The organism is Bacillota bacterium, assembly GCA_040757205.1.
GTDB lineage: Bacteria > Bacillota > Desulfotomaculia > Desulfotomaculales > Desulforudaceae > Desulforudis.
In genome coordinates, this window is sequence record JBFLXL010000003.1 from 168,911 (window position 1) to 224,919 (window position 56,009).

Annotated in this window: 67 protein-coding genes and 2 pseudogenes (1 of these 69 cut by a window edge); 60 read left to right on the forward strand and 9 right to left on the reverse strand. The window is 58.6% G+C overall.

What is annotated here, in order from left to right; genetic code table 11:
* The 28 genes from fliG to fliY form a co-directional block, all read left to right on the forward strand.
* Positions 1-300 carry the 3' portion of a flagellar motor switch protein FliG gene (fliG, locus tag AB1402_03745; GenBank protein MEW6540716.1) on the forward strand. 705 nt of this gene lie to the left of the window's left edge, so only the last 300 of its 1,005 coding nucleotides appear in the window; the start codon falls outside the window, past its left edge; it ends in the stop codon at positions 298-300.
* A complete protein-coding gene (locus tag AB1402_03750) occupies positions 272-1,015 on the forward strand; it encodes a FliH/SctL family protein (GenBank protein ID MEW6540717.1) in 744 nt (247 codons plus the stop codon). Before fliG ends, AB1402_03750 begins: the two co-directional genes overlap by 29 nt.
* Positions 1,016-1,164: 149 nt before the next feature.
* Positions 1,165-2,547: a FliI/YscN family ATPase gene (locus tag AB1402_03755; GenBank protein MEW6540718.1), complete on the forward strand. Its 1,383-nt coding sequence runs from the start codon at positions 1,165-1,167 to the stop codon at positions 2,545-2,547.
* Positions 2,540-2,995, forward strand: coding sequence for a flagellar export protein FliJ (fliJ, locus tag AB1402_03760; GenBank protein MEW6540719.1), 456 nt, complete (start codon positions 2,540-2,542; stop codon positions 2,993-2,995). Before AB1402_03755 ends, fliJ begins: the two co-directional genes overlap by 8 nt.
* A complete protein-coding gene (locus tag AB1402_03765) occupies positions 2,996-4,648 on the forward strand; it encodes a flagellar hook-length control protein FliK (GenBank protein MEW6540720.1) in 1,653 nt (550 codons plus the stop codon).
* Positions 4,649-4,666: 18 nt separating this feature from the next.
* Positions 4,667-5,071 carry a flagellar hook capping FlgD N-terminal domain-containing protein gene (locus tag AB1402_03770; protein MEW6540721.1) on the forward strand — a complete coding sequence of 135 codons (405 nt, stop codon included), beginning with the start codon at positions 4,667-4,669 and terminating at the stop codon, positions 5,069-5,071.
* A gap of 2 nt (positions 5,072-5,073) precedes the next feature.
* Positions 5,074-5,466: a TIGR02530 family flagellar biosynthesis protein gene (locus AB1402_03775; protein MEW6540722.1), complete on the forward strand. Its 393-nt coding sequence runs from the start codon at positions 5,074-5,076 to the stop codon at positions 5,464-5,466.
* Between the two features lie 81 nt (positions 5,467-5,547).
* Positions 5,548-6,468: a flagellar hook-basal body complex protein gene (locus tag AB1402_03780; protein ID MEW6540723.1), complete on the forward strand. Its 921-nt coding sequence runs from the start codon at positions 5,548-5,550 to the stop codon at positions 6,466-6,468.
* Between the two features lie 28 nt (positions 6,469-6,496).
* Positions 6,497-6,979, forward strand: coding sequence for a flagellar basal body-associated FliL family protein (locus tag AB1402_03785; protein ID MEW6540724.1), 483 nt, complete (start codon positions 6,497-6,499; stop codon positions 6,977-6,979).
* Between the two features lie 148 nt (positions 6,980-7,127).
* Positions 7,128-7,511, forward strand: coding sequence for a flagellar motor switch protein FliN (fliN, locus tag AB1402_03790; protein ID MEW6540725.1), 384 nt, complete (start codon positions 7,128-7,130; stop codon positions 7,509-7,511).
* Entirely contained in the window at positions 7,508-8,026 is a 519-nt protein-coding gene (locus AB1402_03795; GenBank protein MEW6540726.1) for a flagellar biosynthetic protein FliO, read from the forward strand. Before fliN ends, AB1402_03795 begins: the two co-directional genes overlap by 4 nt.
* Positions 8,023-8,808 carry a flagellar type III secretion system pore protein FliP gene (fliP, locus tag AB1402_03800; GenBank protein MEW6540727.1) on the forward strand — a complete coding sequence of 262 codons (786 nt, stop codon included), beginning with the start codon at positions 8,023-8,025 and terminating at the stop codon, positions 8,806-8,808. Before AB1402_03795 ends, fliP begins: the two co-directional genes overlap by 4 nt.
* A gap of 24 nt (positions 8,809-8,832) precedes the next feature.
* A complete protein-coding gene (gene fliQ / locus AB1402_03805; protein ID MEW6540728.1) occupies positions 8,833-9,096 on the forward strand; it encodes a flagellar biosynthesis protein FliQ in 264 nt (87 codons plus the stop codon).
* 7 nt (positions 9,097-9,103) lie between these two features.
* Positions 9,104-9,889: a flagellar biosynthetic protein FliR gene (gene fliR, locus AB1402_03810; protein MEW6540729.1), complete on the forward strand. Its 786-nt coding sequence runs from the start codon at positions 9,104-9,106 to the stop codon at positions 9,887-9,889.
* A 1-nt stretch (position 9,890) separates the two neighbouring features.
* Complete coding sequence (flhB, locus tag AB1402_03815) at positions 9,891-11,036, forward strand: flagellar biosynthesis protein FlhB (GenBank protein ID MEW6540730.1); 1,146 nt, start codon at positions 9,891-9,893, stop codon at positions 11,034-11,036.
* Positions 11,037-11,128: 92 nt separating this feature from the next.
* Entirely contained in the window at positions 11,129-13,204 is a 2,076-nt protein-coding gene (flhA, locus tag AB1402_03820; protein ID MEW6540731.1) for a flagellar biosynthesis protein FlhA, read from the forward strand.
* Positions 13,194-14,453 (forward strand): flagellar biosynthesis protein FlhF, encoded by a 1,260-nt coding sequence (flhF, locus tag AB1402_03825; GenBank protein ID MEW6540732.1) that lies wholly within the window; start codon positions 13,194-13,196, stop codon positions 14,451-14,453. Before flhA ends, flhF begins: the two co-directional genes overlap by 11 nt.
* A complete protein-coding gene (locus AB1402_03830) occupies positions 14,446-15,318 on the forward strand; it encodes a MinD/ParA family protein (protein ID MEW6540733.1) in 873 nt (290 codons plus the stop codon). Before flhF ends, AB1402_03830 begins: the two co-directional genes overlap by 8 nt.
* 23 nt (positions 15,319-15,341) lie before the next feature.
* Entirely contained in the window at positions 15,342-16,016 is a 675-nt protein-coding gene (locus tag AB1402_03835) for a flagellar brake domain-containing protein (protein MEW6540734.1), read from the forward strand.
* A 58-nt stretch (positions 16,017-16,074) separates the two neighbouring features.
* Complete coding sequence (locus tag AB1402_03840) at positions 16,075-16,845, forward strand: FliA/WhiG family RNA polymerase sigma factor (protein MEW6540735.1); 771 nt, start codon at positions 16,075-16,077, stop codon at positions 16,843-16,845.
* Positions 16,838-17,272, forward strand: coding sequence for a hypothetical protein (locus tag AB1402_03845; GenBank protein ID MEW6540736.1), 435 nt, complete (start codon positions 16,838-16,840; stop codon positions 17,270-17,272). The genes AB1402_03840 and AB1402_03845 overlap by 8 nt, the downstream gene beginning before the upstream one ends.
* Positions 17,269-18,006, forward strand: a complete 738-nt coding sequence (locus tag AB1402_03850) for a flagellar hook-basal body protein (GenBank protein MEW6540737.1) — start codon at positions 17,269-17,271, stop codon at positions 18,004-18,006. Before AB1402_03845 ends, AB1402_03850 begins: the two co-directional genes overlap by 4 nt.
* A gap of 73 nt (positions 18,007-18,079) precedes the next feature.
* Positions 18,080-18,580, forward strand: coding sequence for a chemotaxis protein CheD (locus AB1402_03855; protein MEW6540738.1), 501 nt, complete (start codon positions 18,080-18,082; stop codon positions 18,578-18,580).
* A gap of 1 nt (position 18,581) precedes the next feature.
* Positions 18,582-19,391 (forward strand): protein-glutamate O-methyltransferase CheR, encoded by an 810-nt coding sequence (locus AB1402_03860; protein MEW6540739.1) that lies wholly within the window; start codon positions 18,582-18,584, stop codon positions 19,389-19,391.
* Positions 19,388-20,005 (forward strand): chemotaxis protein CheC, encoded by a 618-nt coding sequence (locus AB1402_03865; protein MEW6540740.1) that lies wholly within the window; start codon positions 19,388-19,390, stop codon positions 20,003-20,005. The genes AB1402_03860 and AB1402_03865 overlap by 4 nt, the downstream gene beginning before the upstream one ends.
* Positions 20,006-20,104: 99 nt before the next feature.
* Entirely contained in the window at positions 20,105-20,473 is a 369-nt protein-coding gene (locus AB1402_03870) for a response regulator (GenBank protein ID MEW6540741.1), read from the forward strand.
* A gap of 158 nt (positions 20,474-20,631) precedes the next feature.
* The gene (gene fliM, locus AB1402_03875) at positions 20,632-21,630 is read left to right on the forward strand and encodes a flagellar motor switch protein FliM (GenBank protein ID MEW6540742.1); all 999 of its coding nucleotides are present in this window, start codon (positions 20,632-20,634) and stop codon (positions 21,628-21,630) included.
* On the forward strand, positions 21,623-22,831 hold the full coding sequence (gene fliY, locus AB1402_03880; protein MEW6540743.1) for a flagellar motor switch phosphatase FliY: 1,209 nt from the start codon (positions 21,623-21,625) through the stop codon (positions 22,829-22,831). The genes fliM and fliY overlap by 8 nt, the downstream gene beginning before the upstream one ends.
* Positions 22,832-22,881: 50 nt before the next feature.
* Here the strand turns inward: fliY and AB1402_03885 are convergent, their stop codons facing one another.
* From AB1402_03885 to AB1402_03895, 3 genes are all read right to left on the reverse strand, one after another.
* The gene (locus tag AB1402_03885; protein MEW6540744.1) at positions 22,882-24,555 is read right to left on the reverse strand and encodes an AarF/UbiB family protein; all 1,674 of its coding nucleotides are present in this window, start codon (positions 24,553-24,555) and stop codon (positions 22,882-22,884) included.
* Positions 24,556-24,703: 148 nt separating this feature from the next.
* Positions 24,704-25,111, reverse strand: a complete 408-nt coding sequence (locus AB1402_03890) for a PIN domain-containing protein (GenBank protein ID MEW6540745.1) — start codon at positions 25,109-25,111, stop codon at positions 24,704-24,706.
* Positions 25,108-25,356, reverse strand: a complete 249-nt coding sequence (locus AB1402_03895) for a ribbon-helix-helix protein, CopG family (GenBank protein MEW6540746.1) — start codon at positions 25,354-25,356, stop codon at positions 25,108-25,110. The genes AB1402_03890 and AB1402_03895 overlap by 4 nt, the downstream gene beginning before the upstream one ends.
* Before the next feature lie 270 nt (positions 25,357-25,626).
* On the opposite strand from AB1402_03895, the gene AB1402_03900 reads away from it, so the two are divergent.
* Positions 25,627-28,059 carry a tetratricopeptide repeat protein gene (locus tag AB1402_03900; GenBank protein MEW6540747.1) on the forward strand — a complete coding sequence of 811 codons (2,433 nt, stop codon included), beginning with the start codon at positions 25,627-25,629 and terminating at the stop codon, positions 28,057-28,059.
* Between the two features lie 191 nt (positions 28,060-28,250).
* Positions 28,251-28,964: an exopolysaccharide biosynthesis protein gene (locus tag AB1402_03905; GenBank protein MEW6540748.1), complete on the forward strand. Its 714-nt coding sequence runs from the start codon at positions 28,251-28,253 to the stop codon at positions 28,962-28,964.
* A 28-nt stretch (positions 28,965-28,992) separates the two neighbouring features.
* Here AB1402_03905 and AB1402_03910 read toward each other — a convergent pair whose 3' ends face one another.
* Both AB1402_03910 and AB1402_03915 read right to left on the reverse strand, forming a co-directional pair.
* A complete protein-coding gene (locus tag AB1402_03910; GenBank protein ID MEW6540749.1) occupies positions 28,993-29,403 on the reverse strand; it encodes a type II toxin-antitoxin system VapC family toxin in 411 nt (136 codons plus the stop codon).
* The gene (locus AB1402_03915) at positions 29,400-29,645 is read right to left on the reverse strand and encodes an AbrB/MazE/SpoVT family DNA-binding domain-containing protein (protein ID MEW6540750.1); all 246 of its coding nucleotides are present in this window, start codon (positions 29,643-29,645) and stop codon (positions 29,400-29,402) included. The genes AB1402_03910 and AB1402_03915 overlap by 4 nt, the downstream gene beginning before the upstream one ends.
* Positions 29,646-29,987: 342 nt before the next feature.
* Between AB1402_03915 and AB1402_03920 the strand changes: the two genes are divergently transcribed.
* The 14 genes from AB1402_03920 to AB1402_03985 all read left to right on the forward strand — a co-directional run bounded on the left by AB1402_03920 (position 29,988) and on the right by AB1402_03985 (position 39,688).
* A complete protein-coding gene (locus AB1402_03920) occupies positions 29,988-30,212 on the forward strand; it encodes a DUF1659 domain-containing protein (protein MEW6540751.1) in 225 nt (74 codons plus the stop codon).
* Between the two features lie 115 nt (positions 30,213-30,327).
* Positions 30,328-30,555, forward strand: a complete 228-nt coding sequence (locus AB1402_03925) for a DUF2922 domain-containing protein (protein MEW6540752.1) — start codon at positions 30,328-30,330, stop codon at positions 30,553-30,555.
* Between the two features lie 75 nt (positions 30,556-30,630).
* Positions 30,631-30,825, forward strand: a complete 195-nt coding sequence (locus AB1402_03930) for a YvrJ family protein (protein MEW6540753.1) — start codon at positions 30,631-30,633, stop codon at positions 30,823-30,825.
* A gap of 64 nt (positions 30,826-30,889) precedes the next feature.
* On the forward strand, positions 30,890-31,411 hold the full coding sequence (locus tag AB1402_03935) for an N-acetylmuramoyl-L-alanine amidase (protein ID MEW6540754.1): 522 nt from the start codon (positions 30,890-30,892) through the stop codon (positions 31,409-31,411).
* Positions 31,412-31,580: 169 nt separating this feature from the next.
* Positions 31,581-32,591 (forward strand): heparan-alpha-glucosaminide N-acetyltransferase domain-containing protein, encoded by a 1,011-nt coding sequence (locus AB1402_03940; protein MEW6540755.1) that lies wholly within the window; start codon positions 31,581-31,583, stop codon positions 32,589-32,591.
* A 50-nt stretch (positions 32,592-32,641) separates the two neighbouring features.
* Positions 32,642-33,439, forward strand: a complete 798-nt coding sequence (locus AB1402_03945) for a CpsB/CapC family capsule biosynthesis tyrosine phosphatase (protein MEW6540756.1) — start codon at positions 32,642-32,644, stop codon at positions 33,437-33,439.
* A 35-nt stretch (positions 33,440-33,474) separates the two neighbouring features.
* On the forward strand, positions 33,475-33,888 hold the full coding sequence (locus AB1402_03950; GenBank protein MEW6540757.1) for a hypothetical protein: 414 nt from the start codon (positions 33,475-33,477) through the stop codon (positions 33,886-33,888).
* Positions 33,889-33,890: 2 nt separating this feature from the next.
* Complete coding sequence (locus tag AB1402_03955; GenBank protein ID MEW6540758.1) at positions 33,891-34,214, forward strand: hypothetical protein; 324 nt, start codon at positions 33,891-33,893, stop codon at positions 34,212-34,214.
* A 268-nt stretch (positions 34,215-34,482) separates the two neighbouring features.
* Positions 34,483-35,799, forward strand: a complete 1,317-nt coding sequence (locus tag AB1402_03960) for an SEC-C domain-containing protein (GenBank protein ID MEW6540759.1) — start codon at positions 34,483-34,485, stop codon at positions 35,797-35,799.
* 395 nt (positions 35,800-36,194) lie between these two features.
* A complete protein-coding gene (locus AB1402_03965; protein ID MEW6540760.1) occupies positions 36,195-36,401 on the forward strand; it encodes a type II toxin-antitoxin system HicA family toxin in 207 nt (68 codons plus the stop codon).
* Positions 36,398-36,619, forward strand: a complete 222-nt coding sequence (locus AB1402_03970) for a type II toxin-antitoxin system HicB family antitoxin (protein ID MEW6540761.1) — start codon at positions 36,398-36,400, stop codon at positions 36,617-36,619. The genes AB1402_03965 and AB1402_03970 overlap by 4 nt, the downstream gene beginning before the upstream one ends.
* A gap of 200 nt (positions 36,620-36,819) precedes the next feature.
* Entirely contained in the window at positions 36,820-38,520 is a 1,701-nt protein-coding gene (locus tag AB1402_03975) for an S-layer homology domain-containing protein (GenBank protein MEW6540762.1), read from the forward strand.
* 266 nt (positions 38,521-38,786) lie between these two features.
* Complete coding sequence (locus AB1402_03980; protein ID MEW6540763.1) at positions 38,787-39,266, forward strand: nucleotidyltransferase domain-containing protein; 480 nt, start codon at positions 38,787-38,789, stop codon at positions 39,264-39,266.
* Between the two features lie 2 nt (positions 39,267-39,268).
* Positions 39,269-39,688: a DUF86 domain-containing protein gene (locus tag AB1402_03985; protein MEW6540764.1), complete on the forward strand. Its 420-nt coding sequence runs from the start codon at positions 39,269-39,271 to the stop codon at positions 39,686-39,688.
* Between the two features lie 148 nt (positions 39,689-39,836).
* Here AB1402_03985 and AB1402_03990 read toward each other — a convergent pair whose 3' ends face one another.
* Positions 39,837-39,965 carry a hypothetical protein gene (locus tag AB1402_03990; GenBank protein MEW6540765.1) on the reverse strand — a complete coding sequence of 43 codons (129 nt, stop codon included), beginning with the start codon at positions 39,963-39,965 and terminating at the stop codon, positions 39,837-39,839.
* A gap of 5 nt (positions 39,966-39,970) precedes the next feature.
* On the opposite strand from AB1402_03990, the gene AB1402_03995 reads away from it, so the two are divergent.
* The 11 genes and pseudogenes from AB1402_03995 (at position 39,971) to AB1402_04045 (ending at position 48,703) form a co-directional block, all read left to right on the forward strand.
* Positions 39,971-40,489: a transcription termination/antitermination NusG family protein gene (locus AB1402_03995; protein MEW6540766.1), complete on the forward strand. Its 519-nt coding sequence runs from the start codon at positions 39,971-39,973 to the stop codon at positions 40,487-40,489.
* Between the two features lie 101 nt (positions 40,490-40,590).
* A complete protein-coding gene (locus tag AB1402_04000; protein ID MEW6540767.1) occupies positions 40,591-40,959 on the forward strand; it encodes a hypothetical protein in 369 nt (122 codons plus the stop codon).
* 38 nt (positions 40,960-40,997) lie between these two features.
* Positions 40,998-41,441 (forward strand): annotated as a pseudogene (locus AB1402_04005) (GDP-mannose 4,6-dehydratase).
* A 1-nt stretch (position 41,442) separates the two neighbouring features.
* Positions 41,443-41,802 (forward strand): sugar nucleotide-binding protein, encoded by a 360-nt coding sequence (locus AB1402_04010; GenBank protein MEW6540768.1) that lies wholly within the window; start codon positions 41,443-41,445, stop codon positions 41,800-41,802.
* 26 nt (positions 41,803-41,828) lie between these two features.
* Positions 41,829-43,040: an L-2-hydroxyglutarate oxidase gene (gene lhgO, locus AB1402_04015; GenBank protein ID MEW6540769.1), complete on the forward strand. Its 1,212-nt coding sequence runs from the start codon at positions 41,829-41,831 to the stop codon at positions 43,038-43,040.
* Between the two features lie 48 nt (positions 43,041-43,088).
* Positions 43,089-44,084, forward strand: coding sequence for a kinase (locus tag AB1402_04020; protein ID MEW6540770.1), 996 nt, complete (start codon positions 43,089-43,091; stop codon positions 44,082-44,084).
* A 3-nt stretch (positions 44,085-44,087) separates the two neighbouring features.
* Positions 44,088-44,213: pseudogene (locus tag AB1402_04025) on the forward strand (dehydrogenase).
* 25 nt (positions 44,214-44,238) lie between these two features.
* Positions 44,239-45,180, forward strand: coding sequence for an NAD(P)-dependent oxidoreductase (locus AB1402_04030; GenBank protein ID MEW6540771.1), 942 nt, complete (start codon positions 44,239-44,241; stop codon positions 45,178-45,180).
* Complete coding sequence (locus AB1402_04035; GenBank protein MEW6540772.1) at positions 45,173-46,570, forward strand: hypothetical protein; 1,398 nt, start codon at positions 45,173-45,175, stop codon at positions 46,568-46,570. The genes AB1402_04030 and AB1402_04035 overlap by 8 nt, the downstream gene beginning before the upstream one ends.
* A 1-nt stretch (position 46,571) precedes the next feature.
* Positions 46,572-47,516: a class I SAM-dependent methyltransferase gene (locus tag AB1402_04040; GenBank protein MEW6540773.1), complete on the forward strand. Its 945-nt coding sequence runs from the start codon at positions 46,572-46,574 to the stop codon at positions 47,514-47,516.
* Positions 47,486-48,703, forward strand: a complete 1,218-nt coding sequence (locus tag AB1402_04045) for a glycosyltransferase (protein ID MEW6540774.1) — start codon at positions 47,486-47,488, stop codon at positions 48,701-48,703. Before AB1402_04040 ends, AB1402_04045 begins: the two co-directional genes overlap by 31 nt.
* 109 nt (positions 48,704-48,812) lie before the next feature.
* On the opposite strand, the gene AB1402_04050 is transcribed toward AB1402_04045, so the two are convergent.
* The 3 genes from AB1402_04050 to AB1402_04060 are packed head-to-tail and all read right to left on the reverse strand — an operon-like array spanning position 48,813 to position 50,548.
* Positions 48,813-49,703 (reverse strand): DUF4338 domain-containing protein, encoded by an 891-nt coding sequence (locus tag AB1402_04050; protein ID MEW6540775.1) that lies wholly within the window; start codon positions 49,701-49,703, stop codon positions 48,813-48,815.
* A complete protein-coding gene (locus tag AB1402_04055) occupies positions 49,700-50,176 on the reverse strand; it encodes a transposase (protein ID MEW6540776.1) in 477 nt (158 codons plus the stop codon). The genes AB1402_04050 and AB1402_04055 overlap by 4 nt, the downstream gene beginning before the upstream one ends.
* Positions 50,177-50,182: 6 nt before the next feature.
* Positions 50,183-50,548 carry a hypothetical protein gene (locus tag AB1402_04060; GenBank protein MEW6540777.1) on the reverse strand — a complete coding sequence of 122 codons (366 nt, stop codon included), beginning with the start codon at positions 50,546-50,548 and terminating at the stop codon, positions 50,183-50,185.
* Positions 50,549-50,674: 126 nt separating this feature from the next.
* On the opposite strand from AB1402_04060, the gene AB1402_04065 reads away from it, so the two are divergent.
* The 5 genes from AB1402_04065 (at position 50,675) to AB1402_04085 (ending at position 56,007) form a co-directional block, all read left to right on the forward strand.
* Complete coding sequence (locus tag AB1402_04065; GenBank protein ID MEW6540778.1) at positions 50,675-52,051, forward strand: glycosyltransferase; 1,377 nt, start codon at positions 50,675-50,677, stop codon at positions 52,049-52,051.
* A gap of 85 nt (positions 52,052-52,136) precedes the next feature.
* Positions 52,137-53,243, forward strand: coding sequence for a transposase (locus AB1402_04070; GenBank protein MEW6540779.1), 1,107 nt, complete (start codon positions 52,137-52,139; stop codon positions 53,241-53,243).
* On the forward strand, positions 53,222-53,671 hold the full coding sequence (locus tag AB1402_04075; GenBank protein MEW6540780.1) for a transposase: 450 nt from the start codon (positions 53,222-53,224) through the stop codon (positions 53,669-53,671). The genes AB1402_04070 and AB1402_04075 overlap by 22 nt, the downstream gene beginning before the upstream one ends.
* Before the next feature lie 204 nt (positions 53,672-53,875).
* Entirely contained in the window at positions 53,876-55,078 is a 1,203-nt protein-coding gene (locus AB1402_04080; GenBank protein ID MEW6540781.1) for a class I SAM-dependent methyltransferase, read from the forward strand.
* Positions 55,079-55,080: 2 nt separating this feature from the next.
* The gene (locus AB1402_04085) at positions 55,081-56,007 is read left to right on the forward strand and encodes an NAD-dependent epimerase/dehydratase family protein (protein ID MEW6540782.1); all 927 of its coding nucleotides are present in this window, start codon (positions 55,081-55,083) and stop codon (positions 56,005-56,007) included.
* Positions 56,008-56,009 lie beyond the last annotated feature (2 nt).

Below are 56,009 nucleotides of genomic sequence, written 5' to 3' on the forward strand. Positions count from 1 at the left end.
GTCTTCGAGGACATCGTAAAACTGGACGACGTGTCCACGCAGCGGATTCTGCGGGAGGTCAACAACAAGGACCTGGCGCTGGCGCTCCGCGGGGCGAACGACGAAGTGCGGCAAAAGATCTACAAGAACCAGTCCCAGCGCGCTTCCCAGATGCTGCGGGAGGAAATCGAGTATATGGGTCCGGTGCGCCTGAAGGAAGTGGAAGAGGCCCAGCAGCGGATCGTGAAGGTAATCCGCGCCTTGGAGGAGACCGGAGAGGTGGTGGTCTCGCGTGGCGGCGAAGACGCCCTCGTTGTCTAGCCCGGGGGGTGCCGCCGGGCGGGTTCTTAAAAGCGCGGCCGTGGGAGACCAACAGCCGTTCCAGCTGATGCTGAAGGGAACGGGCGGTGGGTCGCCGGACGAGCTCATGAGCGGATCCGAGCCGGAGAAGGTGCTGCAACTGGCCCGGATTGAAGCGGACGAAATCAAGAAACGAGCCTACGACGAAGGGTGGCGGGAGGGCTACCAGGAAGGGCTGGAGCAGGCGCGGAAGGAGGCGGTCCAGGTCCGGGAGGCCGCCCGCGGCGTGTTGCGGGAGGCGGAGGCACTGCGGCGGCATACCCTTGAGGAACTCGCCGTGGAGGTCCGAACCCTGGCGGTGGCGATCGCCGAGAAACTGGTCGCCGGGCAGTTGGAACTCGGCCCGGAGACCATCGCCGCCGTGGCCCGGGAGACCCTGGACGCAGTCCGGGAGCGCGAAAGCGTGGTCTTATACGTTCATCCCGCCCACGTCGGCGCGCTGCTGGATGCGGTGCCGGTGCTCAAAACGCTCCTGCCCGAGGGGGCATCGCTCCGGATCATCGGCGACGCCGGCCTGGAGCGGGGCGGTTGCCTGGTGGAAACGGAGCAGGGTCTGGTGGACGCCACCACGGAAGTGCGCTGGCGCGAGGTGTTGAAAGGGTTGAAAGTGGTGCCGGGCACTTGTCTTATTAACTACCCTGAAAATCCCTCTCCCTCTGGGAGAGGGTCAGGGTGAGGGGTATTTTCATCCTTCCGATGGTGCCGCTAGAGCGGCATGGTTGTCTTATAGGAGAAGGCAGCCCTCCTTAAGATTTCGCAGTCAGGTGCCAGGCATTTTAGGAGGAAGATTCCGTGGGCAGTGAGTCGCCGGCAAAGAACCTCGGCCTGGACTTCGAGGCCTGGCGTGCGCGGGTGAAAGCGGTGCGGCCGTTCCGCTTTCTCGGCCGGGTGACCAAGGTGGTCGGCCTGACGGTGGAAGTGGAGGGCCTGAACACTTTCATCGGCGAGATCTGCGCGGTGTACGTCCCCGGGGAGACACACCCGGTCCAGGGGGAGGTGGTCGGTTTTCGGGGCGGAACCTCCCTGCTTATGCCGCTGGGGGAATTGCGCGGCATCAGGTCGGGCTGCCGGGTGGAGCCGCTCGGCCGGACGCTCACGGTCCGGGTGGGGGTGCATCTGCTTGGGCAAGTGGTGAACGGTCTCGGGCAGCTGCTGACGAACGGCGGCCGCCATCAGAAAGGGGACATCGGAAAGGGGACATCAGAAAGGGGACAGTCCCCCTGGGGGCCGGATGCGGTTGAAGAGTATCCAGTACACAACGCGCCGCCCGACTGCTTAAGCCGCCGGCGCATCGACCGCCCGCTGGAGACGGGCGTGCGGGCGATTGACGGTTTCCTGACCTGCGGGCGTGGTCAGCGCCTGGGGCTTTTCTCGGGGAGCGGCGTGGGCAAGAGCGTACTTTTGGGGATGCTCTGCCGGTACTGCAGCGCCGACGTTAACGTGGTGGCCCTGGTGGGCGAGCGGGGCCGTGAGGTCAAGGATTTCATCGAGCGCGACCTGGGGCCGGAGAGCCTGGCCCGCTCGGTAATCGTGGTGGCCACCTCCGACCAGCCGGCGCTCATCCGGCTGCGGGCGGCGATGGTGGCCACGGCGATTGCCGAGTACTTCCGGGACCAGGGCAAAGACGTTTTGTTCCTGATGGACTCGGTCACCCGATTTGCCCTGGCGCAGCGGGAGGTGGGCCTGGCGGTGGGAGAGCCGCCGACCACCCGGGGGTACACCCCCTCGGTGTTCGCCCTGCTCCCCAAGCTTCTGGAGCGTACCGGGACAAGCGCGGCGGGTTCGATCACCGGCTTTTACGCCGTGCTCGTGGAGGGAGACGATTTGCAGGAGCCGGTGGCGGATGCCGTGCGGAGCATCCTGGACGGCCACATAGTTTTGGACCGGGAGTTGGCGGCGAAGAACCATTACCCGGCCATCGACGTGCTGCAGAGCGTAAGCCGGCTGATGCCCGACATCGCGGGTCCGGAACACCAGCGTCACGCGGCGAAGCTCCGGCGTCTGCTGGCCGCCTTCAAACAGGCGGAAGACCTGGTGAACATCGGGGCGTACGTCTCCGGTTCAAACCCACTGGTGGACGAGGCCCTGACCAAATACGGGCCGATCACGGAGTTCTTGCAGCAGGACCATGGGGACTTCAGCGGTTTTGCCGAGTCCCTGGCCCGCCTGCAATACCTTGCGGTGGAGGCGGGTGCCGGTGGTGTCTAAGTTTGTTTTCCGGCTCGCTCCGGTGCTGGAAGTCCGCACGCGGAAAGAAGAACTGGCCCAGCAGGATCTGGCTTTCGCCGCCATGTGCAGGCGGGCCTGCGAGGACCGGCTGGCCGAAACCCGGCGCCTGCTGGCCCAAACCCTGGAGCAGGACGCTCCAGCCGGCTTTGACCTGACCACGGGTCTTTTCCTGGACTGCTACCGCGAGCACTTGGACAGGCGTGGTGCGGAGGAGGTTCGGGCCTTGGCCCGGCGGCAAGAGGAGGTGGAAGAACAGCGCACCCGCGTGGTGGAAGCCAGGCGGGACCGGGCGGTCCTGGAGCGGCTCAAGGAAAAGCAGTACGCGCATTTCCGCGCCCGGGAGGCCGCCCGGGAGACCAAGGAACTGGATGACACGGGCACCCGGTCTTTCCAGTACAACCAGACAAAGAAGAAGGGAGGTGAATAGATGGAGTTGACGGTGACTGAAATCCCCGGAGAAGGGTGTCCGGTAGCCCCGCCAGGCCGATCCGGACCCGGCGGCGGCGGCGGCACCCCGCCGGCGGCCGATTTCACGGCCTGCCTGCGGTCCGCGCGGCAGCGCATTCCGGGAGCCGGCAAGCCTCCGGAAGAAGTGCCGGCCTTGGGGGTTGTACCTGCCTCCGTGACCCTGGCGGAAGCCGTTTCCGGAAACGGCGGTAAAACGGGCGGCACTTTTCCGGCCGGTGCCCAAACCGACCCCGGTACCCACTTGCCCGGACCGGCAGGGAAAGCGCAAGCGCCGGCCGGCCCGGAGAATGCGCGGGCCCTACCGGTCACGGGCAGCATTCCCCTAAGTGGTGGTGCGGCGCTCGCTCCGAGGCCCGCGGCGGCCGCTTGGGGTGCGTCCGGCGGTCCCGGCCATAGCGCAGCGGCGGGCCTGCCGCACGTTATTCAGGATTTTGGACCACCGGCATCAGCCCCGCCCGGAATCGCGGAGCCTGCGGCAGACGTTTTCACCCGCCTCGATCCCGGTCAGGGAAGGGGCGTTCCGCAGGCGGCCGTTGGATTTGCCGAACCGGAACCGCAAGTTTTGGGCGGGCCCGGGGCTGAACCGGCGGCCCGGGAGGCGCAAACGCCTGGTCAAGCTACGGCCCAAAACCGCCCCAGCGGAGTTCCGGCCGGTTTGGATCCGGCACCCGGCGCGGACCGGTCCGCATCGGGCGCGGCACTCTTGACTGACCGGGATTCCCGGGGGCACGTGCAGTCCGCTGAAGTAAGAGCCGAGCTGGTGTTGGAAAGAGCCGCGCCGGTCCCAGTCCGGCCGGCCCACTCGTGGGTGTCCCGCGCGGTTGACGGCCCGCAATCACCTCCGACCGACCCGGCCCGGCCCGACCCACTGACGTGGGTGCCCCGCGCTGGAGAGGCGGCTTCCGGCCGGACGCCTGAGACGGTGCGTCCGGCGGTACCGGTACCGGAAGAGGGAACGGCGCCCTTTTCCGCCCACCAGCAGTTGCCCGGCCCGTCTCAGGCCCGTTCGGCGGCGGCCGTCTCCGTTGCGGAGGTGCCCCGCGTCCCGGTACAGTCCGCCACCGCCGACGTCCGGGAAGCCGCCGGAGCACCCACCGGTTTCGAACGGCAGGTTCCGGCGCCCAAAGGGGGTCAGGTACAGGGAATTCCGGATGGTCTACCGCCGGGGTTGCGCCCCGCGGTCCTTGACCCTTACCCGGTGGCGCGGCAGCTTGCCGAGGCGGTGGTGCACCACGTCCGGCAGTTGCAGGTCCAAGCCGGGCAGGCGGTCCGGGTGAGCATCGCGCTCGAACCCCCGGAACTCGGGCGGGTGACCATGAAGTTGACCTTCAGCCGTCAGGGGCTGGAGGCGCTGTTCTACACCCCGGACCGGGCAGTCAAGGCGGTGATTGAGCAGGCGCTGCCCCACTTGCGGGAGGCGCTCGCCCGCCAGGAGATCAATGTTGGGAACGCAGGCGTGTTCCTGGGCCACGAGGAGGCTCACGACCAAGCGCCGCGGTTCTTCCGCGGTCCATGGCTCTCACCGGGGACTCCGGGGGAGGTGGCCGGTGAGCAACCCAGCGGCGCCAAGCAGTCGGAATCGAGGTCAAACGGTGTGAATTACCTGGTTTAGGAAGGAGGTTATGAAACAGTGCCGGTACAGGGAGTAGGCAGCGAATACGCACCGCCCGCGAAAACGACGGCTCCCCGGGCATCGGGCGGTTTGTTCGACCAGGAAACTTTCCTGAAGCTCCTGGTGGCGCAGTTCAAAAACCCGAGCCCGTTCTCGCCGCCCGACACCGACAAGGTGATGGAGCAGGCGGTACAGTTCGGGATGCTTGAGCGCCTGGTCAAAGTGGAGGAGGCGCTTCGGGAAATGAGCCGGGCGGCGTATCTGGCCCAGGCCGCGGAGATCGTGGGCCGGGAAGTGGTTGTCCTGGCCGATAACCGGCGGATATCGGGAACGGTGGAACGGGTGCTCTTGAACGAGTTCGGCGCCCGGGTGGTGCTTGGAGCGGAGAGTTACGACATCGGCCAGGTTGTGGAGGTCGGATAGTGATGGTCGGTAAGATCGGCAAAGTACCGGCGCCGTCCGTGCCCGCGCCACCGAGCACCGCCGCTTATGAGCGGTTCGGGGTGCCGAGAAGCGGCGAACCCGGCTTCGGCGAGTTGCTGCAGCGGGAAATCAGGCAGGATGAACTGAAGTTCTCCGCGCACGCCCAGCGGCGGCTGGCCGAGCGGCAGATCAGCCTTGGGCCGCACGACCTAAAAAAAATCAACCAGGCCGCTTTCCTGGCCGAGGCGAAGGGGTCCCGCCGGTCGCTGTTGATTTACGGTGATCTGGCCCTGGTGACCAGCATCGCCAACCGGACGGTGGTCACGGCCGTCAACGGTGAGGCGGCGGCGAACAGCGTGTTTACCGACATCGACAGCGCGGTGATCGTGAAGTAGGCAGCCGGTCCTTCCGGAGGCTGCGGGTTGCCGAACGACGGAAGCAACCCACGACTAAATAATAAAGGGAGGACATCTTAAATGATCAGATCGTTGAGTGCGGGCGTTTCGGGCCTGCGCAACCACCAGATCCGCATGGACGTCATCGCCAACAATATCGCCAACGTGAACGCCACGGCCTTCAAGATGGGCCGGGTGAACTTTCAGGAGGTCTTGAGCCAAAACATCCGCGGCAACTCAGCGTCCAACATCGGCGTGGACTCGGTCAACCCGGCCCAGATCGGCTTGGGGATGACGGTGCAGTCCATCGACATGCTGTTCGGCCAGGGTTCGCCCACCACCACCAACCGGGTGCTGGACATCATGATCGATGGCAATGGCTTTTTCCGCCTCGGAAGATGGGGCGGGACCAGCATCATCGAGTACAGCTACACCCGCGACGGCTCGTTCTATGTGAACAACGAGGGTTACCTGGTAAACGCGGCCGGGCTGCATGTGCTGGGTGTGGGTGAGGCGAGCCGGCTGAATCCAACTGACATTGCGAACGTGAATGCCGGAACTTATACTGTGCCCGCAGGTCCCGGGGAGCGGATCCGGATTTTTGACCCTGCGGCCGCTCCCGGAGGGCCATTGCCCAACAGCCTGACCACCCTGCGCATCGACCCGAACGGCTTGGTATATATCAACGGGCAAATGGACCGGGCCGCCCTGATCCTGGTTGACAACTACAGCAATCCGGAAAACCTCTCCCGCCTGGGGGGCAATCTGTACGAGGTGCCCCTGACCGGCACTCCCCCCGTTCCCTACAACCAGGGTTGGGGTGTGCCCGGCGGCACGGGCGGCCAGGGTAAATTGCTTTCCGGGGCCCTGGAGATGTCGAACGTGGACCTGTCCACCGAGTTCGCCAACATGATCACCACCCAGCGCGGCTTCCAGGCCAATGCGCGGGTAATCACCGTTTCGGACGAGATGCTGCAAGAGCTGATCAACCTGAAGCGATAACGAAGAGAGAGCGGGGGATGTTGAAGTAATGGCTGCAGGCCGGGAACCGAACACGGCACCAAACGCCGCCGCCCCGAAAAAGAAGAAGAGGAGCAAGTTCCTGCTGGTGGTGCTGGTTTTGTTGGTGGCCGCCGCCGGGGCGGCCGCTTTCAACTTCTTTAAGCCCGGCGGGGCGGAGACGGGACAGAAGGCGGAAAAACCGGCGGTTACCAAGACGATGGATTTCGGCAACCTGGTGGTAAACTTGGCGGATCCGCCCGGCGGCCGGTACTTCCGGATGGCGCTCACGCTGGAGTACGTTGATCCCGGGACCCTGGAGGAGGAACTCAAGGAAAAGGAACACCGGATCCGGGACGGGTTGGTGTTCCTCTTGCGGCAGAAAAGCAGCTCCGACCTGAGGGATCGGGAGGCGCCGGAGACCATTCGGGAGGAAATCCGCCGCGAGATCAACCGGCATCTGGAGAAAGGCGAAATCAAGGAAGTCTATTTCACGGAGTTTCTGGTCCAGTAGGACTCGAGGATAAGGGACGGGTGACACGGGGGTTGATGCACGAGGGCAAAAAAGGGAAAAAAGGGGGACAGTCCCCCTTTTTGGGGAACTTGTTTCAAAGTAAAAAGGGGGACTGTCCCCCTTTATCGGGGCAGGTGAGTGAGCGTTGATGAATGAGGAAGAAATCAGGCGGTTTTTGTCCGGCCTGGAGCAGGAACCGGGTCCCACCGTAAAAAAGGTGCAGTTCCCCCGGTTTGAGCGGGCCGGCAAGGCCGGGATCCCCGGGTCAAGGTTTTCCTTGGAGTACCTGGACGACGTTCAAGTGAACGTATCCGCGGAGCTGGGAAGAATGACCTTGACCGTCGGGGAATTCCTGCGGCTGCACGAGGGCTCGGTTGTCGGCTTGGACCGGGCGGCGGGCGAAACCATCGACGTGATGGTCAACGGTGTGAAGGTGGCCCGGGGCGAGGTGCTGGTCATCAACGACTCCTTCGTGGTCCGGGTGCATTCCATTACCCAACCGCAGGCGCCCGGCGCGGAGAAACAGCCGTGAGCGAAGGCACTCTGGCCTTCCTGAGGCTGGCGGTCGCCCTGCCGCTGGTACTTCTGCTGTGCGTGGTGCTCTTGAAGTACCTGGTGCCGCGAATGCTGTCCGGTATGGCCGGCGCGCGTCGGATGCGGGTGGTGGAGCAGTTGTCGCTCGGTCCGAAGACCGGGATGAGCCTGGTCCGGGTGGGGGGGCGATACTACCTGCTGGCCTACCACGAGGGTGCGGTGACGGTGGTGAAGGAGATGGACGAGCTGCCGGAGGTCTTTCAGACGGAAACACCGGACGAAGGGGACGGCAAAGGGGACAGTCCCCCTAAGGGGCAAAGGGGACAGTCCCCCTGGAGGGGCAAAGGGGACAGTCCCCCTGGCGGGTCCCGTGGCGGGGACAGTCCGGGCACCGCCGCCCGTGAGCCGGGCACCGCCGCCCCGGCGGTCGGGGCCCAAAAGGGACTGTCCCCCTTGGGATGGCGCGCGCTCTACGGGAGATTTGCCCGGTTCCGCGCGGGGCGCGGTCGATGAGGCGGACCGCGTTCATCGTCGCGGCCGCCGCCGGACTGGCGGCTTACGCCGGTGCCCTGTGGGCCTCCGGGGGACTGTCCCCCTCGGTCGCCTGGGCTCAAGCCCCCTTGCCCATCCCGGACATCGACCTGACCATCGGCGAACCCGAATCGCCGGCCGAACTGGTATCCAGCGTCCGGCTCCTGATCTTTCTCACTGTAATATCGCTTCTCCCGGCCTTCCTGGTGATGGTGACCTCCTTCACCCGGATCGTGGTGGTGCTCGCGTTCCTGCGCATCGCCATCGGCATCCCCCAGGCGCCGCCGGGATCGGTGTTGATCGGTCTGGCCCTGTTCCTGACGGTATTCATTATGGCGCCGGTTTACGCGCAGGTTAACGAGCAGGCGATTGAACCGTTTCTCCGGGAGGAGATCGACCAGGCGGAGGCCCAGGAAAGGGCGGCGGGGCCGTTGCGGGACTTCATGCTCCGGCACACCCGGGAGAAGGACCTGGACCTTTTCGTGCGCCTGGCCGAAATCGAAAACCCGGTTCCCAATGAACTGCCGATTACGGTGGTCATCCCGGCCTTCATCATCAGCGAGCTGAAGACGGCGTTCACCATGGGTTTTATGTTGTACCTGCCGTTTTTGATCATTGACATGGTGGTGGCCAGCATTCTGCTCTCCATGGGCATGTTCATGCTGCCGCCGGTAATGATCTCCCTGCCGTTCAAACTCCTTTTGTTTGTGCTGGTGGACGGCTGGTACCTGGTGGTCCAGTCCTTGGTGGAGAGCTTCTTCTGAGTGGAGGGAGCGTGACCAAAGCCGATGTCCGACACCCTGGCGGTGGAACTGGTCCAAAAAGCGCTGATGATGATCCTGCTGCTGACGGCGCCGCCCCTGCTGGTGAGCCTCTTGGTCGGGTTGGTAATCAGTATCCTGCAGGCGGCCACCCAGGTCCAGGACCAGATGATCACCTTCGTGCCGCGGATGATAGCGGTGTTCCTGGCGCTCTTGCTCCTGGCGTCGTGGTACGTGAAGATGCTCACCGACTACACCGCGGACCTCTTCGGACGCATGTCCGGGGTTTGAGGCCGGTATGGAGCAATTGGTGGACCTCGGGCAGATGGTTACTTTTCTGCTGGTGTTTACCCGGCTCGCGGCGTTCATCGCCGTCTGCCCGGTGTTCGCGATACGGGGGGTCCCGCCGGCGGTGAAAGCGGGCCTGGCTTTCGTGCTTGCGCTGGCGTTGTTGCCGGCCGCGCAGGCGCAGGCGGCGCCGCCGCCGCTGGACAGCTTCCTGGGGTTTGCCCTGGCGCTGGCCAAAGAGGCGGCGGTCGGGCTGGGACTGGGGATTTTTACCGGCCTGGTGTTCCAAGGGTTCCTGCTGGCCGGGCAGTACATCGGGTTCCAGATCGGCTTCGCCATGGCCGAGATGATGAATCCGGGCACGGAAGGGGAGCGGGCGCTCGTCTCCCGGTTGATGTGGCTTTTTGCCCTGGTGTTCTTCGTGTCCATCGACGGGCACCACCTGCTCATCGCCGGGCTGGCCCAGAGCTTTGAACTGGTGCCTCTGGGCGCCGCTCTCCCCCAGATGAAGACCACCCTGTTCATGGCCAAGACCTACGGAGGACTGTACCTGATCGCCCTGACCGTCGCCGCGCCGGTGATGGCGGTGCTTTTAGCGACCGATGCCATCCTGGGGCTGATGGTCCGGATGGTGCCCCAGATCAACGTGTTCATGCTCGGTTTCCCGGTAAAAATCCTCGCCGGCCTGTTCGCGCTGATGGTGGCCGTCCCGGTGATCGGCTGGGTCATGACCCGGGCGTTCGGGCGGATGACCGAGGACCTGTTGGTATTGATGAAGCTTTTGGGGAGCGGCTGAGATGGCGGAGGGGCGAGAATCGGGGCAGCTGAAAACGGAACAACCCACGCCGCGCAGGCTCCAGGAGGCCCGGCGCAAAGGCCAGGTGGCCAAGAGCAGGGACCTCACCGGGGCGGTGAGCCTGGCCGCGATTCTCCTGCTGTTCCTCGTGGGGCTGGAAGGGTTTATCATCAGCCTGCAACGGTTGTTCTCGGTGTACCTGCAAAATTTCACCGGTTACAGCCCGACGGCCGAAAACACGAGCTACTTCGTGCTGCTGTCGCTGACCTTGTTTTCGGGGGTGATCCTGCCCGTGGTGGCCGTCGCGTTTTTCGTCACGGTACTCGTTAGTTTTGCCCAGGTAGGTTTCGTCTTCGCCCCAAGCGTGCTGGCGGTGAAACTCGAGCGGCTGAACCCGGTGCAGGGATTCAAGCGGATCTTCAGCGGCCAAGGCCTGTTCGAGTCCGCGAAGGCGACGCTGATCATCTTCCTGGTCGGCACCATTTGTTTTTGGGTACTGTACGCCCGCGTCGGGGATTTGCTCATCCTTTCCGCCATGAGTCCCGGACAAGGGCTGTACCTGTTGCACAACGTGCTGCTCGCGGTGGCGGCCGCGGCGGCCGGCGCCTACCTCCTGATCGCGGTGCTGGACCTGGTGTACCAGCGGCACACGCACCACAAGAGCCTGATGATGACCCGGTCCGAGGTCCGCGACGAGTACCGCCAGACGGAGGGCGACCCGCACCTGAAGAGCTGGCTCCGGAAGCGGCAGCGGGAGATTTCCTTGAACCGGATCAAGGACGAGGTGCCGCGCGCGACCGTGGTGGTCACCAACCCGATCCACGTGGCGGTGGTCCTGCGCTACAAGGAGGGGGAAATGAGCGCGCCGCAGGTGACAGCCAAGGGCGCGGGGTACCTGGCGGAGCGGATCAAGGAACTGGCCGCGGAGCACCGGGTGCCGGTGGTGGAAAACCGGGAGCTGGCCCAGTACCTTTACCGGCGGACGGCGGTGGGCGAGAGCGTCCCGGTGGCCGTTTACCAGGCGGTGGCCGAGATCCTGGCCATGATCTACCGCCTGAAATGGAAGTCGGAAGTCGGAAGTCGGAAGTCGGAATTCAGGAGACAGGAGACAGAATTTAGAATCCAGAATTCAGAATCCAGAAGCTAGGAGTCAGAATTTGGGGGACGGGGGACCCGGGACAGGAAAAGGGGCGGGAGACCGGGACCGGCGGCTGACGACCGGAGAGGGGAGGGCGGGCCATGGCGGCGGTGGTGGAACGGCAGCCCTGGATCAAACGGTACACGGACATAATTGTTGCGGGCCTGATTGTCGGCATCGTACTCCTGATCATCATCCCCCTGCCGCCGGCCGCCCTGGACTTCTTCTTGGTCATCAGCCTCGTGCTCGGGATGGTCATCCTTTTAATTACGCTCTTTGTGACCGACGCCCTGGAGTTCTCGGTATTTCCCACGTTGCTTCTGGTGGTCACCCTTTACCGTTTGGCGCTGAACATCTCCTCCACCCGGCTCATCCTGAGCGAGGCGGAGGCCGGCCAGGTGATCGCCGCTTTCGGCGAGTTCGTGGTCGGCGGGAGTTATATCGTGGGGTTCATTGTGTTTCTGATTATCACCCTGGTCCAGTTCGTGGTCATCACGAACGGGTCCGGCCGGGTGGCCGAGGTGGCCGCCCGGTTCACCCTGGACGCCATGCCCGGGAAGCAGATGGCGGTCGACTCCGATTTCAACGCCGGGCTGATCACCGAGCAGGAGGCCCGGGAGCGGCGCCGGCGGCTGCAGCGGGAGTCGGACTTCTACGGGGCGATGGACGGCGCCACCAAGTTCGTGCGCGGGGACGCCATCGCCGGGCTGGTGATTGTGTTCATCAACATCGTCGGGGGGCTGGTGATCGGCATTACGGTAATGCAGATGGACGCGCAGCAGGCGCTGACCACCTTCACCATCCTGACCATCGGCGACGGCCTGGTCACCCAGATTCCGGCCATACTGGTATCCACCGCCACCGGCATCCTGGTGACCAGGGCCGCTTCGGACACGGGCTTCGGGGACGACCTTTCCCGGCAGTTCTTGAGTTTTCCGCGGGTGCTGGTGGTGGTTGCGGGTGTGCTGGTGGTGATGGGCCTTATTCCGGCCATGCCGAACCTCTTGTTGCTGGGGATGGGCTCGGCTCTTGGTTTTCTGGCTTACAACCTGAACCGGGAGGAACGCCGCCGCGAGGCGGCGACCGCCCGGGAGGCGGCCGCCAAGGAAGTGCGCGAGCAAAAACGCGAGCCGGAAAACGTGCTCGCCTATTTCCAGGTCGACCCGCTGGAAGTGGAGATCGGATACAACCTGATCCCGCTGGCCAGCGAGGAACAGGGCGGCGACCTTTTGCACCGGGTGGCCGGTGTGCGGCGGACAAGCGCCCAGGAACTCGGCGTTTACGTCCGCCCGATCCGGATCAGGGACAATTTGCAGTTGAAGCCGAACAGCTACGTCTTTAAAATGCGCGGCGCGGAAGCGGCGGAGGGCGCGCTGGAACCCGGGCGTTATCTGGCGATGGACCCGGCGGGGGACCGGACCGTACGCGGTATTCCCACCCGGGAACCGACCTTTGGGCTGCCGGCCTGGTGGATCACGCCCGAGAACCGGGAAGCCGCCGAAATCGACGGGTTCACCGTGGTCGACCCGGCCACCGTCCTGGCGACGCACCTTTCCGAGTTCATCAAGCGGCACGGGCATGAATTGCTGGGGCGGCAGGAGGTCCAGGAACTTTTAAACGTGGTCAAGGAGAAGAACCCGGCGGTGGTCGAGGAACTGGTTCCCGGCCTCCTGTCGCTGGGTGAGGTGCAGAAGGTGCTGCAAAATTTACTGAAAGAACGCGTCCCGATCCGCGACCTGGTTTCCGTCCTCGAGGCGCTGGCCGACTGCGCCCGGCAGGACCGGGACGAGGACACGCTGACCGAAGCGGCGCGCAAGGCGCTGTCCCGCACCATCTCCCGCCTGCACGCCGGGGAGGGCGGGAAAATCCGGGTGATCACCCTGCACCCGCGGCTTGAACAGCGGCTGATCGACGCCGTGCAGCCGACGGCGCTCGGCGCCTTCCCGGTCCTGGAACCGGGGGTTGCCCAAAGGTTCATTCAGAGCCTGGGGGCCGCGGTGGAAAGGGCGCAGGGCAAGGGGCATGTCGCGGCCCTGCTCTGCTCCAGCCGGGTGCGGCTGCCGCTCCGGCGCCTGACCGAGCGACATTTCCCGCACCTGTCCATCCTGGCGCTGCAGGAGATCGCGCCGCAGATTGACGTGGAGGCGACTGCGACGGTGACCTTGGATGAGGATTAAGCGCTACCTGGCGCAAGACATGAGCGAGGCGATGGGACTGATCAAGGCGGATCTCGGCCCGGAGGCGGTGATCATCTCCAGCCGGAAGGTGCGGTCCAAGGGGTTTTTTGGCTTTTTCCGCCCCCGGCGCCTGGAAGTGACCGCCGCCCTGGACGAAAAGGGGACCGTCCCCCCGGGAAAGGGGACAGTCCCCCCGGGGCCCAAGGGGGACAGTCCCCCTTGGCCGGAACCGGTGGCCGCGGCGGCGCCCGCCGTGACCGGGGGCGGCAGGCCGCCTGTTGAGGCCATTGGGGTGCGGGGCTTGCACGCCGTACCGCTTCCCGAGCTGCACCGCGAACTGACCGAAATCAAGGACATGTTGGCCCGTTTCGCGCCGGATGCGAAAGAAGGCTACCCGGGGGTACCCGGGGGTACCAGCCTTAGCGGGTCGGCGGGTCGGCGGGTCGAGGACGACGCCGAGGCTTTTTACGGAGAGTGGCAGCGGCTCCTTGAGGAAGTGGAGATCCTGCCGGATGTTGCGGCTCACCTGATTACCGAATTACGCCGCCAGGTCGATCCGCTTGCGATCCAACGGAACGACCTGGCCCGGATCTGCCTTCAGAACGAGATTGTGCGGCTGGTGGAACCGGCCTACGCGCAGGCGGCCCAGAAGCGGGTCATGGCCTTCGTCGGGCCCACGGGCGTAGGCAAGACGACGACCCTGGCCAAAATGGCGGCCCAGTACACCCTGTTTCATGGTAAAAGCTGCGCGATTATCACCATCGATACGTACCGAATCGGGGCCGTCGAGCAGTTGAACATCTACGCCGAGATAATGGGGGTGCCCCTGGAAATCGCCATGTCTCCCCAGGATTTTGCAAAGGCGGTTCAAAGGCACCGGAACAAAGAGTTCATTTTCGTGGATACGGCCGGTCGGCCGACGCGGAACAGCGAAAAAGTGGCCGAACTGCACTCGTACTTCGCCGCCCTGGAAGATCCGGCCGACGTAATCCTGGTCTTGAGTTCGAACACCAAGCACCGCGACTTGCTGCGGGCGGTACGGCACTTCGGAAAGATGAATTATTCAAAGCTGATCTTCACCAAGGTTGACGAAACCGACACGCTGGGGTGCATTTTCAATATGATCTGCCATACCGGATTGCCGGTGGTCCAGATCACCGACGGTCAGAACGTTCCGGACGACATCCAGAACATGTATCCGAAAAAACTGGCCAAGCTCCTCACGAAGGGTGTGGAACTCGGTGCATGACCAGGCACAGAATCTCCGTTCCCTCGCCCACGGGATCATCCGGCCCCGCTTTCAGCCCGATCCCGCCTCGACGCGGGTGATTGCGGTCACCAGCGGCAAGGGCGGTGTGGGCAAGACCAACCTGACGGTGAACCTGGGGCTCGCCCTGGCCCGGACCTCCAGGCGCGTGTTCCTGCTGGACGCCGACCTGGGCCTGGCGAACATCGACGTGCTCCTGGGCCTGACCCCCATCCATACCCTGTACGACGTATTGTACGGGGTCAAGAGGCTGGAGGATATCGTGGTGACCGGGCCGTTCGACGTACAGGTCATCCCCGGAGGAGCGGGGATCCAGGAACTGGCGAACCTGGACAGCGCGCAGCGGGAGCGGCTGATCAACATGTTGTCGTACCTGCGCACGGCCGACTTCCTGCTGATCGACACGGGGGCGGGCATCTCCCGCAACGTTTTGGGTTTTGTGGCGGCTGCCCGGGAGGTGGTCCTCGTGGTCACCCCGGAGCCCACCTCCCTGACCGACGCCTACAGTCTGATCAAGATCCTGGCCCGGCACAAGGTGCACAGCGAAATCAGCCTGGTGGTGAACCGGGCCGGCAGCGAGCACGAGGCCGAGCAGGCGGCGGCGAAAATGCGGTTGGTATGCGGCGAGTTCCTGAAGTTCACCGTACGTCACATCGGCTCGATCGGTGAGGACCCGGCGGTGATTCGGGCGGTGAAGAACCAGGAGCCGTTCATCACGGCGGCGCCCAACTCGGTGGCGGCACGGGATGTGCAGAACCTGGCCCGGTATTATTTGGACGGGCAGATCCGGCCGCCGGCCGGTGCGGTGGACAGCTTTATCAGCCGGCTGTTCCGGCTGTTCAGGTAAGAAAACGAGGTGGTTCAAAAACCATGCGTCTAGAAATCGGCCAGAAGATGTATATGGCTCGCGACGAGGACGCGGATCACTACGTGACCTCGCTCCAGGACGCGACCGAAGAGTACCTTTTAGTCGGTGTTCCTTACTACCTTGGTCATCCCCTGATCTTGATGAAGGGCGATGCGGTGCTGGTGACCTGTGTCGGCGAAGACGGTGTGTACCGTTTTTCCACTGTGTGCCGGGGGCGCCGATTGGACCGGGTGCTCCTCTATGTGCTGAGCCGCCCGGAACGGGTGGCGCGGATCCAGCGGCGGCGCCTGGTCCGCTTGCCGGTAACCCTTGAGGTCCGCGGCGGGGAAAAAACGAAACACGGCAGCGTGCAGGAATACAGTCGCTGGTACGCGTCGGACATCAGCGGGGGTGGGGTCAGCCTGATCTTTGACCAACCCCCGGCGGTGGGTGCCAGGCTGGTTCTCGAGTTCTCCCTCCCGGCTCAGGGCCGGCCCCGGCAAATCTTCACCGAAGGAAAGGTGAAACGGGTTCAGCTGCTGGAGGAAGAATACGGCCCGCCAAGGTTCCTGGTGGGGATCAAGTTTCAGGGGTTGTCCAAAGCCGATGAGGACGCGATCGTCGCCTACATTTTCCGGAAGATGGTCGAAGAGCGAGGTGCCAGAGGTGCCAGAGGTGCCAGGCACTTAACTTATTAACTTATTGCAGGCAGCCCTCCTTGATTTCGAGATTAAGATGGCTGAAGGTGCTAAGGGGGTGGTTGGAGTCTGGCACCAATTCCGGGACACCAAAAACAGCGTGTTGCGCGAGCAGCTCATTGTCGAGCACCTGTCCCTGGTCCGGCATATCGCCGGGCGCCTGGCGGTGCGGCTGCCGTCTTTCATCGCCCAGGAGGACCTGGAGGGCTGGGGGGTTTTCGGCCTGATCGAGGCCGTGGAGAAGTACGACCCGAACTATGGCACCGACTTCAGGACTTTCGCGTACCACCGGATCCGGGGGGCCATCCTGGACGAGGTGCGTCGCCAGTCCTGGCTGCCCCGCTCGCTCTGGCACCGGCTGCAGGAAATCAACGAAGCCCGCGACCGGCTGGAACGGGAAAGCGGGACGTCGGTCACGGACGCCGAAGTGGCCAGAGCCATGGGGATGACCGGACAGGAGTTCCGCCGATTGGCCAATCATTTTTATTCGGTGTCGGTAATGTCTCTGGACGATGTCCGGACGACCCGAAACGGAGAACAGGTGCCTTGGGGGAACCTCGTGGAGGATACCGGCAGTCCCGATCCGGTGGAACGCGTTCTGGAGGAGGAGGACCAGCAGGTTTTGTTGGCCGCCGTCAGCCAACTGGAGGAAAAGGACCGGCTGGTCTTGGCCCTGTATTACCAGGAGGGCTTGACCTTGAAGGAACTGGGGCGGGTGCTCGAGGTAACCGAATCCCGGGCCTGCCAACTGCACGCCCGGGCCATCGCCCGGCTGCGGGACAAGATTGCAAAAACGGCGGCCGGCAAAGGAGGGGGGGGTGGTGATTGACAACGCCTGGCTCTTTACCGTGCTCTACCTGGGCGGGGTGCTCACGGTCTTCGTGGTGACCGCCGGCGGGTTCTTTATCTGGTTGCGCCGCCGGCGCCGGTCCTTCGACGAGGAACTGGAACTCTCGGTCGCCCGTGAGACCGAGCCGGAAATCCGGCTAAAGAATTTGGAGAACCAGATCGAAAACCTAATCAGGGTCAATACCGAGATGAACCAACGGATGAAGTGGATCGAAAACCAGCTTTCGGCCCTGATCGCCCAGGGCGGCCGTCCCGGAAGGAAAGCCGCTCCGGAGGAACAGGTGTGCCAGGCTTTCGACCGGGGCAAACCGGTCGCGGATTTGGCCCGCCAGTTCGGCAGGCACAAGGGGGAAATCGAGCTGATGCTCAATCTGAGGCGCATGCGCCGGGAGAGTGAAAGCGGATGATCAGGGGCATCTACACCGCGGCGTCGGGCATGCTGGCCGGTCAGACCCGCCTGGATACGGTGGCCCACAACGTCGCCAACGTCAATACCACCGGTTTCCGGCGGCAGCAACCGGCCTTCGCGCCCTTTTTGCAGGCGGCCGTCATGCGGCATGATCAAGGGTTGCCTCTTGGCGTCACCTCTTTAGGGGCGGTGCCAAAAGCCTTGGTCACCGACCCGGCCGCGGGACCGGAAACCCAAACCGGGCGCACCATGGACCTGGCGCTGGAGGGGGAAGGATTCTTCACGGTGGAACGGGACGGCCGGTATCTGTATACGCGGGCCGGGTCGTTCAAGGTGGACGCCTCCGGCAATCTGGTCACGCCTGCGCACGACCAGGTGCTGGGTGAAAGCGGGCCGCTCAGGGTCAAAAACGGAGACTTCACGGTGAGCGCCGACGGGCGGGTATTCCTGTCCACCGGGGAAGAGCTGGACCGGCTGCGGTTGACGGCGTTGCCCGGGCGGGAGGCGCTGACCCGCACTCCGGACGGCTTTTTGGTTACGGAAGCGGCGACCGTGCCGGCCGTAAACACCCGAGTGCACCAGGGCTTCCTGGAGGGGTCCAACGTAAACCTGGCCGTGGAGATGGTGGAGCTCCTGCTGGCGTCGCGGCTCTATGCGGCCAACCAGCGCGCGGTCCGCACCCACGACACACTGGCGGAAAAGGCGGTCAGCCAGGTCGGCGCCCTCCGGTAAAGGGCACCGGGGTTTTACGGATAAAGAATGGAGGTATTGCGCACCAAGCCCAATGACTCACGCAAACGCAACAATGAAGGCCGAACAGATAAAAGAGATACACGTGGGGATCGCCGAATACGGCGTCGCCCGCAGTCCTCACCGTCTGCTCACCCTCGGGCTGGGTTCGTGCGTCGGTGTGGCGCTTTACGACCCGGTATTCCGGGTGGGGGGCCTCGCCCACGTCATGCTTCCGGACAGCACGCTGTTTCGTGACACTGGCGGCAAGCCCGCGAAATTTGCGGATCTGGCGATCAAGGTCCTGTTTCGCAACCTGCAATCGGCCGGGGGCCGGAACGGGCGGGTGGTGGCCAAGCTGGCGGGAGGGGCGCAGATGTTTTTTGGGAACAGCCGAGCGGCACAGATGGCCGTCGGGGAACGGAACATCGAGGCGGTCCGCGGGGTCCTGAAGGAATTGGGGATCGTAATCTTAGCCGAGGACGTCGGGGGGAACAAAGGACGGACGGTCATCCTGGACACGGCCGATGGGTCCCTGACTGTCAGAACCCTCGGATTGGCGGAGCAGGTGATCTAAGGTGGACTTCCAGGAATTCAAGAACCGGGTGGCCAGGGAGTTGAAGCTTGACCTGAACAGCTATAAGGACGGTCAGTTGCAGCGGCGAATCAACACCCTGATGACGCGAAAGAAGATCAACACTTACGCGGACTACTACCGGGTTATCTCCGGGGACCGGGCGCACTTCGGCGATTTCGTCGATTACCTGACGATCAACGTAACCGAGTTCTTCCGGGACAGCCGGGCTTTTCAGCAACTCGAGCAGAAAGTGCTTCCCGAACTGCTGGCCGGCAATTCACGGTTGAAGATCTGGAGCGCGGCCTGTTCCAATGGTGCCGAACCCTATTCGTTGGCGATCATCCTGGACGAGTTGACGCCGGGAAGACACCACCGGATCGAGGCCACGGACCTGGACCCGAACATTTTGCGGACGGCGGCCGAAGGCTCGTATCCGCCCGACCTTCTGCGCAATGTGCCGGCCGTCCGCCGGGAGAAGTACTTCCAGAGAGAAAACGGCCGCTACATTCTCGTCCAGGAAATCAGAAGAAGGGTTGCCTTCCGCCGGCACGACCTCCTGGCCGACCCGTTCGGGGAAGGTTTCGACCTGATCGTGTGCCGCAACGTGCAGATTTACTTCACCAAAGAGGCCCAGTGGCGGGTGAACAGCCGGTTTTGCCGGGCGTTAAAACCCGGAGGGGTGCTTTTCCTGGGAGCGAGCGAGACCATCTTCAGCCCGGCGGAACTGGGGCTGGAGCGTACGGCGATTTGCTTCTACCGCCGGACGGGGTCCGGAGGCAGAATCAAGCAAGGGGTGGAAAAGAAACAGTGAGATTTTCCCATACGGAGCTCGACATCCTCCAGGAAATCGGGAATATCGGGGTTGGGCATGCGGCTACGGCCCTGGCGTCCATTCTGCAGGCCAAGGTGAATATCAAACAGCCGCGGGTGGCGTTCCTTGAGCTGGAGGAGGCCGTCAGAATGATCGGTGGGCTGGAACAGCCGGTGACTTGCGTAAACTTGCAGGTCGACGGCGACATATCGGCCACCCTGCTCTTTATCTTTGACCAGGAAAGCGCCCGCACCCTGGTGGAGTTACTGATGGGTTATGAAAAAGGGACGTTGACGGCCCTTGACGCGATGGGCGATTCGGTCGTGATGGAAATCGGCAACATCCTGACCGGTTCGTTCACCGGCGCCATCGCCGCCATGACCGGGCTGCGGCTGGTCCCGTCCGTGCCGGTGCTGGCGCACGACATGCTGGGGGCGCTGTTTGCTGATTCGGTGGCCTCCAGCGGCTATCTGGATGACCGGGTGTTCTGCATCCAGACCAGCTTCCTGGGGGCGCTCAACAAGGACCAGGTGGACAGCCACGTGATCCTGCTCCCTGAGGTCGACTCTTTGGACCGCCTTTTCGAGGCGCTGGGGGTGACGGCCGCAGGGTGACATAGGGGGACAGTCCCCCTAGGGCCCAAGGGGACTGTCCCCCTCAGGCGGTGGACTCCTTTGATCTTGCAGGTTTCTATTCATCAAGGAGGGAAAGCAATGGCCAAGCGAATTCTGGTGGTGGACGACGCGGCTTTCATGCGCATGATGATCAAGAACATTCTGATCAAGTACGGATACGAGATCGTGGGAGAGGCCGAGAACGGTTCGGTGGCCATCCGGCTGTACAAGGAGCTGCGTCCGGACCTGGTGACCATGGACATCACCATGCCGGAGATGGACGGGATTCAAAGCACGAAGGCAATACTGGCCCAAGATCCCGGAGCGATCATCGTCGTGGTCAGCGCGATGGGCCAACAGGCCATGGTCATGGAGGCCATCCAGGCCGGAGCCAAAGACTTCATCGTGAAGCCCTTTCAACAGGAGCGCATTCTTCAGGCGATCGAAAGAGTGCTGGTGCGGAACTAAGTGTGGTCGGTGGTCGGTGGTCAGTGAGTGGCCGGTGGTTTTCACACCGACGACTGACGGCTGACGACCGACGACGAATACGGTGGTCGGTGGCTTCATACTGACGACCGACGACCGACGACCGAAATGGAACCCGCGTATTAAGAGGGGGCGATCACTTGAAGGAGATCCTGACCCAGGGGGAAATCGACGCTTTATTATCTGCGGTGGCCTCCGGCCAAGTCAAGGCGGAGGACCTCCGGGGGTTGGAGTTGCAGACCCCGTACAAGCCGTACGACTTCCGGCGGCCGAACAAGTTTTCCAAGGAACAGCTTCGCACCTTGCAGACCGTACACGAGGGGTACGCCCGCATCCTCTCGAACTTCCTGTCCGGATATCTCCGGTCCACCATTGTGGTCCGGGTGGCTTCGGTCGACCAGTTCACCTTTGACGACTTCGTGCGTTCAGTCCCCGTTCCGACCGTGCTGACCATCTTCACGCTCAAGACGTTAAAGGGAATGGCGGTGATGGAAACCAACCCGCAGTTTCTGTTTCCGATCATTGACCTCCTGTTCGGGGGTGCAGGCGCGCCGCCAAAAAAGGTCCGGGAATTGACCGATATCGAATTGTCCGTAATCCGGAAACTGAATAAAAAATTGCTGGAGAATTTCCAACTGGCCTGGCAGGATATTTACCGGGTGGAGCCAGAAATAGAATCGATTGAAACCAACCCGCGGCTGCACCAGATTATCTCGCCGAACGAAATCGTGGCGGTGATCACTCTGACCGCGGTCGTCGGCGGCACGGCAAGGGGCCTCGTCAACATCTGCCTTCCGCACATCGTGCTGGACCCGATGCTCGCGCACCTTTCCTCGTTTTACCGGTTCGCACACGGCGCGTTGCAGCCGGACGGCACCGAGGGGAAGCGGATGGAGTACTGGGTTGAACGGGCGCCGGTGGAACTGAGCGCGGTGGTCGGGGAGAGCGAGATCACGGTTGGGGATTTGCTGCAGCTGCAGGTGGGGGACGTGGTGCCTCTGGAGCGACGGGTGACTCAGGACCTGGACCTCTATGTGAGCGACCAGCTTAAATTCAAGGCGCAGGCGGGCGTTCTGGGCCGCCACCTGGCGGTACAGGTGACCTCCCTGGTGGAAGGCGGTAGCCGGGCAGATGGATAAAATTCTGGGCCAGGACGAAATCGACGCCCTGTTGAAGGCCGAAGGGGCGAAAGCCCCCGAAAAGGGGGGGCAAACCCGGGCCGACGCGGCGCATGGGCTGACCAGTGTGGAGAGAGACACCCTGGGCGAGATCGGCAACATCTGCATGGGCTCGGCCGCCACGGCGTTATCGGCGCTTTTGGGGCAAAGGGTGAACATCACCAGCCCGGTGGTCGCGGTCATGCCGCGCGAGGAACTCCTGACCCAATTCACCGTGCCCTACCTGGTGATCGAAGTCAAATTCACCGAGGGTCTCGAAGGCTCCGTTCTGCTCGTGATCGAGGTGAAAGACGCGGCGGTCGTCGCCGACCTGATGATGGGCAACGACGGCAAGACGCCGGCGCAGGAATTGGGAGAGATGGAGGTCAGTGCCGCGTCCGAGGCAATGAACCAGATGATCGGGACCTCGGCTACCGCCTTGGCGCAACTGGTCGGGCGCACCGTGGGCATCTCCCCGCCGCAGGCCCAGATAATGCAATTCACCCAAACCGCGGAGACAGTGATGGGAGAATTCGAGCCGGCCATGGTCGTGGTGTCCTTCAACATGCAGATCGGGAACCTGATTGACACCAGGCTTTTCCAGATCATGACCGTAGATACGGCTCGCAATGAGGCCGATCTGCTCCTGAGGGTGCTCAACGCTACAGCCGAACCGGCCGCTGCCACCTCACCCGCCGCGCCGCCCCTGGAACCCGCCGGCCCCCCGGCGGCCCTCTACCGGGCTCCGGCCCCGGCCCCGCTCCCGGCCCCGCTCCCGGCCCCGGAACCGGCCCCGACTCCGGCTTCGGAACCGGCCCTGGTTCCGCCACCAATCCCGGAACCTCCGGAAGCACCGAGGCCCATGCGGGAGGTTGCCGGCGGCCTATCGGATCTCGCTCCTGGAAAACTGGACCTGATCCTCGAGTTGCCGCTGAACGTGACCGTGATCCTGGGCCGGTCCAGAAGGCCCATCAAAGAAGTGCTCGGCCTTACCCCGGGGTCCATCATGGAGTTGTCCAGCCTGGCCGACGAACCGGTCGAAATCCTGGTGAACGGGGCGCTTGTGGCTTGGGGCGAAGTGGTGGTCGTGAACGACAACTTCGGGGTACGGATCACCTCCATTATCAGTCCGCGCGACCGGATTCAGAACCTCCGAAACAACTCTGGGCACACCCAAAGGTAGCAATTGCCGCCGGGAATCCAAGCCTGGCTTTGTTTTTGTCGCCCTTTAGGCTAGACGCGGCCGGAACGAAGGATCTGGTAGAGAAGCCAGGCCCCTAGCACCAAGCCCGAGAAAAAGGTGACGTCGGCGGCCGGGACGGAGCCGGCGAACTGGTAATCTATGTAGGCGAAGAGGGCGGAACTCAAGAAAAGTACGGTAACCAGCGCGGCCAGCACCAACCGGTTGGTAATGGCCGAGAGCCGGCCTGCAAGCCGGTCCACGCTGGGGCTGTCCTGCTTGATCCGGAGTTCGCCCCGGGCCAGCTGCTCCAGAACGTCGTGCAACTGGAACGGCACGCGGGAAGCGATCTGGGCGTACTCGGGGAGACGCTCGCCCCAGAGCCGTTGCAGGCGCTTCACACTATAGCGCTCGGCCAGCAGGCGCCGGCCCAGGGGCCGGGCGATGTCGACCACGCTGATTTCCGGATCCAACTGCCGGACCAGGCCGTCGGCCGTGATGATCGACTTGATCAGCATGGTCAGCTCGTTGGGCAGGCGGACCCGGTGCCGGTAGGCCAACACCAGAAAGTCCCGCATGGATTCCGACACGTTGATCTGGTTCACCGGAACATCGTAGTATTTTTGCTGCAGCTGCTCGATGTCGCGGCGCAAGAGATTTATGTCCACGGAGTCGGGCACGGCGCCCGAGCGCAGCACGCTCCGCATCACCATGTCCGCGTTCTTCCGGATCATCCCCAGCATGATCTGCCCCAGGCGGTCCCGGTTCTCGAGACCCAGGCGGCCGATGATCCCGAAGTCGATCAGCGCCAGCCGCTCCCCCGGCAGGACCGAGATGTTTCCCGGGTGGGGGTCGGCGTGGAAGATGCCGTCCACCAGCATCTGCTTCAAGAGCACGTCCGCCAGCACCCGCGCCAGCCGCTTGCGGTCCATTCCCGCCGCTTCCAGCGCCTCCAGGTTGGAAAGCTTGATGCCCCCCACGTACTCCAGGGTCAGCACCCGCTCGGCGGTGTGGCTCCACTGGACCCGGGGCACGAACACCCGCGGGTCGCCCTCCAGGTTGCGGCGGATGGTGTCCGCGTGCCGGGCCTCGGCCCGGAAGTCGGTCTCCTCGGCGATCGCCTCCCGGAACTCCTCGGCCATGTTGGTGAAGTTGTACATCCGGCCCCACGGGGTGTGCCGGTCGGCCAGGCGGGCGAAATCGAGCATGATCAGCAGGTCCAGGTGGATCTGTTCCTTCACTCCCGGGCGCTGCACCTTGACGACCACGTCGGTGCCGTCGTGCATGGCGGCCCGGTGCACCTGGGCGACTGAGGCGGCCGCCAGGGGCTCGGGATCGAAGCGGGCGTAGAGGACCTCCAGGGGCTGTCCCAGTTCGCGCTCCACGACGCGCCGGACCTCGGCGGCCGGAATCGGGGGCACGGCGTCCTGCAGTCGCTCCAACTGTTCGATGTACTCCGGGGAAAGGAGGTCGGCCCGGGTGGACAGGAGCTGGCCCAGCTTGATGAAAGTGGCGCCCAATTCCTCCAGCACCAGGCGCAGTCGCTCGGGGGTGGAGCGCTTGAGGACCTCGCGGGGGCGGCGGCCGCCGGCGCGGCGCGGCAGGGCGATGACGTCGGCCAGCCCCAACTGGTGGAGCAGATAATCAAACCCGTGCCTGGTCAGGATCCGGGCGATCTCCCGGTAACGCTTCACCATCCGGAAGCGCCGGCGCAGTCCGATGAACAAAGGCGATCCCCCCGCACCGTTAGCCTACCCTGAAAATCCCCTCTCCTCACTCAGCTGGTGCGACACCAGCCGGTCGGCGAACCCGCACCGTTAGCCTACCCTGAAAATCCCCTCTCCCTCTGGGAGAGGGTCAGGGTGAGGGGTATTTTCATCCTTCCGATACTATACAAGCAAAACCTTGTTCAGCAAAATGCTTATCGAAAGCAAAGACCTTATTGATACCCAATTGACGCATAGTATTGAACGAAGAGCAATCAACAAGGCTCAGATCTTTGCGGTTGGCCGTCAGCAAGGCGCTGACAGCCTGGCGATGCGCATCGCTATTCAGCCATTCGACGGTCAATATCGGGTATACGCTTTCGGTAAAGGCTCTTACCGCTGCCATGCCCAATCTGTGCTGCACCAAAGCATGAGTTTCTATCAGCACATAATTGTTGCATACTAACACTTCTCGTGATTCCATCAAAGACAGCCACACCGTTTTTGCCCGGCCGTGGTGCGAGTCGTCGGCGTCCAAGACAGCCAGAAAGGCTGAGGTATCGATGTAGACGCTCATTGGTCATAAGTCTCGGACAGGTATTCATCGTGATTTTGCGCTATGTCTCCCCTTCCGGAGCGAAACCGCCCGGCAACAGAAGCAGCGCGCTGCCTCCGGTTTGATGCTTCCGGAATCAGCGCCGATTCTTGGGCGAGATCGATATATTTTCTGATAAGCTCAGCCATGGAAACACCTTCGGCGGCGGCCCTGGCTTTCAGGAAAGCGGCCTGCTGTTCGGTCAGTTGAATCTGTGTGCGCAACATTGGCATCCTCTCCATACATCATGATAACAACAATGATAACAGATGAGACGCACATTTTCAATCGGGTTACGCGTACGGCATCAGGCGAAAAAGGGGGACTGTCCCCCTTTTTCCGGGGGCGCTGGACCGCTGAACATTGTGGCGCGCTGCAGGAGTCGCACCTGCTTTGTCGAAAGATAAGGGCGTAAAAAGGTTGGAAGGCGTCCAGACCCCTTGTCCGAGCTTTTAAGTTGACCAACAGTCAACCAGCAAAGGAGCGTTCAATCCAGTATGACCAGAGCAGGCACCCGCACCACGACCGTTCCCGCCGCCGCCGCCGCCCGGACCGCCCAGCCGTTTTCCTTCACCTTCGCCTTCTGGGGCCTGATGTCCATCCTCTTTGTCAGCCCTTACCTGCGGGGCCTTTTCTTTCCGGATGAGCAGCACTGGGCCCTGATCACGGCCGCGGTGCTGTTCTTTTTCGTCTGGGTCGGAAAAGTGGCCACCCACGAGAACCGGATGTTCGAACACCCGCTGGACTACCTCATGCCGGCCCTGCCGGCGCTCTACCTCTTCAGCGCCTTCTTCGCGGTGAACACCGGCGCGGCGGTGAATGAAATCGCCAGGGCGCTCCTGTACTTCCTGGCCTTCTGGATTGCCGCCCGGGTGATCACCTCGGCCGACGACCTGCACCGGGTGTTCCACGTCCTCTACCTGAGCGCCGCCGGCGTCGCCCTGGCCGGACTGGCCACCGCCACCGGCATCATCGAAATCCCGGACGGCTTCCTGGGAGGGCGCATCTACTCCACCTTCCAGTACCCGAACGCCCTGGCCAACTACCTCATGGCCGTGCTCTTCCTGGGGTTCTACCTGTGGCAGCGCCGGGTGGTGGAATCCGGTTCGGCGGGCCTGCCCGCGCAGGCGGGCAAAAAGCCGGCCGCCGGCGAGGGGCTCCCGGCCTGGATGCGCTTCGACCCCTACCCCTATTACTACGCTCTGGGCAACTTCCTGCTCCTGGCCGTATTCTTCGGCACGAAATCCCAGGGCGGCTTCCTCGTCTTCGGCCTGCTGTTGCCGCTATTCGTGTTCGGGCTGCCTGCCGACCGCCGCTTCCCGGTGGTGGCCCACCTGCTGCTGACGGCGGCGCCGGCCCTTCTGGCTGTCAACCGTTTTCTGGCCGCCGTGGCGGACGGGCGGCTTGAGTTCGCCTGGCTCTGGGTGCTCCTGGGCCTGGTTCTGACCGCCGCCGGCCAGCTCGGCTACAGCCGGCTGCGCCGGTCGTTCCTGCAGTCCCGGATTGAAACCCACGGTTCCCGCGCGGTCCTGGGCGGGTTCGGCCTGGTTTTAGCCGGTGCCGGGATTGTGATCCTGACCAACTGGACCAAAGTTCAGGCGTTGCTCAAGTGGGAAAACTTCGAGCACCGGCTGCACTATATTTTCACCGCCTGGGAAATGGTGCTGGCCAGGCCCCTCACCGGCTGGGGGGGCGGCGGCTGGGCGGAAGCCTACCAGGCTTTTTTGCCCTACCACTATGTCACGCGGCAGGTCCACGGCCACTACCTGCAGGTGGGCGTGGAGACCGGCATTCCGGGGATGCTCCTGTTTGCGGCTGTATGGGGGGTTTTTCTCTGGACGGCCTACCGTCTGTACCAGAAGAACGCCAAAGACCCCGGGCGCCGCACCCTGGTTTGGACGGTGGCGCTGGCCTGCCTGGCCGTCGGCATTCACTCGGCGCTCGACTTTAACTTCTCGCTCGGCGCGCTGGCCCTGGTGGTCTGGGTCCTGTTCGGGGCGCTGGCGGGCCTGGAGCGGGAAGCCGGAGACCGCTCACGAACGGTGGCGGAGGCGGCGCGCCGGAAGAAGCGCCGGCTGTCGTCTTACGCGCCGCCGAACTACAGCCTGCTGACCGCCGCCGGCATCGCCGCCGGGCTGCTGGTCTGCGGCGTGCTGGCCCTGTCCGTGGCCGCGGCCAAGGTCTCTCAGGGGGTACAGCTCTTGCAGCAGGGGGACGGCGAGGCCGGCCTGGCCGCCGTACAGCAGGCCGCCGCCTACAACCCCTTCAACGCCGAATACAACTACCTGCTGGCCCAGGTCCACCTGTCTCGCGGCGACCATGGCTCCGCCCTGGCCGAAATCGAGCGGGCCGTCGCCAAGAGCCGCTACAACCCGGCCTACCGCGAATTCCGGGCGCAGATCCTGAGCATGCGCGGCGATTACGAAGCCGCGACGGCCGGCGCCGAAGAGGCCCTAACCAAAGCCCCGCTGGCGATAAGCAGCTACGAGGCCCTGGTGCGCACCTATTTCACGGCCGGTTACGGGGAGATTCAAGGAGACGGCCCGGAAGCGGCCCGGAAGTACTTCCAGGCCGCGGTGGCCGTGCCGGCACGGATGGACGCGGTCATGGCCGCGCTCTCCGACACCTACAAACGCCTCTGGTCCGGACCCCCGCTGGGAGTGAGGGGGGGCGCCATGCAGTTCCCGCTCGGTGCCGCCCACTACTTCTTGGGCGAGTTCGAGGCGGCCGCCGCCGCCCTCGAGGCGGCCGCCGCCACCGAAGACGAAAAGGCCCGGGGCGAGACCCTGGTCTGGCTGGCGGCGGTCGCCGCCGCGCGGGGCGACACCGAACGAGAGGCCGCCTTGCTGGCCGAAGCCGGGGAACTAATCCCCGAGGCGTCGCAAATGTACGCCGCACTCCGGGAACTGCCGGTATTGAAGGCCGAATAACAAAATATAGGGGCGTTGAGGGCGTTGACGGTGAAGTTGCGTGTCGGGTATACTGGAATCGAAAAAGCTGGAAAGAATAACCTCACTCTATGCCCGGACGCTATGCCCGGACGCTATGCCCGGACGCTATGCCCGGACGAGGACTCTTGCGCGCGGGTGCAGCAGGAGGCCGTCAGCCAGGAGATGAAAGCATGCCCAGGAAAATCTCGGAGGAGGAGCCGTTCGAAGGCCGCCACTTGTGCGCAAGTCAAGCGCAGCAGTCAGAGACGGTTTTGCATTCAGCTTCTCCGAGGGAGAAGCTGAATGCTATGGTCGATAATCTACCTTCGAGTGAAGTGACCGTGGCCGCGATTCGAGACATTGTTGGACCGGACGGCTTACTGGTGCTCACGGCATTTCTGGCGCTTATCTTCATTGTTCCGGTTTCGATTCCCGGCGTCAGTACCGTTTTTGGCGCCGCCATCCTGTTCATTGGCATCAGTTGTCTTCTCGGACGCAACCTGTGGCTGCCAAAGTCCATCGCCCAGCGCAAGCTGCCGGCCGACAAGCTCCGGGCGGCGCTCGATCGGGGTACAAAATGGCTGGATTTAACGGAGCGTGTGAGTCGGCCCCGGCGACTGCATTGGTTGGTTTCCGCGCGATTGGCGCGCACAGTGAACTACTGCGCTTTGATTGCAGGAGCTGTCTTGCTCATGGTCCCTTTCGGGATGATTCCCTTCAGCAATACACTGCCCGCCCTTGCTTTGCTGTTTCTGTCCATCGGGCTGTTGCGGAGCGACGGCCTCTCGGTTCTGTGCGGGCATCTCCTAAACCTGGCCACGGCCGTCTACTTTGCCGTGCTCATCCTTGGCGGCAGCGTAGCCGTCCGTGAAGCGTTCCGGCACCTGTTCAGCGGCGCGATCTGACTGAAATAAGGTGGACTGAAGAGTCAGCCTACCTGCCGATCCAGACGATTTCTGCGCCAAGTCTCCCGGCTGCCGCCCGGATCTCGGGGTCGCCGGTGACCACCGGTGCCTCGAGTTCCAGAGAAAGCCCCAAAACAAAAGCATCGGCATACGAAAGCCCGCCCCCCGCTTTGATACGGGCTGCGTCCTTTACCCTCAGCCACGAGGCCTCGGCCGTGATGAGCGATTCCTCCTGCATAACGCCGCGCACCACCTCTTCCGCCACCGGTTCGCCCTGCCTTCGGAAGAGAATGTAGTAAACCTCTCCCAGGCTGATCGCACTCAGGTACAGCTCCGCTGCTTCACCGGCGATAATATCGGCCACCACCTGCGCCCCCGGTTCGTCCTCCACCAGCGCGAGCACGGCGTAGCTGTCAAAAACGAACCTCCGGGGCCTCAACGCCGCTCCCGCTCCCTGTCCGCGGCGCGCTCCTCAAGCAACAGGTCCGTCAGCCTCTCTCCGCCCGCGCCCTTCAGCCTGCCCCTGAGGGCCAGGAAGGGGTGCCGTGGCAGAGGACGCAGCACGATGGCGCCATCGGCCTCCTCTACGGCCAACCTGTCGCCCTTCTTCAAACCGTACCGCCTGCGTAAGGAAACCGGGATGGAGATTTGCCCTTTTTCGGAAATAGTGACCTTCTGCACTGAACCTTACCTCCCGCTTGAAGTTTACCATATAAAGAGTATACTACAGCGGGTTGCAGTAGTAAAGAACCCTTGGAGTAAAAACCACCGGGCGAAACCACCGAACGAAACCACCGGGCGATTCCGCAGGCAAACCTCACATCCGACTGATATTTACAGATACCCGCTCCCTGGGCGCGCCGGGAAAACCTAATCGCCATGGACAAGGGCTTTTAGGCCTTGGGCCGTTCCGGGCGATGGTGTATTCTGTGGGTAGAGGCGGGGCGGCGGGCCGGTAGGCGGCGCTCATACGCAAATAACGGTCAGGCCGCCGCTCGTTGGCAGGGTGGGGAGGTGATTTTTATGGCGGTAAACGCGACTCCGGTAGCCGGCGTGCTCATCGCCCGGTTTGCCGTGGGCCTGGACGCCCAGGGAAACCCGGTGTTCCGCAACCGGCGCTGGTCAGGCGTCAAGCCTGAGGCTGCGGATCAAAACGTGTACGACGCGGCGCTGGCTCTGGCCGGCCTGCAAGTGCACCCGTTGAACGCGGTGCAGCGCCAGGTGACCAGCGAACTGGTCGAGGCCTAAAGCCCCGGGGTGCCCGGACAGAAGGGGGACACAGAAAGGGGACAGTCCCCTTTGGCCCTTAGGGGCACAGTCCCCCAAAGGCACCCCGGTTTCTAAGAAGGAGGTGATTTTGGAAATGGATGTGGAGCGGACTCTGGAACTGCGCTTCGCCAACGAGGCCGGCCGGACGGTCACCGTCCGCGTGGCCGAACCCCGCGCGAACCTGACGGCGGCGGAGATCGAAGCGGCCATGAACGCCATCGTCGAGGCCGGCGTGTTCATCTCGTCCGGCGGCGGGCTGGTCGGACGGGTGGGCGCGCGGCTGGTGGCGCGCGAGGTCACCGAGTACGGAGTGGGAGCCTAGTCTAGGACTTACGGGGGCCGGGGAGGGTTTCTCCTCCCCGCGCCCGCTCTTTTTACGTTAAGGAGGTGAAGCGCCGTGGACGAACTGCTCCTGACCTTCGGGAACTATGGCTTTCCCATGGCGGTGGCCGCCTACCTGCTGGTGCGCCTGGAACCGGTGATCCGGGAACTGCAGAAGTCGGTCGCCCTGCTGGCCGTGGTGGTGGCCCGTCAGGGCGGGGTGGACCTGGACGCAGCCCGGCGCATTGTAGAGGGCGGTGGGGGCGAATGAAGCGGAGGCACCCCAGGCACCCGGCAGTCGGTCAAGTCGGCACCGCAAGAGGCGGTGGGTGCGGATGAAGTGGACGCACCTTGTCATTCACCACACGGGGGCCGAGGAAAAGGACGCCCGGCAGGTCCGGGAATACCACCGGCGGCTCGGATGGAGGGACGTGGGCTACCACTGGCTGATCGAGCGCGACGGCCGCGTGGTCCCCGGCCGGCCGCCGTCCATGCGGGGGGCGCACTGCCTGGCCGGGGGGATGAACCACAAGGCCCTGGGGGTGGCCGTGATCGGGAACCTGGAGGTGCGGGCGCCGCACCCGGCGCAGACCGCCGCCCTGAAGGAACTGGCGGCGCGGCTGATGGCCGAGTACCGCATCCCCGCGGCGCAGGTGCTGGGACACCGGGAGGTGCCGGGGGCGGCCACCGCTTGCCCGGGCCGGTACCTGGACTTGGCCGCCATGCGCCATGCGCTCGCCCGGCCCGAAACGCTGTACCTGGTCCAGGTGGGCGCCTTCCGGGAACGGGACCGGGCCGAGCAACTGGCGTTGGAACTGCGGGAACAGGGGTTTAACACCTGGATCGCGGTGCGGTAAAACGGGAAAGGTGGGTGTTCTCGCGCCGGTGATATCCGGTGATATAATGATACCGGGGCACGCCAGGCAAACGGCCCAAGGCAAAGGAGTCGCGCACGACGATTCTTCGTCGCCACCGGGGATAAAAATATCATCCAAGATTCTATTTTCGGAGGAGGGAGCGAGCGGGGTGTTCGGTGACGGCGGGCGGTTTGCATGTGGCGGGCGGTATACCAGTATTGACGACTTCCGGGGGTTGGCGGTCTTTCTGATGTTCACCGCCAACTTCGTGGTGCTCTTCGCCGCGGACCCGCCGCTTTTAGTAAACCACGCCCGGCCGGACGGTTTTTTGCCCCTGGACCTGGTGGCGCCGCTCTTTGGTTTCGCCATCGGCCTTTGCCTGCCGCTGACGCTGGCCCGGGCGCGCACCCGCGCCGCCGCGGGCGGCGGCGGCCGACGCGCCCTGCAGCGGGTGGTCCGGCGGGCGGCGGTCCTGTTTGTCATCGGCTATGTGCCCAACTTCTGGTTCGGGTACACGGCGGAGGCCTCCCTCTGGGAGAACGCCGCGCGAACCTGGGGCATCCTGGAGACCTGGGCCCTGGCCTACGTGCTGGCCTTCATCCTCTGTCACCTGCGCCTGGACCTGCGTTTGGCGGCGGCCCTGGCGCCGGCGTTCTTCTACCAGGCGTTTTTGCTGCCGCTGCCCGCCGTGGCCGACACCGCCCGGTCGCTGGCGGAGGGCGGGCCGTTGGCCGTTTTGTCCTGGTCCGTGATCATTGTTGCGGGCACGGTGTGCGGTGAGCTTCTGTACCGGGCGCCGCGGCCGGTCTTCATTCTGCGGGGGCTGGGCATGGGGCTCGTCCTGACGGCCCTGGGGCTTGTTTCTCACTGGTTCCTGGCGCCGCTGGACCGGATCCTGGTAAGCGCCTCCTACACCGTGTTCGGGGCCGGGATTGCGGCCCTGGTGTTTGTCTGGTTTGAGTCCCGGCGTCCGGCCTGGGGGGTGTTCTTCCGCCGGGCGGGACAGTACCCTTTGACAGCCTGGGTGCTGCAGGCGCTGGCATACGGTCCGGTGCTTTTCACCGTGGGCTTCGGGCACTTCGCCTGGCCGCTGGCGGGCGTGATGGCCCTGGCGGGCGCGGCGGGTCTTTTGGTGCTGACCCCGGTTGCCCAGCGGGCGGGGCTGCGCCTGAAGGTGTGAGGCGGCGGCCTTCGCCATTATTTAATGAAAAGACTGGGGGCTTTAAAGCCGTGATCGACATTCACACCCACATCCTCCCAGGATGCGACGACGGCGCCGCGAATGAGGCCGAGGCCCTGGAAGCGGCCGGACAGGCGCTGGCCGCCAGGGTGGACTGTGTTGTGGCCACGCCGCACGTCATCCCGGGGGTGTACGACCACGGCCGGGAACAAATACTGGCGCGGGTCGCCCGTCTGCAGGCGGCGTTGGAGGCGGCCGGCCTGCCGCTGCGGGTTTTCCCCGGCGCTGAATACTACCTGGAGCCGGAACTGCCGGAGAAGCTGGACCGGGGTGAACTCCTGACCCTTGCCGACCGGGGGCGCCACGTGCTGGTGGAATTGCCCATGGTCGGCGTGTCGCCCTACACCGACCAGGTGTTGTTCAACCTCTTGGTGCGCGGGGTGACCCCGGTGCTGGCCCACCCGGAGCGCAACCGCGAGTTGGCGGCGCGCCCGGAAAGGCTGTACCGGCTGGTGCAGCGGGGCGTGCTGGTCCAGGTGACGGCCGGGAGCCTCACCGGGTTGTTCGGCTCACGAGCGCAGGCGGCCGCCGCGTTGTTCATTCGGCAACACTGGGCGCATTTCGCGGCCTCGGACTTGCACGGCCCCGGCGCACGCCTGACGGCCATGGGGGAGATGCCGGACCGGTTGGCCGCACTCGTGGGTAAAGAGGCCGCCAGCCTGCTGCTGCAGGAAAACCCCCGCCGCGTCCTGGAGGGGCGGCCGGTGGCTGCCGGCACGCCCCGGGAATTGGAAACCGGAAAACACTGGTTGGGACGACTAATCCGCAAAAATAATCCTGACGCATAGTATACTTAAAAAACACGAGGTGGCCACCGGCACCGTTGAGGTCGAAGAAGGGCATGGGCACCTTGACGGCCGACACCGCCAAGATAGGCGCCATCGCCCTGGCGACGGCCCGGGAGATCGCCTTGATGAAAGCCTACACCATCGGGCGGCGGGCGGCTTTTCGGGACTACGTGGACATGTATTTTGTCCTTAAATCAGGCGCCGCTACGCTAGAGCATATTCTCCAGCACGCCCCCGGCAAGTTCACCCTGCACGGTGAAGCACTGTTTTCGGCGCGGCTCTTTCTGGAACAGTTGGTCTACACCAAGGACGTCCCGGACCGGGAGCAGGCACTGAATCTCGTTTTGAACGAGGTTTTGTCCGTTGAGGACGTTGAGGCGTTCTTAAGGGATGAAGCCCGGCGGATTGTGCGCTCGGTGGAATTGCGTGCGTGGAGGAGGAAATGGTGATGTTGCCCGAGTCATTTCGGCCCTTGTTCCGGAACTACCGTTTCGAGACGCTGGACCCCGACGCGGCTGCCGAACTGGTGATCCGGACCACACTGGCCTATGGCGCGTGGGAACAAGTCGAGTGGCTCTTTGAGTACTACGGACGCCAACGGGTAGGGGAAGTCTTTCTGAATGATTTTCACGGGCGGCGCGAGTTGCCCGAACCCGCCAGACGCCTCTGGGCGCTGGCCTTTCTTGACGAGCTGCCCCCGGAGGATACCGACCCGTTGGCCCGCTGGCGCTGCCGGCGGCAAGCGCCCGCTTGGCGGGCTGACCGCGTGAGATAGTAACGGTACAGTTCAACCGTGCAGCGCCCTGGTTGCAAAACCTTCACCCCTCTATGTCCGGTGTCTTTCTGCCGTACGGAACGTGGAGCCAATCACCACCCTTTGACAAGCCTTCCAGAATCAACTACAGTTGGTCATAGATCGAACGATTGATTGGCCTAATTAATGCTAATTGAGTAAACGAGGGATCTGGATGAGAGAAATATTGAGTTGCACCTGCTTTGTCGAAAGATAAGGGCGTAAAAAGGTTGGAAGGCGGGGTAAGCACATGACCAGCACTGTTGCCCGCAACGACCCCTGCCCATGCGGCAGCGGCCGGAAATACAAAAAGTGTTGCGGCGCGGGGCAAACGGCGGTCGCCGAGCTGGTGCCGGAATTTATGACCGAAGAAATCGACGCCGTATTTGACGACCTGCTGCATTATGCCGAGGTCAAATACGGTGATTATCTACAGAGCGGCTTTCTGCGTTCCTTGAGCTTTCCGGAGGCGGAGGCGGGCGGGGAGAGAAACGGGCCGGAGATGCTTCCGGGCGGGGTGCTTGCGCCGCCGTGGGCTGAGGCGATGGAGTCCGGGTGGGTGCGGGATGGCGTTGATGAAGAACTTTCGGACACGATCGGCGTCCTGGTGCTGGAGTTCGCGATTTTCGACGGCCGGCTGCCCGGCGGGGGAACCATCTTGGATAATTTTCTGCGCCGCCGCGGCGCGGGGATGCGGACGTTTGTGCGGCGGTCCGTCGACCGGTGGGCGGACTCACGGTTTTCGGTGCATTTGGTGGTGGCTCACGACGAGGAGAACCGGACGGTTTTGGTGCACGAGTACCTGACGGATCAGGAGTTCAGCGTCAGGTATGTTGCGGGCGACGGGCTGGCCAGGGCTAAGCGCGGCGATATTTTGGCGGCGCGCCTGATCCAGCGCGGACGCTGTCATGGGTACACCGGGGGTTTTTTTCTGGTGCCGGGTCTGTTCCGGGAGGCGTATTTTGTCCGGCTCATGCCCGTAATGTCCGGGCTCCCGGACTTGGTGCCCGGAAAGCAGGGATGGCCGGCACTGTGCAAGGCTTACGGCTGGATAATCATCGTGTTTACCGCGGAATTTGTTTCACGGTCCCTGGGGTTGCTGTCGGGTACGGCAGCGGGGGAAATCAGTGCCGAAGAGCTGGAGTGGCTGGCCTTCAGGGACAGTCAGGCGCTGGAGACGGCACGGATGTTGGCCGACCGGATGAGTACCGACTGCCCGGTGGAAGTAGTCCGCTTTGCGGTGACCTTTTGGCTGCACTATCACTTGGCGGAGGCGCCGTCGTACCGAAAGCCGGAGGCGATGGCGGCGGCGGTGGAGTACTTTGTCCGGGACCTGCAATCTGAATCTCCGGTCACGCAGGCGCAAGCCGCCGAAAAATACGGGGTCTCACCCGGGGTGGTCGGGCGCCGACAGGAGGACCTCTTCCGCTTTCTGGACGAATTCTACCCCGATGACGGCCGGGATGATGAGGATGACGAAGACGGGGACGATTTAGACGACCACGACCTTTACTCTTTATTCTTTGACGACCCGGAAGAAGACCCGAAAGACAAGGGACCACAGTAACAAGCGCTTGCCGGTTGGAAAAAGGGGACTGGCTCCCTTTTTCGGACGCCACAACTTTCGCTTTACGGCAGAGCTTCCGTTCGAAAAAGGTGCCTGTCCCCTTTTTCCAGGTGGCTTAAGCGCTGGAAAATAGGGTCGAGTAGGAGTGGGCCTCTTCTGAACCTCTGTGTGCATGGAATTGGCCCCATCCCCTCACAGAACCGTACTTGCCCTATTTAGGTATACGGCTCTTCACATCGCTGGCGCGTTCTGAGCATCAGCCGCAGCCTTAAGATTCGCGAGCGGCATTCGACCGGTTTGGTTTTTAATACACTTTCCGGGAATTGTGTTATAGTTGTGAGGAAGGTGCCTGAGAAAGCTGCAAATATTATAAAAGCGGTTCAAGGTTAATGGGAATGAAGGTTCGTGACGTGCTCAAAATGCTTCGTGAAGATGGTTGGCATATGGTAAACCAGAAAGGTAGCCATAGGCAGTTTAAACATCCAACGAAGGCGGGACGCGTGACGGTGGCCGGTCACCCCGGGGATGAGGTGCCGCCCGGCACCCTGAACAATATCCTGGGCCAGGCACGGTTGAAGACTAAAGGAGGGACTGGAAAGTGAAATATGTGGTGGTAATCGAAAAGGCTGAAAGTAACTATGCCGCCTATTCGCCTGATGTGCCGGGTTGTATTGCTACCGGGAAAACACCCGAAGAAACTTTAGCCGAATATAAGGAAGCTCTGAAAATGCACCTGATCGGTCTCAAAGAGGACGGCCTATCCTTGCCGGCACCGTCAGCTCGGGTCGAGTATGTGGTAATTCAAGAAGCTACGGGATAGGACGGTTACACGTGGCGCGCGAGGTCACCGAGTACGAAGTGGGAGCCTAGTCTAGGACTTACGGGACGACTAATCCGCAAAAATAATCCTGACGCGTGATGAATCGGTATACTTAGTTGACGAGCCATGGTACAATTTACCCTAAGTGGGGCAACGTGCTCACGCTTCCTATCCTGCCAGGGAAGGAGGTGAAAAAGGTAATGGGCAAATTATATGCGAACCGGACACTGCTGGGCAACATCGCCCTGGTGGTGTTCCTCGCCTTTCTGGCCACGCTCACCCTGGGAAGCTTTACTCCGGCGGGCGGCCAAGCGCCGCAGACTCGCGACATCACCGTTCTGGACAAAAACAATCTACCCCAGGCGGCTGGCGCCACCCTTCAAACCAACGAAGCCCAAACGAGCGTCACCCTGACCATTCGGATTACACCGTTGACTCCGGCCGACTTCGGCAACATCTGGTTTGTGATCCGCGATGGGGAGCGGGTGCTCGAGACGGTTTACGCCTCCGGGGTCCACAGTACGGTCTACGAGGCGGGCTATCAGTTTGTTTACGCCTGGACGTACAGCTTCACGAACCTACTGCCTCTCGGAGTCTCGCTGGTGGTCTACGAATCCGGTAAAGAGCCCAAATCCATTGCTCTCACCATTGAGGCGCCGCCACCCCAACCCGCCCCCGGTCCGGGCCCTCCTCCTCCGGCTCCGGTGAAGCACGAAGCGGCCACCGGCACCGTTGAGGTCAGGGAGGGCATGGGCACCTTGACGGTTGACGCGGTCAAGGTCGAGAGAATGCTGGCCGATCCGGCGGTCAGGGAGGTTAATTTCAGCATTCCGGTGGCCGTCGCCACCCAGGGCACCGTCGCCGTTCCGGCCGACCTCCTGGCCAGGGTGCTGGTCGCCGACCGGCCCGCCGTGGTGGACATCGGCGGCGCCAAGCTGGCGATTCCGCCGGGCGCGCTTGATCTCGGCGCCTTCCTGGGGCAAAATGTCACGCTGCACTTGGGCGTGACCAAGGACGAGTCCCCCGCCCCGTCCCCTGCGGCGCACCGTCTCGCCGGCGAGGTCTACCGCTTCAACATCGAAGCCTTCGCCGACCGGGAGCGCAAGGGCGCCATCCGGAACTTCGACCGGCCGGTCACGCTGACCGTGCCGTACGACCCGGCGAAGCTGGCGGGCGCGCGCGAGGCCGACCTCGGTTTGTTCCGGTACGGCGAGATCGCCGGGAGATGGGAGGCCCTGCCCGGCTCCACGGTTGACAGGCAAAACAGGACCGTTTCGGCGCCGCGAAGCTCTCTGAGCCTGTACGCCGCCATGGTCCGCGTGTTCACCCCGCCGCAGTTTACGGACATCGGCGGGCACTGGGCCGAGCACGACATCAACCTGATGGCGGCCAAGGGCATCGCGGGCGGCATGACGGCGACCACCTTCGCACCGAACCAGAACGTCACCCGGGCGCAGTTTGCGGCCCTGCTGATCCGCACCCTCGGCATCACCGAGCAGGCGGCTAAGGGCGGCAGATTTACGGACGTGGCGGCTCAAGCCTGGTACGCGGGCGCGGTGGAAACGGCGGCGGCGGCCGGCCTGGTGGGCGGCTACCCGGACGGCGGCTTTGCACCGAACGCCAACATCACCCGCCAGGAACTGGCGGCGATGGTTACGCGCGGACTGGCCCATCAGGGCAAGGACGTCAAGCTTGACGCCGCCGAGGTGGAAGCCATCCTGGCGCGGTTCGGCGATCAGGCCCGCATCAGCCCCTGGGCCCGGACCGCGGCGGCAGTCGCGGCCGACCAGGACATCGTCCGCGGCCGAGCCGACAACGCGTTCGCCCCGCGGGAGAACGCGACCCGGGCCGAAGCCATCGTGATGCTCAAGCGCATGTCGGCAGACGCGGGCAGCCCGTAACGGCACCTAAACCGGAAACCGGTAACTGGAAACCGGCCATTGTTCCCCGGCAGGTGGGTCACTCCGCCTGCCGGGTTTTTATGTCCGCCGGCGGCACCTCCAAAACCACCCACCCGTTGACAAGCCTTCCAGAATCAGCTACAGTTGGTCATAGATCGAACGGAACGAACGATTGATTGGCCTAATTAATGCCCAGCGAACGCTGAAAATCGCCGCTGATCGGCTCGGCCTCGACTACCGGGTGGCGGCGCCGCCGGCCGCCCTGCGTGCCCACCGTCAACATCCTGGAAACCGTAAAGGAAACCGTACCGCCAGTATCCGTTCGTGAGGTGAAAACGGTGACCCCGGAAGAGATCATAATCACCACCAAGGAATATTTGGCAACACAGCCGGACGTGGCTGTGGCCTATGTCTTTGGTTCGGTCGCTCGGGGGCGCATGTGGGCTCAAAGTGACGTTGACGTTGCCGTGATCTTTGCCCCCGAAGCGGGGGATAAGCCGGCCCGGTTTGACCGGCGTCTTGAGTTGGAAATGGCGCTCGGAGACCTGGTGCACAAAAACGTGCAAGTGGTCGATTTTGAAACGGCCCCGGTGCTGCTGCGGTACCAGATCCGAAAACACGGCCGGGTGGTCGTCGATAAGGATCCACTACGCCGCGTCAAGCTTGAAGCAGCCGCCATCGGTGAGTACCTTGATTTTCAACCCGTACGCCAATTCTGCACCGCGGCGAAATTGGGAAGGTTGTAAGCATGGTTGATCGTGACTTCATCCAGCGGAAAACGGATCGACTGGTTGAGTATATCACCGACCTGGAGGAGCAGCGGCATATCTCTGCGGCGGACTGGGAAGCCAACAAGATGCTGCGCAATCACCTGGAGCGCACACTGCAAAAAGCCGTGGAGAGTTGCCTGGACATTGGAAAGCACCTCATCGTCAGCCTGAACCTGCGCACACCGGAAGATTACAAAGACATCATGGTGATCCTGACCGAGGCTGGAATTCTACCGCAAGAAAAACTGAGCAAGTTCAAGCAAATGGCGCAGTTTCGCAATGTAATCGTCCATGATTACGAAAAGATCGATCCGCACGTAATCTTGGCTATTCTACGCAAAGACCTTGATGACCTGCGACTCTTTGCGCGGGCCGTCCGAGACCAAATCGGTCCTTAAGTCCCGGAGAGCAAAACCAGCTATACGTCGACCGCTATTTATTTTGTACCTCCGAAAACAGCCGGATCAGCCATCACCACCCGTTGACAAGCCTTCCAGAATCAGCTACAGTTGGTCATAGATCGAACGGAACGAACGATTGATTGGCCTAATTAATGCCCAGCGAACGCTGAAAATCGCCGCCGATCGGCTCGGCCTCGACTACCGGGTGGCGGCGCCGCCGGCCGCCCTGCGTGCCCATCGTCAACATCCTGGAAACCGTATAGGGAGGCGCCATTCGCGTTGCGGTGGTATGCGGTCAACACCAACCCCCAAAAAGAGGACTTCGCCGCCCGGCAGTTGGAGGCCAAGGGCTGGGAGGTTTTCCTGCCCAAGATCACGGTGGTCCGCAAGCGGGGCGCCTCCAAGCTCAGCCTGTGGGAACCCCTCTTTCCGGGGTATCTCTTTGTGCGGCTGGTCCCGGAACCGGTAAACGTCCGGCGGGTGAACCGGACGCCGGGAGTCAGGCGCTTGCTCTGCGCCGGGGACACCCCGGTGCCGGTGCCCGACGAGGCCGTCACCCTCATCCACCTGCGGGTCGCCCCCCGGGGCCACGAGCCGCCGAAGCCGCAGGCCGAGTTTCCGACCGGCAGCCGGGTGGCGGTGCGGCACGGCCCGTTTGCGGGCCTTTTAGGCGTGGTGGAAAAGCCCGTGACCGGGCGGGGCCGGGTGCGGGTGCTGCTGGAACTCATACAGCGGCAGACGGCCGTCGAGGTCGACGCCGTCGACCTGGACCGCCTGGGCATTTGCGCGGGCGGCTAGGCGGGCCCGGTTTTCAGCGCGGGTAAAAGGCCCGGGTTTATTGAGTCAACTCAAGTGCATGCATAAGCGCCAAGACATAAACCGCCCCCGGGGGATCACTGTTGCCAGAAAAAGGGATCTTCCCCGGCGGAGCCGTGCCCCTCGCGGGGGAAATAATGGCGAGCGAGGAAAGCAAGGTAAGCGGTATTATATATAATGGCGCGGCGGAAGCTCCATCGAAAGGAGGCACCTTGATGAAGGTCCTTGATTACACGATGGTTGTTTGGAAAGAGACGGAAGGTTATGTCTCGAAGTGCCCTGAGTTGGGAGTTGCGAGTGCCGGCGACACCATCTCCGAGGCGGTGGAAAATTTGAAAGAGGCTGTGGAGCTGTATCTTGAAAATGCTAAAATACTTGGGTTAGTGGAAGATATTGAGGAAAGTCTTACCACTAAAGAAAAGTTTATTTCTCGCGCAGAGGTTACGCTATAATGGCCAAACTTCCCATCCTGTCATCAAAAGATATTGTCATGAAAAAGGCGTTAATCACAGGTATTACCGGGCAGGATGGCTCATACCTTGCCGAGCTGCTATTGGAGAAGGGGTATGAAGTTCACGGCATAATAAGAAGATCTTCCTCCTTTAATACCGACAGAATTGAGCACTTATACCAAGACCCGCATAAGCCCGGGACAAGACTTTTTCTTCATTACGGCGACCTGTCGGACGGCACAGGACTTCGCCGTATAATTGAAAAGGTCCAACCCGATGAGGTTTACAACCTGGGCGCTCAGTCCCACGTAAAGGTATCCTTTGACCAGCCTGAGTATACCGCGGATGTGGTTGCGCTTGGGACCCTGCGCCTCCTTGAAGCGACCCGAGATTATAGGGACCGGACCAAGCACGATGTGAGGTTCTATCAGGCCTGCTCTTCTGAAATGTTCGGGAAGGTTGTGGAAATTCCGCGTGGAGACAATGATTAAGAAGGCACGGGCCGGCGATCCATTGCGGGTGATCGATGATATCCGAATGTCTCCGACCTATACCCGGGACGCCGCCGATCTCATCCGGACCGTCATTGCCGAACAACGTCCTTATGGTGTCTATCACGTCACCAATACGGGGCAATGTTCCTGGTACGAATTCGCCGCCGCTATTTTCCGCCTGATGGGACTAAAAGTGGACCTTTCTCCCATAAGCAGTACAGAATTTGCCCAGAAGGCAAAGCGCCCGTCCAATTCAGCCCTTATGAGTTCAAAATTGAATGGGTTGTCGGTGCGTCCCTGGGAAGAGGCCTTGGGTGCCTATCTGAAGGAGAAGGGCCATCTTTCCTGAATTATGAATGTTGGGAGGAACAGCCGATGGGCTATGATTTCTTGGTTGTCGGATGCGGCATCATCGGCCTAGCAACGGCGATCGAGGTTAAGAAAGCTTTCGGTGGCAGTGTGTGCGTGCTTGACAAGGAAAGTCAACTGGCGGCCCATGCCAGCGGCAGAAACAGCGGCGTTTTGCATGCCGGTATTTATTACAAGCCCGGAACCCTTAAGGCCCGGCTCTGTGTGAGTGGGAATGAGCTGATGAGAAACTTCTGTGCCGAAAAAGGCCTTGGGATGGTAAAAGGGAAAGTAATTGTTACCAGAGATGAAAAAGAGGTAACAACCCTTCTGGAACTGGAGCAAAGAGCCAGGGCCAGTGGGGCGGAGGTAACGCTCATCGGTGAAGAGGAGCTCCGGGAGATTGAACCCTATGCACGTACCGTTCATAAAGCCTTGTATTCTCCGAATACGGTTGTGATCAATCCAAGAGAAGTGCTGCACAAGATGGTGGAAGATGCCGGAGCGCTGGGCATCATTATCAAGACTGGCGTGGCGTTGCAGTCCTTGAACAGGAATTTCAAGGAGGCGCTCACATCCAACGGGCGGTTGGGCTATGGTTATCTGGTGAACGCGGCCGGTGCTTATGCGGATCGCATCGCGCAGATGTGCGGCATCGGGTTAACGTACACCATGGTTCCTTATAAGGGTGTTTACCTGCGACTGAAAGATGAATCCAACCATTTGGTGCGTTCCAACATTTATCCCGTTCCGGATCTCCGGTTTCCTTTTTTAGGGGTGCACTTCACCCGGACGCCCCAGGGAGTCGTTAAAATCGGACCGACGGCCATCCTGGCTTTGAGCCGGGAAAACTATGGGTTGATCGATAACATCAGGTATCAAGAACTTAAGGAGTCTATCTATTGCACTGGGAAAAAGCTGTTCACCGACAAGAACTATCTCCGGTTGGCGATGCGGGAGGTCGGAAAATATAATTCCTATTTGATGTACCGGGAAGCAAGGCGGTTGGTTCCCAGTCTGAAGTACTTCCAGGTTGAGTCGTATCCCACAGTGGGTATTCGGCCGCAGTTGTTCGACAAGACCAAGAATGAACTGATCCTGGATTATGTTCTGCTTAAGAACAATGATTCAGTGCATATTCTCAATACGATATCACCCGCTTTCACGTCTTCACTGGCTTTTGCCCAACATGTTGTAACATATATAAACGGTTCACACTTCAAGAGCTACTTATGTTGAAAGCGACATTTTGAGCGCGGTAAAACATATTCTAAAAGAGGTATAATAGTGATTATATCACGAACACCTGTAAGACTGAGTTTTTTCGGCGGAGGGACCGACTACAGAGAATACTTTATGAGAAAAGGCGGTGCCGTTCTTGGAACGACGATTGATAAATATATTTACATAAGCGTTAATAAATTAAGCGATTTTTTTGAGTATAAGATCCGAGTCGGTTATTCGAAGGCCGAACTTGTGAATAATGTTGAGGATATCGTTCATCCAAGCGTGAGAGAGACGTTGAAATTTATGAAAATGAACGGCAATCTGGATATTCATATATTCGCTGACCTTCCTGCTAAAACAGGTCTCGGCTCGTCATCATCATTTACCGTCGGTTTCCTAAACGCCTTGTATGCCCTAGAGGGCAAAAGAGTTTCGAAGCAACAACTCGCCGAAGGAGCAATCTATATTGAACAGCAACTGATAAAGGAAAATGTTGGATGTCAGGATCAGGTGCATGCAACGTATGGAGGCTTGAATATAATTCAGTTTGATGACGCGGGAATATCCGTTCGACCCGTCGTCATTTCGAAGGAAAAGTACGATTTCTTGAACGATTCCTTGTTGGTCTTTTACACAGGATTGACCCGTTACGCGAACGAGATACTGAAGGAACAAATAGAGAACACCAAGACATGCAGCAAAGATGACTATCTTGAGAGAATGTGTCAAATGGTCTTCGATGCTGAAAGAATAATTTCTGCAGAGAGCCCAGAAGAGATGGTGAGACAATTGGGCGAATTGCTGAATGAAAGCTGGTCATTGAAAAAATGTCTCTCCCGACAGATAACAACCTCTTTCATCGACGAAGCCTACACCAAGGCAATAGGCGCAGGGGCATACGGTGGCAAATTGGCGGGAGCGGGAGGCGGCGGATTTCTCTTTTTTTTGGCTGATAGGACCAGGCACAAATCGGTAAGAGCGGCGTTAAGTGATCTGTTGGAAGTACATTTTAGGTTTGAAAATGAAGGATCTAAAATCATCTATCTGACATATTAAGGCATGGAAAAAGTGGATGCAATAATTCTGGCCGACGGTCTTGGTACGAGATTGCGCGAGGTAGTGAGCGATGTGCCCAAGGTTCTTGCGCCTGTTGGTCTCCCTTCCCTGAGACGTTTAAAATCGCGGAAGAATACTTGAAGGAGGTGTGCTGATGCGAGGTCAAAATATTCTTGTTACTGGTGGAGCCGGTTATATCGGCTCGATTCTTGTCCCGGCTTTATTGCAAGAAGGTTATAGGGTGACTGTCTTGGACTCCTTAATGTACGGACAGTATCCGCTTCTCGAATGCTGTGCAAATCGCAATTTTGAATTCATAAAGGGCGACATCTGCGACAAAAGTCTGGTGTCGTCACTTCTTCCGAAATACGACATTATTATTCCTCTTGCAGCTATCGTGGGAGCGCCGGCATGCAAGATGAATCCTTCATTAACAAGATTGGTAAATTACGAAGCCTCGATGATGATGATTGAGCAGTTGTCACCTTCTCAGTGGGTGATTTTTCCAACCACAAACAGCGGTTATGGTGTGGGTGAAAAAGATACGTTCTGTACGGAAGAATCGCCTTTGCGCCCTATTTCAGAATATGGGAAGACAAAGGTTGAAGTCGAGAAAGCACTCTTGGAGAAGGGCAACGCAATTACGTTCAGGCTGGCTACCGTCTTTGGTGTGAGTCCGAGGATGAGGATGGATTTACTCGTCAACGATTTTACCTATCGGGCCTTTAAAGATAAATTTATTGTCCTGTTCGAGGAACATTTTAGAAGGAACTTTATTCATATCCGTGATATAGCTAAGGCATTTCTTTTTGGATTAGAAAACTATGATAAGATGAGGGGACAACCCTTCAATGTAGGGCTCAGCAGTGCAAATCTCACAAAACGACAGCTTAGTGAAAAGATAAAGGAGTATGTGCCTGATTTATATATACATTCAGCACTAATTGGTGAAGATCCTGACAAACGGGACTATATCGTAAGTAATAAGAAAATCGAATCTCTGGGTTGGAAGCCAGAATACAGCCTCGATGATGGAATAAAGGAATTATTAAAAGGCTACAAAATAATTCAGGCAAATCAGTTTGCTAATGTTTAAATTCCTCGAATCTGCCATTTATAACAAAAGTTTAATTGCCCTTTTAATTAAGATTAAAAATATATGGGGTATTGACCGTGCTGTATTTTATTCACTTCTTTATAGAACATGGGGAGTGATTTCTTTCCCTATAACACTTTGGCTTATAATTACTAAGTTTTTACCAGAGATTCAAGGTTATCATTATACCTTCATGAGTCTGCTTTTCTTACAGATCTTCCTTGAACTTGGATTTGGTTTGGTAATGGTTCAGTTTATCAGTCATGAATGGGCACATCTAAAATTAAGCACTCATAATAGAATAGAGGGAGACCCCAAGGCGCTTGCCCGCCTTGCCTCACTTGTGAATTTGGGTATCAAGTGGTATCTTGCGCTATCACTCCTTTTCTTGGCTATTATCGGGACCGGAGGATATCTCTTTTTATTGCAACACAAAGCAGATATTGATATTCAAATGCCTTGGTGGCTCTTATGTGCCGCAGTTTCACTCTCTATTATTTTATTGCCTATGCGTTGTTGTCTCGAAGGTTCTAACCGTATAGATGTGAGTCAACAAATTTATTTAAAGTCAAGTATTTTCTCTTCAGTAGCAGGGTGGGCGGCGATCTATTCAGGGGCTAACTTATATACAGCAGCAATTATGAGTGGAACATCTGCAGTAGTTAGTTTTCTTCTGCTTAGCAAAACTTTTATTCCTTTTTATAAAATTTTAAAAATAAACAAAGATCCATATCGCATTTCATGGAAAAAAGAATTTTGGCCTCAACAATGGCGTATTGGTGTCAGCTGGCTGTCGGGTTTTTTTATGTTTCAATCATTTGTTCCGATCATGTTTCAGCTTCATGGCCCAATTGTTGCGGGTCAGATGGGAGCAACAATGCAAATATATAACGGACTGAATGCAATTGCACAGTCTTGGGTTAGTGCTGTCGCACCCAAAATGGGGATTTTAGGTGCTAAAAAAGATATACCTGTACTGAAATCATTAGTAAAACATACTTACTTAAGAAGCCTCGCAGCTTCCATAATTTTTTCTATTGTTGCTTTTTTAATTATTAGTTTACTTTATTTCTATGATATGCCACAGGCTAAACGACTTGCAGAATTGTTTTCTGTTGGGATTTTATTATTTACGCTTATAGCAATGCAACTTCCTAATGTTGAGACGACCGCTGTTCGTTTTCAGAAACAGGAACCTTTTGTTACTGTAGCTGTGATATGTGCTTTTTTAGTTATTCTTTCTAATTTACTTCTTGGTAAGCTATTTGGAATAAATGGTGTTGTTGTCGGATTTGCTGGAATAATGCTCTTAATTCTCATTCCATGGTGCCATATAATATACAGCGAAGTAATGAAAATGTTATACCTAAACAGTAAGGAGGTAAGTTAAATTGGTAGTACAACAGTGTCCGGTATGTGATAGCAGTAAAAATAAATTTTTGGCGCAATACAAAAATAAATATAAACTCTATTCGTGCACAGAGTGCGATTTATACTTTTATATTCCAAGGGATTATACAAGGGAGCAATACGAGCAGGATTATTTCAGAACTGATACGCCCTTTGACTACAGCATATGGTTAGCAAATCTTAAAGAAATTCACAGCTCAAAAAAAGGAGAGGAAAAATACTGCAACTATTCTTATCTTAAGGAAATAGTAAAACTCGTCCCAAAAATTATTCCATCAGGCTCTACTATTTTAGATATTGGTTGTGGGAGTGGATTTACCTTAAAGAAACTAAAAGAGAAAGGTTATAAGATGTATGGAATAGAGATAGTTGAGCAGTTAGTGAAAGGATTACTATCCTTGGGTTATGATGTTTACAACGGTGATTTTAGTGATTACCCCAAAACATGGAATATGCCACATCTTGTTATTGCATCAGAGGTGCTGGAACACTTAGATGAGCCACTGCAGTTTCTTAAAGCAGTAAAGGAGAAGTTTAGTTCAGCCATTTTACTTGTCACTGTCCCAAGCCCAAACAGGGTAAGCCGTTTTAAGAAAATAGATGACCCCTGTGATTACCCACCATACCATTTTACAAGATGGTCAAAGAGAAGCTTGGAATATGCCCTTAAAAAAGCAGGATATAGAGAAATAGAAATAAAAGAATATCCTGTTCCAGCCTCAGAAACACCATATCCTGCGTATCCTGCTATCATTAGTTTTTTAGGTAGAGCGGTGTTAAGACCGCTCAGGAAGCATTCCAAAGAACCAGAAACAACTCCTGTTGCTATTTTTGTTAGTCGTGCTTTACTTAGCAGAATTTTTGCCTTTTATTACACACTTCTTGGGGCTAAAGGATGGAGCATGATTGCCACTGCAAAGCCATGACCCTTCACATCTTTGACAACACCCTCAGAGACAAAAGAGGGCATCACTATGAGTATGACAAGTCCATTTACGATGAATGGACTTCTATGGGTTTTCAGGCAAAAGTGTACTGCCATCAAAAGGCAAAAAGAGATATCAGGGAGTCTCTATCTGGCATGCCTAATTTTTCCCATGATATTCATTACTCTGTAAGCAGAATTCCAAAAGTTGGCCAGACTATAAACTTTTTTTTGGGCAATCTGTTTTTCTGGAAGGACTTAAGAAAAATCGACCCGAAATCGTTTTCAAAATCAGATATAGCGCTGTTTCATACGCTTAGCTATAATCAACTGCTCGGATTATTTATTTGGTATAAAAGTCTTCCAGTTGAGAATCAGCCATTTGTTGTTTTGCTATTACGATACACAAACATTGTGTTCAGACCGCAAAAAGTGTGGCGCAGGAGTCGGTACCTATATAAGTTTATATTTAAATTATTTTCAAATTATTTAATGAAGTACAACATTGTGCTTGCTGCAGATAGCGATATCCTGGCAGAGGAATACGAGGAACTCTCAGGCGTAAAGGTTTCAGTCCTTCCTATCCCTCATCTCCCACACAACGGAAACTCTAAACATTCTGGAAAAATGACCAGCTTTATATATCTCGGTGATGCGAGAGAGGAAAAGGGCTACTGTCTTCTGCCCGAGGCAATAAGGGGCATTTTGGGTGAGAGGAAGGATATCAGGTTCGTTATACAGTCAAATGTCTCTGAAAATCCCTCAAAGGCAGTTCTCAAGACAAAAGCAGAGCTTTCTACCATTGGGGAGACTGTTGTGGTTGTGGATGGGCCTCTTGAAACAGAGGAATATTACAAACTACTTTCAGAGGCAGATGCAGTGCTACTGCCTTACTGCCAAAGCACATATTACGGGAGAACCTCTGGAATATTTGCAGAAGCACTCGCCTTTGGAAAACCTGTAATTACCACTGCCGATACATGGATGGAGCTGCAAATCAAAAAATATAATAATTGTGGAGTAACTTTCAATGGATATAATGCACAAGAACTCAAAAATGCGATAGAGGTGTTCTTAAATAACAAGAAAGACTTCTCCATCAAGGCAAAAGAAGCTTCAATGGAGTGGAAAAAGTTTTATAACGCCAGAACTTATATTGACAGGCTATTGGCTTTACGAAGGCAGTAAATAATCAGTGAACCCGTTCAAATCCATGCGAGCATAAATCCGCAGGGTTGGGTGCTATCGGTATTGTAGCACGTTGAAGGACCGGAATTGAAGGCGTCCAAGCCATTTGTCACAAGGATGGCGGGATGGATCCGGCAAGGGACTGACGAAAGTCTGGTGCCAGGGGGTAGAGATAAATGTCTTTCACCGGCAATTTGCGCTCCTTGTAGCGGTCCAGTTTCCCCCGGCCTTGTGTAGTCCCCACGTGTACCCAATTGGCCGCTTTGTAGCAGGTGCCGTGGAAGCGATCCTTTTCCACAAAGGTCTCCAGCAATACCGGCCGGTATCCGTAAACCGCCAACCAATCCGCCGGCAACCGGCGGGCGCAAGCGGCCAGGATCTTGGAAGCCAGGTTTTTGGACTGCACCCAGGGAAGAATCAAAAAGCGGGAGTTATTCACCACCAAATGCAAATTGGCCACCCGCTGTTCGGCCGACCAGCCGATCCAGGCATCCCGGGGCTGGACCTTCCAGGCGGCGGCGGAGAAGCCCAGGGCGGCCAGCAGCCCGGCGGGAGAGTGGACCAGATAGCGGAGTTGGGCCCCCGTCAAGTGCTTGTAACCAAGGTAATGGTACCGGTCCACCAGTTCGTTCCACAGGGGGGACTCCTTCCGGGTCACCCGTTGCAGGGTCAGCGGCAAGAGCTGCTGTACCGGTTGCACGATAAGTTTCCGGGGTTCGCCCTCCGGTGTGCGGCGAGGGGTGCGGGAGGTCGAAGCACCGTTCCGGGGAGCGGGCAACTGGATCAGACCGGCGCGGTGCAAGCGCAGCAAAGCCACCCGGCAACTCATGTCCTTGAGGCCGCCGTCGGGCTTGAACCAACCCAGCGCCGCACAGACCTCCCGGGAAATCTTGGTGCGCCAGGAGGCCGGATCGGCGGCGATGATCCGCCGGATCAAATCCAGATCGGCCCGGGTAAACCTCCGGCCGCAGATCACTTTGGGGAAATCCTGTTCGGTCACAAACCATCCCTCCGGCGCAAAGCATGTTTTTCCAGGTTTTCTTTGAGCACGTTCCAGGGCAGGAAACGTTCCAGATCGGCCGGCGGGCCGCCGTTTGCGGCGCATGCGTCCAGGTAGTGGCGGAGATAGGCGCAAGGGTCCAGACCGTGTTCTGCCACCGTCCGCAGAATGGACATGCACATGGCCATGAACTGACCGCCCCATTCCGAGAAGGTACCGTTGGAATTCTTCCGCCCCAAGGCCACGGGCCGCAGCATCCGTTCGGCCAGATTGTTGTCCATGGGCACCTGGGGGTGGTCCACGAAAACGGTCGGGGTACCCGCCGAAAGCGGGTCCGGCCCAGTGGGTGCGGGCGCTTTCCAATGCCTGGCGCTCCCGTCCAGTGCAGGTCCGGCTGTTGCAACTCGGCCTCGCGCGTACGGGCCATCTCGTTCAATGCTTGTTCCAGATCCGTCTGAGCCCGCAGGAAGCACTCCTGATCATCGGCTGCCAGCCGGGCCTCGTTCAAACGATAAGATATTGGCAATGCGTGCCACCCAGGCGTCGGCCCAGGGTTCCAGGCAGGTCAGGTTTTTGGTTTCGCAGTCGGTCCCGGTTTGGGCCTCTTGCTCAGTCTGCTTCGCCCGGGGGGCTTTCTCGGAGGAGCGGCTGAAAAGCATGTCTTGCAATTTTGAGACTGCCGCTTCTTGAGCAGCGATCTTTTCTTGCAAGCGTTCTTGTTTCTGGATCAGGAGGTCATTTTCACGCCTGAGCTGCTCAATGAACGGGCAGTGCGGAAAGGAACACAACCCAGTCGTGCCGAAAGGGTTTTCAGGTGTCTGTGCCGTGATTGCTGGTCTGCTCATACTGAGAGTTTACCAGTAAAATTGCACTGTGTCCAGCCCTGAAAGCAAAGTTTTTGCAAGGTTTTTTGGGATGGCTCGGCAGTGCGAATCTCAGGACGAGCAGCCCAAGGGAAGCGGGTTTACTGAATGTTTACCGAAGGCATGACATCAGAGCATAAAAGAATATTGTTTGTGGTTGATGGCTCTTTTTTCCCCATCAGAGACGGCTCATCACAAAGATATTATGTGTGGCTTCAATATCTTAACAAATTCGGATATGAGGTCTACTTTTTATCATTTAATTCGCAGAGAGGCAGATGGGATTCTGAGTCGCTACAATTAATAAAAAAATATGTTAGAGACTATCTGATTATCGACACTTATTCAAGCCCCATAAAGCATTTCGTTAAACGGGCTTTTATGCGGCTTGCCAATATATTGATGGGCAGAAACCGCCTATACAGTATGATAGAGAGATTTTTTTATAAAAAGCAATTCGGACAGATACAAAGTTACATCACTAATAATTCAGTCTCAGACTTTGCCATTATCGTTAATAAGCCTTGGACTGCAAATTCTATGGGGCTTGAAAATCTAAAAAACTTCAGAGGGCTAAAGATAATAGATATCCATGATATCCATGCTAGCCACTTCCATATTGCAAAAAAAATCCTCATGCGTAAACCAATTAAAGAATTTATAGGTGGAATATATGCTAACTTCCTGCTTGAAAAATTCTGGACTCTCACTTTTAATTACAAAAAAGCCTATGAGGAAGAGATAAACATTCTCAGTGTATTTGATAAAGTGCTTGTTACTTCAGTTTCTGAGGTTGAAGAGCTGAGGAATATTCAGGCTCTCTCTAAAAAAGTAAGATATCTACCTCTTCTTGTGATACCCAAAAAAGAGGGCGTCTCTTATCAGAATACTAACAAGCAATATGATTTTGGGTTTATTGGAAGCTCAGGACTTTTCAATGTTGAGGCAATTGAATTTTTTGGAAACTCTATCATTCCTCATATAAGAGAAAGGAGGCAAGACTTCAGATGCCTGATAGCAGGACCTATCTCTAATGTAGCCAGAGGGATACTTGCCAGTGAAAGGGGTATTGAGTTTTTAGATAGCATAAATGACCTGAATGATTTCTACGGCAGAGTCAAAATTGTTATTGTACCCCTTCTTTCAGGAACAGGTGTAAGTGTAAAGACCTTAGAGGCTATGAACTATGGCTGTCCGGTCTTAAGCACCACCGTAGGTGTGCGAGGTCTTGAGGTAAAGGACAGGTTTGATATCTGGATTGAGGATGACCCGAAGCAGTTTGCAGAGTCCCTCGTGAAAATGCTGGATAACGATGCACTGCAGTCTCAACTTATGCTGAATGCCCTCACAACTATAAGTGGAAAATACTCATTAGCCTGGCATTATGAAGTGCTCAATTCTGTGTTAAACATGAATCCGGCAAGTAAAACCGAAGAATCCGGTAATGGTGGGCCTTACAGCCGTAATTTCGTGCAAAAAATTTAGCAAAATAAGGAGGAACATCACTCCTCAGCGAGAATTGGTACTTTAACAGCAAACACCAAAATCGGAGGAGGATGTTCCCGACGCCATGATATCACATGACCTTGCCGAAGAGCAATCCCTTTCTTGGAGCCGCCAGCAAAGACGGGCCATGGAGCGCCGCCAGGCCAGGGAACTGGCGCGGCTGGAGAAACTGGCCCGGAAAACGGATTTGCCCGTGGCCTTTGACAACCAAACCATCACCGCCTTCGGCGGGTTCGGTGTACTGGAGGCATTCAAGCAGGTCGTCGGTTTTGTGCAGTTGGTGCACGAACACCTGCGGGTGTACCGGCACCATAATTGTCGCTACACCGTCGCCCAACTGGTCGATACTGCCAACCGACGCGCAGGTTTTCGGACTCTCCCGCTTGGAGCACATGAATCCTTAAGACGGACCCGGGCTACAAGCTTCTCAAGGGAGTGGATCGGGCACCGGATGAACGGACCTTCCGCCATTTACTGGGGCCGACCCACCTGCGGTGGGTGCCCCGGTCCGGACGAGGTGGAAGCAATGCCCCGGATAAACCAGGCCCTCTTGGAACTCAAGGCCCGGACCGAACCGCCCCGGGAGGTGTGGCTGGACATTGACGACACCGTGATCACCTTGTTCGGAAATCAGGAAGGCGCCGAGGCGGGCTACAACCGCTACCGCAGGCGTCCGTCCCACAAGGCCAAGGCGGCCTTCATCGCCGGCACCACCGAACTCGTCAATGCCCAACTGTATGACGGCGGGGTACCCGCCGAAGGCGGGTCGGCCAGCAACGGGCAATTTATGGATTTTCTCCAGGATACCCTGTCCCGGATCAGTACCCGGATAACGGTCGTCGGCATCCGCCTGGACAAAGGATTCTTTGACGAGAAGAACTTCAACTACCTGGAGGATCAAAACCTGTACTATGTGTGCAAAGCGCCGCTGAACAGCAGCGTCCGTAAAATAATCAACCACCTTAACCGCGAAGAACTCTGGCGCCCGTTGGACGACACCTATGCCGTAGCCGAACTGCCGGCTCGGGTACCTCTGCCCAGTTGGGAACGGCTCGTGAGCGGTTCGTCTTCGTCCGGGAGAAGGTCAGGACCGAATGCCGACCCGCTTTCGGCGGGTGCCCCGGCCAGGAAACCCCGCAATTCCACGACCTGTATGATCACGAGGCAATAGTGACCAACCTGGACGATATGCCTCCGGAAGAGGTCTGGCGCTGGTACAACAAGCGCGCCAATGTGGAGAACAAGATCGACGAGCTGAAGACCGGTCTTGGCCTTGACCAGAACAGCCAGCACGCGATGGTGAAGAACAGGGCCTTCATATGGATCAAGATCCTGGCCTACAACCTGCTGAACTGGTTCCGGCAGGCCCTGCTGCCCGAAAATGCGGCGCGCGCCGAAGTGTCCACCATCAGAAGACTCGTCGTCAACGTACCGGCCAACATCGTCGACAACGGCCGCTTACCGGCACATCAGGATGGCGGCGAACCGCTGGTTGGAGCAGGTCATCGGCCATATCAAGGCCAAACTGCGGGAGTTCATCGGGATCAAGGCCTGGCTGAATGTGCTGCAGGCCTGACCGGGCCTGCTCCTGACAAGTAAAACAGACGGCGTTTTTGCTCCCCCAAGAGGGGGCCGGGTTGCTTTACCGTTTTTGCGGGTAGGCGTTGCCACTGTCTCCATTACAGTGCTATCCGGCCTGGGATGCGCTAGCATTTAAGAACTGAACTGGTGCTTTCTGAATGCCGGCAGGGCTGCGAAAGAAAAAACGGCAGTTACTTGCCGGATTGAGGTTGAAAATAAATTATGCAGTGTCGTGTTTGTGACTCAACAAATTTAGAACTTGCTATTGACCTTGGCTTCCAGCCTTGGGCTAATCACTTTTTAAAGAAAGAAGAGGTCGGGAAAGAGCTCTTTTATCCTCTGAGGGTGGTGTTCTGCCATGATTGCTCAACTGCACAACTTGACTATACAGTAAAAAAAGAGATTATGTTTTCTGACCATACATATTTATCAGGGATAACAAGAACCTTAAATGAACACTTCAGAAAAGTAGCCGAAGAAGTTGATGAAAGATTTTTAAAGGGAGTAAAATACAAATCGGTATTAGATATTGGGTCAAATGATGGCACTCAACTTAAACATTATAAGGCTTTAGGGTATGATGTGTTAGGAGTTGAGTCATCAAAGACCATAGCTAAAATAGCCAATGATGCGGGCATTAACACTCTGAATGAATTCTTTAATCTGGACACAGTTAAGCGTCTTTATCGAAGATTTGATGTTATTAATGCTGCTGGTGTGTTTTTTCACCTTGAAGAGTTACATTCCGTCACTGAAGGTATCAAAGAGGCATTGAGAGATGATGGAGTTTTTATAGTTCAATTCCTTTACATGAAAAGGATAGTAGAAAATTTAGCTTTTGACCAGATTTACCATGAGCATTTACTATACTATAATTTAAAGACTATCGAATTTTTATTAAACAGGCATGGGCTTTCCATGTTTGATGCTTATCTATCGCCAATACATGGAGGCTCGATAATTGGTTTTGTTACCCATAAAGGTAAAAGAGAGCCATCCTTACGTTTACAAGAAATGCGCCGGGCTGAGAACGTTGAAAAAAGCAATGAGTTTTCAACTTATCTTGAATTTTCAAAGCGCATAAAGAAAATGAAAGAGGACAATCTTGCATATCTCGACAAGGCAAAAAAGGAAAGAAAGAAGATTTATGGAATGGGCGCTCCTGTCAAAGGCAATACACTTTTGAACTATTTTGGAATCGGCACTCAATATATTGATTACCTGGTCGAGAAAAATGAACTACGGCAGGGACTTTTTTCACCGGGTATGCATATACCTATCGTTATCGAAAAGGAGTTACAGGAATTGCCTGATATTTATTATATTTTGGCTTGGAACTTTAAAAAGGAAATTCTCGCAAATAATCAGTATCTCATTGACAAGGGCGTAGAGTTTTACTTCCCAGTTGACCCAAAGGAAATTTAAAGATGAACATCCTTGTTACAGGGGCCACAGGCTTTCTTGGGTCGACATTATGTTCTCAGCTTGAAACGCGAGATCATGAGGTAGTAAAACTGAACTCCAAAAACTGTGATTTAACAAAACAGGATTCTTTACTTGCTTTTAATAATCAACCGTATGATCAGATATTTCATCTTGCAGCATGGACACAGGCAGGAGATTTCTGCTTATACCATCCCGGCGAGCAGTGGATCATCAATCAGCAGATAAACACTAATGTCCTTTCATGGTGGAAAGAATATCAACCGCAGGCAAAGATGATCTGTATGGGGACCAGCTGCGCCTATGATCCGGATCTGGAGTTGGTGGAAGACAATTATTTGCTCGGAAAGCCTATTGACAGCCTATTTACCTATGCCATGACGAAGCGTATGCTCTATGCCGGGTTATTGGCTTTGCACAAGCAGTTTGGGTTGAAGTATCTCTGTATAGTTCCTTCCACCCTCTACGGTCCGGGGTATCACACAGATGGACGGCAAATGCACTTTATTTTTGACCTTATCCATAAGATTGTCAGAGGAAGGGAATATGGTGAACCGGTTATTCTATGGGGTGACGGATATCAAAAGCGAGAACTTGTATATATAGACGATTTTGTAAAAATCTTGCGTCGTCTTGCGGACAAGTGCGAGAATGAATTGATAAATATCGGTGCCGGAGAAGAATTCATGATTCGGGAGTTTGCGCGCATTATCTGCGAAAGGGTTGGATATGACCATGAGGATATCAGATACGATACCTCCAAATATACGGGTGCCAGGTCTAAATGCCTTAAAGTGGAAAAGATGCGCGGGCTTATTCCTGATCTACAGTTGACCTCTTTAGACGTCGGACTCGCGAAAACGATAGAGTGGTTCTTGCGGGAAAAAGTGAAATTGTGTGGCCCTCATTAGGA

What these genes read in the sequence shown, in the direction of transcription:
- AB1402_03765 (MEW6540720.1), top strand. Translation starts at nt 2,996, where the DNA reads ATGGAGTTGACGGTGACTGAAATCCCCGGAGAAGGGTGTCCGGTAGCC.
- AB1402_03775 (MEW6540722.1), top strand. Translation starts at nt 5,074, where the DNA reads ATGGTCGGTAAGATCGGCAAAGTACCGGCGCCGTCCGTGCCCGCGCCA.
- AB1402_03780 (MEW6540723.1), top strand. Translation starts at nt 5,548, where the DNA reads ATGATCAGATCGTTGAGTGCGGGCGTTTCGGGCCTGCGCAACCACCAG.
- AB1402_03785 (MEW6540724.1), top strand. Translation starts at nt 6,497, where the DNA reads ATGGCTGCAGGCCGGGAACCGAACACGGCACCAAACGCCGCCGCCCCG.
- fliN (MEW6540725.1), top strand. Translation starts at nt 7,128, where the DNA reads ATGAATGAGGAAGAAATCAGGCGGTTTTTGTCCGGCCTGGAGCAGGAA.
- fliP (MEW6540727.1), top strand. Translation starts at nt 8,023, where the DNA reads ATGAGGCGGACCGCGTTCATCGTCGCGGCCGCCGCCGGACTGGCGGCT.
- fliQ (MEW6540728.1), top strand. Translation starts at nt 8,833, where the DNA reads ATGTCCGACACCCTGGCGGTGGAACTGGTCCAAAAAGCGCTGATGATG.
- fliR (MEW6540729.1), top strand. Translation starts at nt 9,104, where the DNA reads ATGGAGCAATTGGTGGACCTCGGGCAGATGGTTACTTTTCTGCTGGTG.
- flhB (MEW6540730.1), top strand. Translation starts at nt 9,891, where the DNA reads ATGGCGGAGGGGCGAGAATCGGGGCAGCTGAAAACGGAACAACCCACG.
- flhA (MEW6540731.1), top strand. Translation starts at nt 11,129, where the DNA reads ATGGCGGCGGTGGTGGAACGGCAGCCCTGGATCAAACGGTACACGGAC.
- flhF (MEW6540732.1), top strand. Translation starts at nt 13,194, where the DNA reads ATGAGGATTAAGCGCTACCTGGCGCAAGACATGAGCGAGGCGATGGGA.
- AB1402_03835 (MEW6540734.1), top strand. Translation starts at nt 15,342, where the DNA reads ATGCGTCTAGAAATCGGCCAGAAGATGTATATGGCTCGCGACGAGGAC.
- AB1402_03850 (MEW6540737.1), top strand. Translation starts at nt 17,269, where the DNA reads ATGATCAGGGGCATCTACACCGCGGCGTCGGGCATGCTGGCCGGTCAG.
- AB1402_03855 (MEW6540738.1), top strand. Translation starts at nt 18,080, where the DNA reads ATGAAGGCCGAACAGATAAAAGAGATACACGTGGGGATCGCCGAATAC.
- AB1402_03870 (MEW6540741.1), top strand. Translation starts at nt 20,105, where the DNA reads ATGGCCAAGCGAATTCTGGTGGTGGACGACGCGGCTTTCATGCGCATG.
- fliY (MEW6540743.1), top strand. Translation starts at nt 21,623, where the DNA reads ATGGATAAAATTCTGGGCCAGGACGAAATCGACGCCCTGTTGAAGGCC.
- AB1402_03890 (MEW6540745.1), bottom strand. Translation starts at nt 25,111, where the DNA reads ATGAGCGTCTACATCGATACCTCAGCCTTTCTGGCTGTCTTGGACGCC.
- AB1402_03895 (MEW6540746.1), bottom strand. Translation starts at nt 25,356, where the DNA reads ATGTTGCGCACACAGATTCAACTGACCGAACAGCAGGCCGCTTTCCTG.
- AB1402_03900 (MEW6540747.1), top strand. Translation starts at nt 25,627, where the DNA reads ATGACCAGAGCAGGCACCCGCACCACGACCGTTCCCGCCGCCGCCGCC.
- AB1402_03905 (MEW6540748.1), top strand. Translation starts at nt 28,251, where the DNA reads ATGCCCAGGAAAATCTCGGAGGAGGAGCCGTTCGAAGGCCGCCACTTG.
- AB1402_03920 (MEW6540751.1), top strand. Translation starts at nt 29,988, where the DNA reads ATGGCGGTAAACGCGACTCCGGTAGCCGGCGTGCTCATCGCCCGGTTT.
- AB1402_03925 (MEW6540752.1), top strand. Translation starts at nt 30,328, where the DNA reads ATGGATGTGGAGCGGACTCTGGAACTGCGCTTCGCCAACGAGGCCGGC.
- AB1402_03935 (MEW6540754.1), top strand. Translation starts at nt 30,890, where the DNA reads ATGAAGTGGACGCACCTTGTCATTCACCACACGGGGGCCGAGGAAAAG.
- AB1402_03960 (MEW6540759.1), top strand. Translation starts at nt 34,483, where the DNA reads ATGACCAGCACTGTTGCCCGCAACGACCCCTGCCCATGCGGCAGCGGC.
- AB1402_03965 (MEW6540760.1), top strand. Translation starts at nt 36,195, where the DNA reads ATGAAGGTTCGTGACGTGCTCAAAATGCTTCGTGAAGATGGTTGGCAT.
- AB1402_03975 (MEW6540762.1), top strand. Translation starts at nt 36,820, where the DNA reads ATGGGCAAATTATATGCGAACCGGACACTGCTGGGCAACATCGCCCTG.
- AB1402_03985 (MEW6540764.1), top strand. Translation starts at nt 39,269, where the DNA reads ATGGTTGATCGTGACTTCATCCAGCGGAAAACGGATCGACTGGTTGAG.
- AB1402_03990 (MEW6540765.1), bottom strand. Translation starts at nt 39,965, where the DNA reads ATGGCGCCTCCCTATACGGTTTCCAGGATGTTGACGATGGGCACGCAG.
- AB1402_04010 (MEW6540768.1), top strand. Translation starts at nt 41,443, where the DNA reads ATGATTAAGAAGGCACGGGCCGGCGATCCATTGCGGGTGATCGATGAT.
- lhgO (MEW6540769.1), top strand. Translation starts at nt 41,829, where the DNA reads ATGGGCTATGATTTCTTGGTTGTCGGATGCGGCATCATCGGCCTAGCA.
- AB1402_04030 (MEW6540771.1), top strand. Translation starts at nt 44,239, where the DNA reads ATGCGAGGTCAAAATATTCTTGTTACTGGTGGAGCCGGTTATATCGGC.
- AB1402_04035 (MEW6540772.1), top strand. Translation starts at nt 45,173, where the DNA reads ATGTTTAAATTCCTCGAATCTGCCATTTATAACAAAAGTTTAATTGCC.
- AB1402_04045 (MEW6540774.1), top strand. Translation starts at nt 47,486, where the DNA reads ATGGAGCATGATTGCCACTGCAAAGCCATGACCCTTCACATCTTTGAC.
- AB1402_04060 (MEW6540777.1), bottom strand. Translation starts at nt 50,548, where the DNA reads ATGAGCAGACCAGCAATCACGGCACAGACACCTGAAAACCCTTTCGGC.
- AB1402_04065 (MEW6540778.1), top strand. Translation starts at nt 50,675, where the DNA reads ATGTTTACCGAAGGCATGACATCAGAGCATAAAAGAATATTGTTTGTG.
- AB1402_04070 (MEW6540779.1), top strand. Translation starts at nt 52,137, where the DNA reads ATGATATCACATGACCTTGCCGAAGAGCAATCCCTTTCTTGGAGCCGC.
- AB1402_04080 (MEW6540781.1), top strand. Translation starts at nt 53,876, where the DNA reads ATGCAGTGTCGTGTTTGTGACTCAACAAATTTAGAACTTGCTATTGAC.
- AB1402_04085 (MEW6540782.1), top strand. Translation starts at nt 55,081, where the DNA reads ATGAACATCCTTGTTACAGGGGCCACAGGCTTTCTTGGGTCGACATTA.